This window comes from Tepidicella baoligensis (genome assembly GCF_013432195.1).
GTDB classification, from domain to species: Bacteria; Pseudomonadota; Gammaproteobacteria; order Burkholderiales; family Burkholderiaceae_C; genus Tepidicella; species Tepidicella baoligensis.
In genome coordinates this window covers 1-55,939 of sequence record NZ_JACCDB010000011.1, presented here as the reverse complement: position 1 = coordinate 55,939, position 55,939 = coordinate 1, and the positions used below count along the sequence as shown (strand labels likewise).

Genomic DNA, 55,939 nt, shown 5'->3' with positions numbered 1-55,939 from the left:
GCCATTTTGGGCACCAGGGACATGGTGGCGAAGTCCCGGTAGCCCAGCAACTCAGCCTCTTCCTGACGCAGGGCGAGAATTTCGCGGATGAGCGATGTGTTGTCGTATTTCACCGCTGCGCCCTCGGCTTGGTCGCTGGCACGGGTGGTGTAGGCCCGGTAGAGGCGCTCGCGCAACGCGCGGTTGTGACCGAACTGCATCACTGGCAGGTAGCAGGGCAATTTCAGTGTCAGCTTGTGACCAGTTTGCCCCTCGGCCTCGGCGGCCGCCCGGGTGGCGGCCAGCACATCGTCGGGAACACCATCGAGCTCTTCGGCGGTGGCGAAATAGGCGTAGGTGTCGGTGGCATCCAGCGTGTTTTCGCTGAATTTCTGGCTCAGTTCGGCCAGGCGCTCCTGGATGGCGGCAAAGCGTTCCTTGGCCGCGCCCTGTAGTTCGGCCCCGCCGAGCACGAAGCCGAGCAGGGCATTTTCCCGTGCCCGGGCCTGCTCGGGTGTCAGGCGTGTCGGGTCCATCGCCTTGTATTTGGCGTACAGCCGTTCATCGGCGCCCAGCCGCGTCCAGAATTCGGTGACCTGAGGCAGGGCCGCGTTGTAGGCGGCGCGCAGCTCCGGGGTATCGGCCACGGCGTTGAGGTGACTGACGGCACCCCAGGCTCGACTCAGACGTTCGGTGGCCACGTCGAGGACCGCGGCCATGCGCGGCCACTCGGCCGGGAAGTCCTCAGCCGTCACCGTTTCCAGGGCTTCGTTGGCAGTGGCCAGTAGGGCCTCGACCGCAGGAACCACGTGTTCGGGCCGGATGGCGTCGAAGCGCGGCAGGTCGGAGAAGTCGAGCAGGGGGTTGGTGGCCTGCAGGGCGGACGTTTCGGTGGCTGTAGTGGCGTTCATCTGGGGCACTTGGGGCTGGTGTGTTCGGTTTGCAAGGCTAGCGCGTGCAAAGCAACCCCGCGGCCGGCAGGGCCAGGCCACAGGGCCGCACAGGTCACTTCTGGGAGGTCTTCTTCACGCTTTTGGGCTTGGGTTTCTTGGCGCGCTTGATCAAGCCGCCAGGCGTCAGGCGTTCGTTGCCCAGCACGCGCACCATCTTCACCTCGGGGCGCTGGCCGCCCTTCTTGCTGTACTTCAGGATCTTGACATCGCGCGGGCCCGGCATGCGGTCTTCGTCAACGGCCTTTTCCTTCTCGGGAATGGGTCGCCAGAGCACCAACAGCTTGCCGATGTGCTGGATGGGTGCGGCGCCGAGTTCGTCGGCGAGCGTTTGGAGGTAGCTCTCGCGCTCGGTGCGGTCGTCGGAGAAGACGCGCACCTTGATCAGACCGTGGGCCTTTAGAGCGGCGTCCACTTCTTTCTTGACGGCGGGGGTCAGGCCGTCACCGCCGATGAGGACGACAGGGTCGAGATGATGAGCATCCGCACGGTGGACCTTGCGCTGGGCGGGGGTGAGTTCGATTTGAGCCATCTGCCGATTATCCGGCATACCCCTGTTGAAAGGGGCTGCGCTACATTGCCAGCATGGATGCCCCTGTTCCTCGCCATGTGCTGCCCGTGCTGGTATTCGCCCAGTTCGCCGGCACATCCCTGTGGTTTGCCGTCAGCGCCGTGATGCCCGACCTGCAACGCGAACTGGGCTGGCTTATAGTCGGAGCCGCATGAAGGTCAAAACACAGAGCAAGAAGGTCAACAAGGCCTGGCTGAACCAGCACGTCAACGATCCGTGGGTCAAACTGGCCCAGAAGGAAGGTTATCGCGCGCGTGCGGCCTACAAGCTCAAGGAGATCGATGAGACCTTCCACTTGATCCGTCCCGGTCAGTGTGTGGTGGATCTGGGTTGTGCCCCCGGCGCGTGGAGCCAGTACCTGCGCCGCCGACTTTCGCCCGAGGGCGCGGCTGCCGGCGCGCTCAACGGGGCCATCGTGGGGCTGGATGTGTTGCCCATGGAGCCGATCGAAGGGGTGCATTTCATTCAAGGCGATTTCCGCGAAGCATCGGTGCTGGCGCAACTGGAGGCCGCCCTGCGCCGCCCCGACGGCAGCTCTCGGCCGGTCGATGTGGTGGTGTCGGACATGGCGCCCAATTTGTCGGGTGTCGAGTCGGTGGACGCGGCCCGGGTCGAACACCTGGTCGAGCTCGCGGTGGACTTTGCCCGGCAGCATCTGAAAAAGGACGGCGCTCTGGTGGTCAAACTCTTTCATGGCAGCGGCTACGATGGTCTGGTCCGGCTGTTCCGAGCAACCTTCCGGTTGGTCAAACCCCTGAAGCCCAAAGCGTCGCGCGACAAATCGTCGGAAACCTTTTTGGTGGGAATCGGTCTGAAGTAGCGCCCCAATCGGTTTTTTCTATCCATGTCATGCATATGGATGAGTTGCCCGAACGGGTATGGTGTCTTGAAGGACCTAAAATGGGTGCCATGTCAAGGTCAGTGATTACGAGCAGGAGCCTTTCTTGAACAACCAGTGGTTTTCCAAAGTTGCGGTGTGGATGGTGATCGCCATGGTGCTGTTCACCGTCTTCAAGCAATTCGACGGGCGCACCACGGCCGGCGCCGGCTACATACCCTATTCCGAGTTTCTCAATGAGGTCAAGGCCCAGCGCATCAAGAGTGCCACCATCCAGGAAGGCTCCAGCGGCACCGAGATCATTGCCATCACGACCGACGACCGGCGCGTGCGCACCAACGCCACCTATCTGGATCGCGGTCTCATTGGCGACCTGATCGCCAATGACGTGAAATTCGATGTCCGCCCCCGCGAGGAAGGGTCGTTGCTGATGACCTTGCTGGTGAGCTGGGGGCCGATGTTGCTGCTGATCGGGGTGTGGATCTACTTCATGCGCCAGATGCAGGGCGGCGGCAAGGGCGGTGCTTTCAGCTTCGGCAAGAGCAAGGCCCGCATGCTGGATGAAAACGCGAACACCGTGACCTTTGCCGACGTGGCCGGCTGCGACGAGGCCAAGGAAGAAGTCAAGGAGGTCGTGGACTTCCTGAAGGATCCCGCCAAGTTCCAGAAGCTGGGGGGGCGTATTCCGCGTGGTCTGCTGCTGGTCGGTCCTCCCGGCACCGGTAAAACACTGCTGGCCAAGTCCATCGCGGGCGAGGCCAAGGTCCCGTTTTTCAGCATCTCGGGCTCGGACTTCGTCGAAATGTTCGTCGGCGTGGGTGCGGCGCGCGTGCGCGACATGTTCGAACAAGCCAAGAAGAATGCGCCCTGCATCATCTTCATCGACGAGATCGACGCCGTCGGCCGCCAGCGTGGCGCAGGCCTGGGCGGTGGCAACGACGAGCGTGAGCAGACACTCAACCAGATGCTGGTCGAGATGGACGGTTTCGAGACCAATCTCGGCGTCATCGTGATCGCGGCCACCAACCGGCCCGACATCCTGGACGCTGCGCTGCTGCGCCCGGGCCGCTTCGACCGCCAGGTCTATGTGACGCTGCCCGACATCCGCGGACGCGAGCAGATCCTGAAGGTGCACATGCGCAAGATACCGATCGGCCCCGACGTCAGCCCGGAGATCATCGCCCGTGGCACCCCCGGCATGAGCGGTGCGGACCTGGCCAACCTGTGCAACGAGGCCGCCCTGATGGCTGCGCGCCGCAACGCCCGCGTGGTGGAGATGCAGGACTTCGAGAAGGCCAAGGACAAGATCCTGATGGGCCCCGAGCGCAAGTCCATGGTCATGCCCGAGGAGGAACGCCGCAACACCGCGTACCACGAGGCGGGCCACGCGCTCATCGGCAAACTGCTGCCCAAGTGCGACCCGGTGCACAAGGTCACCATCATTCCGCGCGGCCGCGCGCTGGGCGTGACCATGAGCCTGCCCGAAAAGGACCGCTACAGCTACGACAAAGAGTACATGCTCAACCAGATCAGCATGCTGTTCGGCGGCCGCATCGCGGAGGAGGTGTTCATGAATCAGATGACCACAGGCGCCAGCAACGACTTCGAGCGGGCCACGCAGATCGCCCGCGACATGGTGATGCGTTACGGCATGTCGGAGCGGCTGGGGCCCATGGTCTACGCCGAGAACGAGGGGGAGGTCTTCCTCGGCCGCTCGATCACCAAGACCACGCACATGAGCGAGGAGACCATGCGGCAGGTCGATGCCGAGGTGCGGCGCATCATCGACGAACAGTACGCGCTGGCGCGCCGCCTGATCGAGGAAAACGCCGACAAGATGCACGCCATGGCCAAGGCCCTGCTGGAGTGGGAAACCATCGACAGCGAGCAGATCGACGACATCATGGCCGGCCGGCCGCCGCGTCCGCCAAAAGATTACACGCCGCGCAACCCCAGTGCCGGAGGGGGCGACAGTGGCGGAGCTCCTGAGGTGAAGTCCGATCCTGCTCCCACGGCCGCCTGATCGGTCGTGGTGAGGCATCCTGGGGCCTGACGGGCCCCTTTTTCATGTGACACGCGCCATGCAGACCCGTTGGCAGACCACCCGTTTTTCCATCGACCTCAGCGCCCCGGTGTTGATGGGCATCCTCAACGTCACGCCCGATTCGTTTTCGGATGGAGGGCGCTTCCTGGCACCTGCCGATGCGTTGAAACAGGCCGAGCAACTGGTCCGAGATGGAGCCGGCATCCTCGATGTCGGGGCCGAGTCCACCCGGCCAGGGGCTCCTCCGTTGCCGTTGCAGGATGAATTGGAGCGGCTGGTGCCGGTGCTGCGCGAGCTGGTGAAGTGGCAGGTGCCGGTGTCGGTGGATACCTACAAGCCCGAAGTGATGCAGGCGTGTCTGGATCTGGGTGTGGACATCATCAACGATGTCTGGGCTCTGAGACGCGAAGGTGTGCAGGGCCTCACAGGTGAAGCCGTGGTGGCGCAACATGGCCGCTGTGGCGTGTGTTTGATGCATATGCACCTGGAGCCGCAGACCATGCAGATCGCGCCGATGGAGGGTGATGCGGTGCCTGCGGTGACGGCGTTTCTGGCCGAGCGCGCAGGGCGACTGCGGGCACTGGGGGTGGATCCCTCGCGCTTGGTGCTGGACTACGGAATCGGTTTCGGTAAGACGGTTGCGCAGAACTTCGCGTTGCTCGCTCGGCAGCGGGACATCCTGGCGCTGGGCTATCCCTTGCTGGTTGGGTGGTCGCGCAAGTCGTCGCTCGGTCAGGTCACGGGACGCACATCGGCACCAGACCGGGTGCTGGCCAGCGTCACGGCTGCGGTGTTGGCGGCGGAGCGAGGGGCCCGCGTGCTGCGTGTGCACGATGTGGCAGCGACCGCTGAAGCCTTGAAGGTGTGGCAGGCCATGACCGAGCAGGAGGGATAATCCTGCCCTGCATTGCAACCACCCATCGTATTCATGAAGCGACAGTATTTCGGCACCGACGGCATCAGGGGAACCGTCGGGCAAGCTCCTATCACACCCGATTTCGTCCTGCGCCTGGCACATGCGGTCGGGCGTGTGCTCAAACAATCCGAACCCCATCCGGTGGTGCTGATTGGCAAAGACACCCGGATTTCGGGCTATATGCTGGAGTCGGCGCTGGAGTCCGGGTTCAACTCGGCGGGTGTGGACGTGGTGCTGCTCGGGCCCGTGCCCACGCCAGCGGTGGCCTACCTCACGCGGGCCCAGCGCGCTTCGCTGGGCGTGGTCATCTCTGCCAGCCACAACCCCTTTCCCGACAACGGCATCAAATTCTTCAACGCCCAAGGCGCCAAGCTGCCCGACGAATGGGAGCTGGCGGTCGAAGCGGCCTTGGCCGAGCCTCCCCTATGGGCGGATTCCGCGCACTTGGGCAAGACGCGCCGCCTCGACGACGCCGCCGGCCGCTACATCGAGTTCTGCAAGAGCACGTTTGGCAGCGATCTGTCCCTGCGAGGACAGAGGATCGTCGTCGATGCGGCCCATGGCGCGGCCTATCACATCGCGCCCAAGGTATTCCATGAGCTGGGCGCCGAGGTCATCGAGATTGGCTGCCAACCTGACGGCTTCAACATCAATCAAAACGTCGGCGCGACCCACCCCGAGGCCTTGATCGCGGCTGTTCTGGCTCATGGTGCAGACGTGGGCATTGCGCTGGACGGGGATGCCGATCGGCTGCAAATGGTGGATGCCACGGGCCGTCTGTTCAATGGCGACGAGCTGCTTTACCTGCTCGCCGATGACCGCCTGGGCCGCGATGAGGTGGTGCCTGGTGTCGTCGGCACGCTCATGACCAACATGGCGGTGGAGCTCGCCCTGCAGGCCAAAGGGGTGAAATTCGTCCGGGCCAAGGTGGGCGATCGCTATGTGCTGGAGGCGCTGCACCAGCATCGCTGGCAGCTGGGCGGCGAAGGCTCGGGGCATCTGCTCATACTCGATCGTCAGACCACGGGGGATGCCATCGTGTCGGCTCTGCAGGTGTTGCAGGCCTGCGCTCGCAGTGGGCAGACCATGTCCGAATTGCTGCGTGGGGTGGAGCTTTACCCGCAGGTGCTCATCAATGTGCGTTTGCGGCCTGGTCAGGCCTGGCAAGACAACGCCGCTTTGCACAGCCTGATCCGGGAGGCCGAATCCGACCTGGGCCAGACGGGTAGGGTGCTCATCCGTGCCAGTGGCACCGAGCCGCTGCTTCGTGTCATGGTCGAAGCTCGCGATGCGGACCTTGCTCACCGATGGGCCGAGCGTCTGGCCGAGGCAGCCGCGGCATGAGCACTTTGTGCATCGTCGAGGCGGATTATCACGATCCGCGACACGCCCGTGCCATCGTGGATGTGCTCGATGCCTACGCCCGCGATCCGGCCGGTGGCGGTGAGGGGTTGAGTGCGTCCGTCAAGCAGCGTCTGGTGGGCGAGCTGGCGCGCCGCCCACAGGCATTCAGCGTGCTGGCCTTCGATGGCGATGAGCCGGTGGGGCTGGTCAATGCCATCGAAGGGTTTTCTACCTTCAAATGCCGTCCACTGGTCAACGTCCACGACGTGGCGGTGCTGCCCAGCCATCGAGGCCAACGCATTGCCGAGCGCATGCTGGAGGTGGTCGAGACGCTGGCCCGGGCGCGGGGAGCCTGCAAGCTCACCCTCGAGGTTCTCGAGGGTAACCTCCCAGCGGTGCGGCTGTACCAGCGCATCGGCTTCGAGGGCTACCAGCTCGATCCCGCCATGGGGTATGCCCGCTTCATGCAAAAGTGGCTTTGAGACCATACCAGACCACCACCACTTGGCGCCACGTTCATCTTGGCGTAACCTACGCTGGCCATGCAGCCATCTTTTGTGAATGAGGTGCCTTCGCCGTCACGGCGCTTTCTATTGAAGTTTGCTCTCGGGCTGCCTGTGACGGCGCTGTGGGTAGGCCCGGTTGGCGCTCAGCCTGCGTCGGCGGCGGCCGAAGAAGCCAAGGCGCCGCCACTGCCTGCCCTGGGCTCGGTGCTGCGCGTCCCCCCGGTGACGCTGCTGGACGGGCAGTCCTTCGACGCTTCGAGCCGGGGGCGGCCGCTGCTCATCTATTGGTGGGCCAGTATCTGCCCGTTTTGTGCCCTGCAGAGCCCGAGCATGGAGGCATTTTGGCGCCGGCATCGAGACCGCATCGATTTTCTGGGTCTCTCCATCGACCGGAATGCCGACTTGGCCAGTCAGTACATGCGCAGCCGGGGATACACCTTTCCGTCGGCCTGGACCAGCCCGCAATGGCGGCAACATTTTCCGAAACCTCGGGGGCTGCCCATCACCCTGCTGTTGGACGCAGCAGGCCGTGTGCTCGCAGCCGAAAGTGGGCAGATGTTTCCTGAAGACATCGAGGCCTTGGCCGATCTCATTGCCTGAATCAGGCCCCGATGTGACCAGATTTTCATCAAGATGACATATTCAGACTTTCGGGTTGTTCAATAATCGGGGGATACCGAACCGCACAAAAACGATCCGAATGAGCGCCCACCCCCCCATCAAAAGCGGATTTCTCGACCGGGACCAGAGCATTCTCGCTTTCAACGAGCGCGTGCTGGACTGGGCTCGAAGGCCAGACGTCCCCTTGCTGGAGCGCTTGCGTTATTTGGCCATCGTATCGTCGAACCTGGACGAATTCTTCGAGGTTCGCTTCGCCCCCCACTTGGCTGCCTTCCAGACCAACGAGCAGCGTGGCGCAGTCAATGCCCAGACCTTCCGCGAGGTGGCTTCCAAAGTCCACGACCTGGTGGCACAGCAGTACGCCATCTACAACGACGAGCTCTTGCCCGCGCTGCAAAAGCGCGGCATCCAGGTTGTGGCCCACTCCGAACGCAACGCCGCGCAGCGCCGCTGGGTGAAGGAGTATTTCACCCAAGAGGTGCAGCCATTGCTGCTGCCGATCGGGCTGGACCCGTCGCATCCTTTCCCCCAGGTCGCCAACAAATCGCTCAATTTCATCGTGAGGCTTGCCGGGCGGGACGCCTTTGGCCGGGAAAACGAGGTGGCCATCGTCAAGGTGCCCCGCGCCTTGCCGCGTTATGCCCGCATACCCGGGCAGCGCCATTCCAAGACGATGTATTTCGCTTCGATTTCCAGCATCATCCGTTCGCATCTGAATGACCTGTTTCCTGGCCGTACCGTCACCGAGTTCTCGCAGTTCCGGGTGACTCGGCATTCCGATCTGGCGCTGGACGAGGAGGAGGTGAAAAACCTGCGCACCGCCATGCGGCTGGGCTTGCAACAGCGCCACTACGGCCAAGCCTTGCGCCTGGAAGTGTCGGCCGGCTGCTCGGACTTCCTCTCCGACTTCCTGCTGCAACAGTTCAATCTCCCGCCCGAAACGCTGTTCCGTGTGCCTGGCCCGGTCAATCTGGTGCGCCTGAACCAGCTCATCGACCGGATCGAAGCCCCTGCGCTGCGTTTCCAACCCTACCAACCGGGGTGGCCGGTCCAGCTCACGCCGGGGCAGTCGTTCTTCGAGCGGCTGAAAAAAGGCGACGTGCTGATCCACCAGCCCTACGAAAGCTTTGACGCCGTGCTCGCGTTTCTTCGCGAAGCCGTGGAGGACCCGGACGTTCTGGCCATCAAGCAGACCATCTACCGTACCGGCTCCAAGGGCGAGATGGTCGAACTGCTGCGTGAAGCGGTGCGGCGAGGCAAGGAGGTCACCGCAGTGGTGGAGCTCAAGGCACGTTTCGATGAGGAGGCCAACATCAACCAGGCGGAGCGGCTGGAGTCGGTGGGGGCGCAAGTGGTGTATGGCATCGTGGGGCTCAAGACCCATGCCAAGATGTTGCTGGTGACCCGCCGAGAAGAGGGCCGCATCGTGCGTTACGCCCACGTCTCGACCGGCAACTACAACCCTGGCACGGCGCGGCTTTACACCGATGTCAGCTACCTCACCGCCGACGAAGCGCTGACCAGCGATCTGGAACAGGTGTTTCTCCATCTGGCCAGCCAGAACCGGCTGCCCAAGCTGAACAAGGTTCTGGTCGCACCATTTCACTTGCACAAAGGCCTGCTCGAGCGCATCGATGCCACGGTGGCGGCGGCCAAGGCTGGGGAGGAGGCACGCATCATCCTCAAAATGAACGCGCTCACGGATGAACCCCTGGCTCGCGCTCTGGCGAATGCTTCCCAGCAGGGGGTTCAGGTGGATGCGATCGTGCGCGGCGCCTGTATTCTGCCGGCCGGGGTGCCCGGCTTTACCGAACGGGTGCACATCCGCTCCATCATTGGCAGGTTTTTGGAGCATTCCCGGGTGTTCTATTTCCGCATGGGCAGCCAGGAGGAGCTCTGGTTGTCCAGCGCTGACTGGATGAACCGCAACATGTTGCGCCGCATCGAGCTGGCCTGGCCCGTGACCGACGCGGCGCTGCGGCACCGCTTGATGGACGAATGCATACACCAGTACCTGCAGGATGCACGGGATGCCTGGCTGCTGCAGCCTGATGGCGCTTACGTCAAGGCCGCCGCCCAAAGTGGCAGAGGGCGCAACGCTTTGCATTCGGCACAGGCGGCCCTGATGGGGCGGCATGGGAGTAAAGGGTGATGATGGATCTGATCTTGTGGCGGCACGCTGAGGCCGAAGACTTGGAGGAAACCGACGAAGGCGGTGGAGCGGGGGCAGACCTGTCACGCCGCCTCACGGCCAAAGGCGAGCGACAGGCCAGCCGCATGGCCGCTTGGCTCGACCGGCAGTTGCCCGAGGGGGTGCGCGTTTATTCCAGCCCTGCCGTGCGGGCCGAGCAAACGGTGATCGCCTTGGGGCGCAAATACAAAGCCCGCGAAGAGCTGCGCCCCGACGCGGGGGTGGACGAACTGCTCGAGTTGGTCCAATGGCCTCATGGCAAGCAGCCGGTGCTCGTCGTCGGGCACCAGCCCACCCTGGGCCGGACCGTCGCGCGGTTGTTGGGGTTCAGTGAACCGGAATGCTCGATCCGCAAAGGCGCGGTGTGGTGGCTGCGTCAGCGCGAGCGCAACGGCCAGATGCAGACGGTCATTCTCACCGTCCAGACGCCCGAACTGCTTTAGCGCAGGTCCAGCACCAGCCGCCACTCGGTCTTCTGCCAAGCCAAGGCTTCTTCTTCCAGCAACCACGCCGACTGGGGAAACCGTTTCGCCCAGCCTGGCACGGCCGTCAGTTTGAATTGGCGTGGCTTGTATTGGAAGCGCAGCGCGGCAATGTCCGGGTCTTTGCGGGCATGGCAGAGCACGACGGCCAGACGCAGGCTGATGAGCTGTTTGACAAACAGCTCATCCGACAGATTGCCCTCCAGTTTTCTCAGCTTGCCACGCTGGCCCAGCACCAATTGACTCATCCGATGCAGCTCGGGCAAGGAAAAACCCGGCGCATCCACATGGTCCAAAATGTAGGCGCCATGACGGTGGGCGTTGGCATGCGAGATGTGGGTTCCGATTTCATGCAGGCGTGCGGCCCAGTCCAATTTCTGCGAATACCGACCATTGAGCGGATCCGCATTCGCAATTTGAGCGAACAATTGCGTGGCCACGGCCGATACCCGTGCCCCCTGGGCCTTGTCGGTGGTGAAACGCTCGGCCAGCCAGCGCACGGTGCGTTCCCGCACGTCGGTCTGGTCGTTGTCCCGGTCAATCAGGTCGTACAGCGCTCCTTGGCGCAAAGCCCCCAGCGCGCGATGAATGGACTCCATCTCAAAGAGTTCGAAGAGCGCGTGCAGCACGCTCACCCCCCCGGCGAGCACGGGACGGCGGTCGTCTTTGAGGCCCTCCAGCCGGAGGTCTTCTGTATTGCCAGCGCGCAACATCCGCTCGGTCATCCAATCCAGACCGGGTTTGGTGATCATGCCTGCGGGGAAACCGTGGATGCCCAGGATCTCCGCCACCGCTCCCATGGTGCCCGATGAGCCGTATGCCACATGCCACTCGCTGGGGGGAAAAGTCTCCAAGGCTTCGTCGAGCACCGCCTTGGCCGCGATGACGGCGGTTTTGAGCATGGCAGGGGTGAACTGTCCGCGCGGGAAATAACGGGTTGACCAGGCGACGCTGCCCAGTCGGTACGACTCCATGCGCATGGGTGTGTAGCCTTGGCCAAGTATCACCTCGGTGGACCGCCCGCCGATGTCGATCACCAACCGGCGTTCGTCAGACTGCGGCAAGAGGTGTGAAACACCCTGATAGATCAATCGCGCTTCCTCGTGGCCAGAGATCACATCGATTGAAAACCCCAGTATCTGTTGCGCCTTGCGCAAAAAGTCGTCTCGGTTGCGGGCTTCGCGCAGCGTTTGGGTGGCCACGGCGCGCACCTGGTTCTTCTTGAAGCCTTGCAGGCGCTCCGCGAAGCGGGCCAGGCATTCCCAGCCTCGCTCCATGGCAACGAGGCTGAGGTTTTTGTTTTCATCGAGCCCGCTGCCCTGGCGGATGACCTCCTTGAGGTACTCCACCCGTTCGATGTGGCCCGAGTCGTAGCGTCCGATTTCAAGGCGAAAGCTGTTGGACCCGAGGTCCACTGCTGCCAGCAAGGTTCCGTTTTGCATGCCGCTCCATCACTTGAAGGGCGCTCAGCATACCACCGAAGCGGGGCCATTCAGGGGTATTCAAGCGGTGGAAATCGAGTGTCGGGCGCCTTTTCAATGAATTGTCACAGAAGTGTCACAGAAGCCTCCTACAGTCGCCGATGTCCCTTCCAACCTTCCTTCAAGAGGAATTCGATGAAACGCACCTTTTTGAAAACCATTGCCGCTGCAGCGTTGTCCGTGGCCACCATCGGCTTCAGCCATGTCGCCATGGCCGCCGACATCACCGGTGCTGGCGCTACATTCCCGTTCCCGATCTATGCCAAGTGGGCCGAAGCCTACAAGGCACAGACGGGCGTCGGTCTGAACTACCAGTCCATCGGCTCCTCTGGCGGCATCCGTCAGATTCGCGCCAAAACCGTGGCTTTCGGTGCGACCGACGCCCCTTTGTCCGGTGAAGAGCTGGAGCGCGATGGCATGGTGCAGTTTCCGGCGATCATCGGTGGCACCGTACCGGTCTTCAACTTGCAGGGTTTTGCCCAGGGTGAAGTCCGCATCACCGGCCCCGTGCTGGCCGAGATGTTCATGGGCAAGATCACCAACTGGAACGACCCCAAAATCGCCGCGCTGAACCCGGGCAAGACCTTCCCGAACCAGGCGATTACCGTGGTACACCGTGCCGACGGCTCCGGAACCACCTTCAACTGGACGGATTACCTCTCTGCGGTCAGCAAGGAGTGGGCTGACACCGTGGGCAAGGGTGCCTCCGTGAAGTGGCCTGCCCCGTCCTCGATCGGCGGCCGTGGTAACGAAGGCGTGGCCGCCAACGTGCAGCGCACCCGCGGCGCCATCGGCTACGTGGAATACGCCTACGCCAAGAAGAACAACATCCCCTACATGGCTGTGCAGAACGCGGCAGGCAATTTCGTGCGCCCTGACGAAACCACTTTCGCCGCTGCCGCCGCCGGCGTGGACTGGTTCAGCGTGCCGGGCATGGGTGTGTCCATGGTCAACCCCCAGGGCGCCAACTCCTGGCCCATCAGCACCGCCTCGTTCATCCTGATGTACAAGGAGCCCGCCAACGTGGCCGAGAGCAACGAGGTGTTGAAGTTCTTCGACTGGGCATTCAAGAATGGCCAGAAGATGGCCCTCGAACTGGACTATGTGCCCCTGCCCGACAGTCTGACCAACGACATCCGTACCAAGGTGTGGTCTCAGATCAAACGCTGATCGTTCACTGAACGCTTGTATCCTCACCCGTCGGTCCTGCTTAGCGGCCGACGGGTGTTGACATGAAAAGGCATCCCAAATGGCGACAGGCGATCTCCCCATGTCCACCAAGGCATCCATGAGCAACGAAGACATGTCACACGAGACGGGTTCTGCCCGCATGGTGGCCATAGCCAGGCGCCAGCAGGTGCAGGACTTCTTCTTTCACCGTGTCACCCAACTGTTTTCCCTGATGGTGCTGGTTGCTCTGGTCGGCATCATCGTGTCCTTGTTCATGAATGCCTGGCCAGCATTCAAGGCGTTCGGCGTGCAATTCCTCTGGACCGTCCAGTGGGACGTGGTGAACGAGGAATTCGGGGCCGCCATGGCCATCGTGGGCACGCTGCTGACGGCCGGCATCGCCATGGTGATCGCGGTGCCGCTGGCCTTTGGTATTGCCCTGTTTCTCACCGAAACTTGCCCGGTGTGGCTGCGGCGCCCGCTGGGAACGGCGGTGGAGTTGCTGGCGGCTGTGCCATCCATCATCTACGGCATGTTCGGTCTGTTCGTGTTCGCGCCGCTGTTTGCTGACTATTTCCAGGTGCCCCTGCAACAGGTGCTGGGCGGCATGCCGATCATCGGCTCGCTTTTCGGCGGTGTGACCAACGGGCTGGGCATTCTCGCCGCCGGCATGATCCTGGCCTTCATGGTGCTGCCTTTCGTGGCGGCGGTGATGCGCGACGTCTTCGAGATCGTCCCCCCCATCCTGCGCGAGTCGGCCTACGGTCTGGGCTGTACCACCTGGGAGGTGGTGCGCAAGGTGGTGCTGCCGTACACCCAGAAGGGCGTGATTGGTGGCGTGATGCTCGGTCTTGGCCGCGCGCTGGGCGAAACCATGGCTGTGACCTTTGTGATCGGCAACGCCAATCGCATGCCCACCTCGCTGTTCTCGCCAGGCACCTCCATCGCTTCCGTGTTGGCCAACGAATTCGGCGAAGCGTTCGATATGCACATGCACACGCTGTTTGCCTTGGGTTTCCTGCTCTTTGGGATCACCTTCGTCGTGCTCGCTCTTGCCAAGATTTTGGTCAACCGTGCTGAAAAGGCCAAAGGGGTCTGAGATGGAATTCAATCAATCGCTCTACAACCGTCGGCGGCGCAGCAACGCCATTGGCCTGTTTCTGTCGATGACGGCCATGGCACTGGGCTTGACCGTGCTGCTGTGGATCCTCTACGTGCTGTTCTACAACGGCTTTGCGGCCATCGACTGGGCCATGTTCACGCAGGACACGCCCGCTCCGGGTACCGAAGGAGGCGGCCTGCGCAATGCGATCGTGGGCAGCGCGTTGCTGGTGGGGCTGTCGGTGCTGGTGTCCACGCCGATCGGCATCCTGGCCGGGGTGTACCTGGCCGAGTATGGCGACACCAGCAAGACGGCCGAAATCACCCGTTTCGTGACCGACATCATGCTGTCGGCTCCATCGATCGTGCTGGGCCTGTTCGTGTATGCCATCGCGGTCGCGACGGTAGGCAATTTTTCGGGTTACGCCGGCAGTCTGGCCTTGTCATTGATTGCCGTTCCGGTGGTGGTGCGCACCACCGAGAACATGCTGCGCCTGGTGCCGGGCAGCCTGCGCGAGGCGGCTTTCGCCCTTGGTGCCCCGCGCTGGAAGGTGGCCACCATGGTCACCTTGCGGGCCGCCAAGGCCGGCGTGATCACCGGTGTGCTGCTGGCCATCGCCCGCATCAGCGGCGAGACCGCGCCGCTGCTCTTCACCGCGCTCAACAACCAGTTCTTCACCACCGACATGAGCGGTCCCATGGCCAACCTGCCGGTCTGGATCTACCAGATGGCCATGAGTCCGTTCGACAACTGGAACCGTCTGGCCTGGGGCGGCGCCTTGATCATCACCATGACCGTGCTGGTCCTCAACATCATCGCCCGCGTGCTGTTCCGTGAAAAAGTCAGCGCCTGACCCAAGCTCACACAGGAAATCATCATGACTGAAACGGGTATCGCTCAAAAAAACGCCATCGAGGTGCGCAACCTCAACTTCTTCTACGGCAAGTTCCAGGGCCTCAAGGATGTGAACCTCGACATCGTCGAGCGCAAGGTCACGGCGTTCATTGGCCCTTCGGGCTGCGGCAAGTCCACGCTGCTGCGCACGCTCAACCGCATGTACAGCCTCTACCCGGGGCAGCGCGCCGAAGGGCAGATCAATTTCTACGGCCAGAACATCCTCGACGACAAGCAGGATGTGAACCTGCTGCGTGCCCGCATCGGCATGGTGTTTCAGAAACCCACGCCGTTTCCCATGACGATCTACGACAACATCGCCTTCGGGGTGAAGCTGTACGAGAATCTGAGTCGCTCCGAGATGGACGACCGTGTGGAATGGGCCCTGACCAAGGCCGCGCTGTGGAACGAGGTCAAGGACAAGCTCAACCAGAACGGCCTGAGCCTGTCGGGTGGTCAGCAACAGCGTCTGTGCATCGCGCGCAGCGTGGCGGTGAAGCCTTCGGTGTTGCTGCTGGATGAACCGACGTCTGCACTGGATCCGATTTCCACGGGTAAAGTGGAGGAGCTGGTGCACGAGCTCAAGCAGGACTACACCATCGCGATCGTCACGCACAACATGCAGCAGGCCGCCCGCTGCAGCGACTACACCGCCTACATGTACCTGGGAGAGCTCGTGGAATACGGTGCCACCGAGCAGATTTTCTTCAAGCCCAAGCGCACCGAGACCGAAGACTACATCACAGGAAGGTTTGGTTGACCATGGCCGACAAGCACCTCTCCAGCCAGTTCGACGCCGAACTGAGCAACATTTCCACCCGTGTGCTCGAAATGGGCGGCATCGTCGAATCCCAATTGCGCCAGTGCATCTACGCGCTGCATCACTTGAGCGTCGAAACGGCCGACCAGGTGCTGGAGCTCGAACATCGTGTCAACCGCCTCGAAGTCCAGATCGACCACGACATCACCTCCACCATGAGCCGGCGCCAACCAACGGCGCGCGACCTGCGGCTGCTGGTGGGCGTCTCAAGGGTGATCGTGAACCTGGAGCGCGCAGGGGACGAAGCATCCCGCATCGCCCGCATGCTCAAGTCGTTCATCGAAGCGGGGGCCCCTCGCTCGCTGCCGGTGGTCGATCTCGAGACCTCGGCCAAGCACGCCACCGACCAAATGCACCAAACCCTCGATGCGTTTGCCCGGCTCGATGTGCAGGCCGCGCTGGCCATCATCAATGAAGACGACCGCATCGACGCCGAATATGAAGGCTACTTCCGCCAGCTCATCACCTACATGATGGAGGACCCGCGCACGATCAGCAGCAGCCTCAACCTGCTGTTCCTGGCCAAGGCCATTGAGCGGGTGGGCGATCACGCCAAGAACATCGCGGAAGCCACCATCTACGTGGTCAAAGGCGCCGATGTGCGCCACACCACACCCGAACAGCGGGAGTCAGCGATCCAATGAGAAAGCTGCCCCGTGTACTGGTGGTCGAGGACGAGCCGGCCATCGCCGAACTCATCGCGGTCAACCTGCGCCACAACGGCTTCGCTCCCACCGTCGTGTTCGACGGTGAGGCCGCTCAGCGCGAGGTGGACTCGGTGCTGCCCGATGTCGTCCTGCTCGACTGGATGCTGCCCGGCGAAAGCGGCGTGGCCCTGGCCAAACGCTGGCGCCAGCAAGAGCGCATGAAAACGGTTCCCTTGATCATGCTGACAGCCCGCACCGAGGAGAGCGACAAAGTGCAGGGCCTGGATGCCGGCGCCGATGACTATGTGACCAAGCCGTTTTCGACCCAGGAACTGCTCGCGCGTATCCGTGCCGTGTTGCGCCGCCGAGCGCCCGAGGTCGTCAACGACGCCGTGCAGCTTGGTGAGTTGTCGCTGGACGCAGCGACCTATCGGGTCACGCTCAGTGGCCAAGAGCTCAAGGTCGGGCCCACCGAGTTCAAGCTGTTGCACTACCTCATGAAACACCCGGAGCGGGTGCATACCCGGGGCTCTCTGCTGGATCGGATCTGGGGAGATCACGTCTTCATCGAAGAGCGCACGGTGGACGTGCATGTCAAGCGTCTGCGGGAATCGCTGGGGGCCGCAAGCGCTATGATTGAAACCGTGCGAGGTGCGGGCTACCGCATCACCGCTCAACCCCAAGCCATCAAAGCCAAAAACGATCCTACCCCAGCATGATTCGCCGGCCCCTGGAACTGCTCGCGCTCACATTGGCGGGGGGCTTGAGCGGGGTGTGGCTGGCCGAAGGCAAGTGGGCCCCGGTGCTGGGCAGCTTGGTTGGAGCGACGATCTGGATCACGCTGGACAATGTGCGCGCGGCCCGGGTCCTTGCCTGGTTGCGCCACGGCCATGCGGTGCGCCCGCCGCAAACCTCGGCCGTCTGGGCCGAGGTGGTGGAACGGGCTCGCAAGGGATTCAAGGCCCTCAATCGCAAGGCACGCAAGAGCGAGGCCCGCTTGCAAGAGTTTCTGGCCGCCATCCAGGCGTCACCAAACGGGGTGTTGCTGCTTGACCGCAACGCCTCGATCGAATGGTGCAACTTCACGGCGGCGCAGCATCTGGGCTTTGATTCCAAGCGTGATGTGCACCAGCAGATTCGCAACCTCGTACGCGACCCGGTTTTCATCGAATACCTGAATCACGGGGACTATGCGCAACCGATCGAAATCGACGGTCGCGACGCCACGCCCGGACACCCGCAGCGCATCTCCATCCATATCCACGTCTATGGCAAGGGCCGCCGCCTCATGCTCACGCGCGACGTCACGGCCTTGGAGCAAGCCGAAGCCATGCGCCGGGATTTCGTGGCCAATGTCTCACACGAAATCCGCACGCCGCTGACGGTGGTCTCCGGATTCATCGAAACTTTACTGAACCTCGACCTCTCCCCCGAGGAGCAGCGGCAATACTTGCAGCTCATGGACGCGCAGGCTCAGCGTATGCAAGGTTTGGTGAGTGATTTGTTGATGCTGTCCCGGCTGGAAGGCAGCCCTGCCCCCGGGGGGACGGAGTGGGTCGGTTCGCAAGCCTTGCTGGAACAGGTGACGGGGGAGGCGCGTGCGCTATCCGACGTGATCAGTGGCGGCACTCATCGAATCGTCATCGAGCCATGCGAGCCGTTCGATATTGCGGGTGCGCGCTCCGAGCTGGCCAGTGCCATGTCCAATCTGCTCAACAACGCGGTGCGTCACACACCCGCTGGCAGTGAGGTGCGCGCTGGCTGGCGCCTCACGGCAGAGGGTGGGGCTGAATTTTTCGTGCAGGACAACGGCCCCGGCATCGCCCCTGAACACCTGCCGCGCCTGACTGAGCGTTTCTATCGGGTGGACAGAAGCCGTTCGCGGGAGACGGGTGGCACCGGGTTGGGTCTGGCCATCGTCAAGCACGTCGCTCAGCGCCACGGAGGCCACATGCAGGTTGACAGCACCCTCGGCCAGGGCTCGACCTTCACCATCACCTTGCCACCCAGCCGGGTGCTGGTGGCCTGAATCGCGGGGGTGAAAAGACCCGTCTCAAGGCGAAGCGCGCTCGAACATCATCCAGGTATCCCGGTTGTCCCGCAGACGGGGAATCTTCGTGATGAGCCGCCACTCGTCCATGGCCACGGCACCTTGCAGGTGCACGTAGTCGGCGGTATCCACCACCAACCGCGAGCAGGCGTCAGCCAGCGCAGACGGCGCACGAACCACGCGCAGGCCACCGTGGTATTGCAGACCGGCGATTTGTGCATGACTCAGCCCGAAGGTGGCTACGCAGTCCCCTGGGGGAACGGCGGCTGCCACCCGTTCCGACATGAAACGCTGCCCCATGCCGTGGTTGAGCAGGGGCAGCCACAGCGTCATCAGCAAGACCCAGCACAAGGTACTGCCTGTGGCCGATAGCACGAGGCTTTTCCAGATCGCCGGCCGGTGCCGACCCGCCCGCCAAGCCATCACCCCCAGCCATGCCAGTGTCACTGCCAGCGCCGGTACGAAGCCCGCGAGCATGAAGCTGGGCTCGAAGTTCGGCGCCAGCCTGGCCACGTTGGCGGCCGGCTTCGCTGGAGTGCCGGTCATCATCGCGATCCAGATGGTCCAAATGATGATGGCCCCGCCCGTGAAAAACAGCAGGGCAAACCAATCGATGAGCGCGGTGACGCTGCGCCGCAGCGTTGGCAAGGCAAAAGCGGCCAACGCTGCCAGAGCGGGCAGAGCCAGCAGCAGTGTGCGATCGCTTCCCCGGTCCCTCAGCGTGCTCAACAATACGACCAGCACCCACAGAAACGGGAGTAGCCAGTGGGGGCTGGACCAATGGCGCCGCCACGCCCATAGGGCCCATAGTGCCAGCAAGCCTATTGGCCAGGTGAACCAGACCAGCAGGCGACCAAGGCTACGCCAAGCGTCGTAACGCTCCCAATAGGCCCAAGGGAAATCGTGCCACCAGCCACCCGGCCAAGACCATCCATACACCGCCGCTGCAGCCACCATGGCGCCTGCGGCGCTGGGCAAGAGTACGGCGGAGGGAAAATCAAAAGAGCCACGACCCAATCTGGACTGGAGCACAGCAACCACCGCCGGCAACAAACCGAGCAGCATGGCAAGCCCTGGAGCGCCGCTGAGGGCAAGCCCTCCCGACGACAGCCAGGACAGCGCCACCGTTTTCCAGGGATGCCGTGCGTGTGTGCTGAAGCATCGTGCGGCCGCATGAAGCCCGACCGCCACACAAGCGAGCCGGGCAGGATCGACACTCGTTTCGTGGGCGAGCATGGCCAGTCCCAGGCTGGCGATGAGGGCTAGCCAAGCCGCATCGGCCATGGCCCGGGCGTAATCGATCGGGTGGGCTTCTCCGCCGAAGGCGAAACTCACGGGCTGCGCGCTGTGTCCGCGGGCCAAGTGAAAAACCGCATACCAGGTGCTGGCGAGGGTGACGCCCAGCAACAGGGCAAACGGCACCTTGGCGGCCAGGCCGGCCGGCAGGAAGGGCAGGGCTCGAATGGCCCAAGCACCGAGCCAATAAGGGAGCCAGCCGGCTCTGGCGGGTGTCTCACCCAGCAGCGTGGGTGTCAGCCATTCCCGAATCGGTGACTGGGAGAGTTCGAGCATCACACCGAAAGCGGCGAGATCCTCATTGCGCCAGGGGTCCCGTCCAAGAAAGCCGGGGACGACATAAAAGAGACCCAACAGCACCAGCACCCACCGGGGTAGACGGCGGGCGGCCACTTGAGTGACGATGGCTGGTGTGGGACGGATCACGAGAAAACTATAGCCTCTGCCACGGCGTCCCAACAAAAAAGCAGCCTGGGGCTGCTTGTTTGTTGGAGAATCGGGCGGATTTATTTCGCGGCACGGGCAAAGCGGTTGCGGAACTTCTCCACACGGCCACCCATGTTGTCCACACTCTTCTGTGTGCCGGTGTAGAAAGGATGGGATTCGCTGGAGGTGTCGAGCTTGAACAGCGGCAGTTCACGGCCGTCGTCCAGCTTGATGGTTTCCTTGGTGTTGACGCAGGAGCGGGTCACGAACTGGAAGCCGTTGGACAGGTCCACGAAACACACTTCGCGGTAGTTGGGGTGAATGCCTTCTTTCATCGCTGTTTCCTCTGGTGGGCGGCAGCCGCAGCCAGCCCATCTGGCGCACTTTCCGCAAAGCCTCGTATTGTAGCAGTTCCGGCTCGTGGATATCAACCACCACGACGCATGAGATCGAAGAATTCGTGGTTGTTCTTGGTTTGGCGCATGCTCTTGAGCACCATTTCCATGGATTCGATTTCATCCATGTTGTACATGAACTGGCGCAGGATGCGGGTTTTTTGCAGGATTTCGGGTTGCAGCAGCAATTCTTCGCGCCGGGTGCCGGAGCGGTTGAGCTGGATGGGGGGAAAGACGCGCTTTTCATAGAGGCGGCGGTCGAGGTGGATCTCGCAGTTGCCGGTGCCCTTGAATTCCTCGAAGATGACCTCGTCCATGCGGCTGCCCGTGTCCACCAGCGCGGTGGCGATGATGGTCAGCGAGCCGCCTTCTTCCACATTGCGTGCGGCGCCGAAAAAACGCTTGGGACGCTGCAGCGCATTGGCGTCCACGCCACCCGTCAGCACTTTGCCCGATGAGGGCAGCACGTTGTTGTAGGCGCGAGCCAGTCGGGTGATGGAGTCGAGCAGAATGACGACATCCTTTTTGAGCTCGACGAGGCGCTTGGCCCGCTCGATCACCATCTCGGCCACATGCACATGACGGGCCGCGGGCTCGTCGAAGGTGGATGCGATCACGTCGCCTTTGACGGTGCGTTGCATCTCGGTCACTTCCTCGGGGCGCTCGTCCACCAGCAGCACCATCAGCGTGACCTCGGGGTAGTTGGCGGTGATGGCATGGGCGATGGACTGCATCATCACCGTCTTGCCGCTCTTGGGCGGGGCAACGATCAGGGCGCGCTGGCCTTTGCCGATGGGCGCGATGATGTCGATCACACGGCCGGTGATGTTTTCCTCGCCTTTGAAGCCATCGCGTTCGAGACGCATCTGCTCCTTGGGGAACAGTGGCGTGAGGTTCTCGAACATGATTTTGTGCTTGTTCTGCTCAGGAGGCAGGCCGTTGATTTTGTCGAGCTTGTTCAGGGCAAAGTAACGCTCGCCGTCCTTGGGGGTGCGGACCTCGCCCTCGATCATGTCGCCCGTGTGCAAGTTGAAGCGACGGATCTGGCTGGGCGAAATGTAAATATCGTCGGTGGACGCGGTGAAGCTCGTGTCCATGTTGCGCAGGAAACCAAAGCCATCGGGCAGGACTTCCAGGATGCCATCGGCAAACACCTGCTCGCCGGCTTTCGCACGCTTCTTGATGATGGCAAACATCAGCTCCTGCTTGCGCATGCGGCCGGTGTTTTCGATTTCGAGGGCTTCGGCCTGCTTGAGCACTTCGGAGACGTGCAGAGCCTTGAGTTCGTTCAGGTGCATGGAATCACTCCTGCAAGGAGTTGGTGCGAAAGGAGGGGGAGTGGGCCGCTCGCGGTGGTGCGCGGCAGCAGACATCGAGCGGTCGTTGCGCTCGTTGAAGGAATTATGACAGGAAAATGCCCACGCCCGGGCATGATGCCCGGGCCGTGCAGGGCTCAGACGAGTTGCTGATCGATGAAAGCGGTCAACTGAGCCTTGCTCAGGGCCCCCACCTTGGTGGCGGCCAGCTGGCCATTTTTGAACAGCATCAGCGTGGGGATGCCGCGGATGCCATACTGAGCCGGTATGTTGCGGTTTTCGTCCACGTTCATCTTGGCGACTTGCAATTTGCCCTTGTAGGTGCTGGCCACCTCGTCCAGAATGGGGGCGATCATACGGCAGGGGCCGCACCACTCGGCCCAGAAATCGACCAAGACCGGCGCGCTGGATTTCACCACGTCTGCTTCGAAGGTTGCGTCGGTCACGTGCTTGATCAGTTCATTGGCCATGAGAGTGTGCGCCTCTGTTCGTCTTTGACATTCAGGAAAGGAGGTGACGAGCCTTGACCCCGGCACTGGCTACACAGTTAGGGCTGCTTGGTTCCCCACCTGACCCGGTTGGCCGCTTCACCATGCGGGAAGGCCCGTCAGGAAGGATTGTATGCGACAGATAGAATGCCTGCATGTCCTACGTCGTCCTGGCTCGCAAGTACCGCCCGCGGAATTTTGCCGAAATGGTGGGGCAGGAGCATGTGGTGCAGGCGCTCACGAACGCCCTGACCACGCAGCGCCTGCACCATGCCTATCTGTTCACCGGCACCCGGGGGGTGGGCAAGACCACGGTGTCCCGCATCCTGGCCAAGTCGCTCAACTGCACCGGTCCGGACGGCCAGGGCGGCATCACGGCCGCCCCGTGCGGGGTGTGCGACGCCTGCCGCGACATCGACTCGGGCCGCTTCGTGGACTACACGGAGCTGGATGCCGCCTCCAACCGTGGGGTGGATGAGGTGCAGACATTGTTGGAGCAGGCCGTCTATAAACCAGTGCAGGGGCGCTTCAAGGTCTTCATGATCGACGAAGTGCACATGCTGACGAACACCGCCTTCAACGCCATGCTCAAGACGCTGGAGGAGCCGCCTGCATACCTCAAGTTTGTGCTGGCCACCACCGACCCCCAAAAGGTGCCGGTGACGGTGCTCAGCCGTTGCCTGCAATTCAACCTGCGTCCTATGCCGCCTGAGACGGTGCGGGAGCACTTGGCTCAGGTGCTCCGATCGGAGCAGGTGACCTACGAAGACGGGGCGCTGCGCCTGCTCTCACGGGCCGCGCGCGGGTCGATGCGTGATGCGCTGAGCCTGACCGATCAGGCGATTGCCTTTGGCGGAGGGGAGTTGCGCGAACCCGTGGTCCGGCAGATGCTCGGCGCGGTGGACCGTGAACATGTGCGCCGGCTGATCGCGGCGCTGGCCGATGGCGACGGGGCGCAGGTGGTGGCAACGGTGGAGGAATTGCGCGTCCAGGGTCACAGCGCGGCTTCCACGCTGGAGGAGCTCACGGGCATGCTCCAGCGCATGGCCGTGCTGCAGGTCGTCCCAGACCAGGTGCACTGCACCGACCCGGACGATGCCGAGTGTGCCCAGCTGGCGCAGCGCCTTCCCGCCGATCTGACCCAGCTGCTCTACAGCCTATGTTTGCAGGGGCGCGTGGAACTGGGGTTGGCGCCCGACGAATACGCAGCGCTCACCATGGTGCTGTTGCGTTTGCTGGCATTTCAGCCGGAGTGGACGGAAAAAAAAAGTCTGAAACGCTCCTCGGCTGAGGCGGTTCGTCCGTCCGCTGTGCATACCGAACCGCCACCCGCCGTGACGCCGCCGAGCGTTGCTCCGCCACCCACGACGCCGCTGCCCGCACACGAACCTGTGTCATCCCCTGAGTCGGGCGACCTTTCGGACTTTTGGCATCGTGTGGTCTCGACGCTCATGGAGCGCGAGGCGGTCACCGCTCTGACGCGCGAGCTGGCCTTGCAATCCCAACTGGTTCAACGCACGGACGATTGCTGGACCCTGCGGATCGGCAATCCGGCCTTGGCTCAGGCCGGTTCGCGCGAGCGGCTGCAGGCAGCCCTGTCTGCACACGGTTGGCCGGTTCGCATCGAAGTGGAAAGCGGCCCCGTGCAAGACACGCCCGCGCGCCGCCATGCTGCTGCGGCCGAGGCGCGTTTGCGCGCGGCCGAGGAAAGCTTGCGGGCCGATCCTTTCGTTCAATCGATGATGCGCGATTTTGGCGGCAAAATCGTGCCCGGTAGCATCCAGGCGCTCTGAGCGCCGTAACCCCGTACACAAGGATACCCATGTTCAACAAAGGACAACTGGCCGGCCTCATGAAACAGGCCCAGGCCATGCAAGAGAACCTCAAGAAAGCCCAGGAAGAGCTGGGAACCATCGAAGTGACCGGCGAGTCCGGTGCCGGGCTGGTCAAGGTGGTCATGACATGCAAGCACGACGTCAAGCGCGTGACCATCGACCCCAGCCTGCTGGCCGAGGACAAAGACATGCTGGAAGATCTGGTAGCGGCCGCCTTCAACGCGGCCGTGCGCAAGGCCGAGGAAACCACCCAGGAAAAGATGGGCAAGATCACCGCCGGCATGCCGGGCCTGCCCGGCGGCATGAAGCTTCCCTTCTGAGTCGGCCATGGCCCGGGCGCTGGACCAACTCATCGCCGCGCTCCAGCGCCTGCCCGGTGTCGGTGTGAAATCGGCATCCCGGATGGCCTACCATCTGCTGCAACACGATCCCCAAGGGGCTGAACAGCTGGCTCAAGCGTTGTTGCGGGCCACCGCCGAAGTCCGCCACTGCCGGCTGTGTCACACCTTCACCGAGGACGACATCTGCGACACCTGCGCCGATCCGGGACGCGACAGCGGGTTGCTCTGCGTCGTCGAGACGCCCGCCGACCAAGCCGCCCTGGAACGCACGGGCATTTACCGGGGCCGATATTTCGTGCTCATGGGCAAGCTCAGCCCTCTCGGGGGCGTCGGGCCGCACGACATCGGCCTGGAAAAACTGATTCGCCGACTCACGGATGGTGTTGCGGCAGAGCCGGTGCGCGAAGTCGTGCTCGCGACCAGCTTCACCGCCGAAGGCGAGGCCACCGCCCACGTGATCGGGCAACTGGTCCGCTCCCAGGGCATCAAAGTGACCCGCTTGGCTCGGGGCGTACCCGTTGGCAGCGAACTGGAGTATGTGGATCTGGGCACCATCGCCCACGCCTACGCCGATCGGCGCTGAGCCGGCAGCTAGGGGTTCACCCCATTCTCGTTAACCCGCTCGGGATCAGCCCGGGTGGCGCGATGGTCCGGGTGTGACTATGCTTGGGCCAGAAGGCTGGGGGGCTGCCTGGCGTGCAGGAGGGGTATTGCGGTGCGACTGTCGCGACGTGTCTGGTTGTTGGGGGCGGCATCCCTGACGCTGCCCCCATTGCTGGCATCGAGGGCCCAACCGGCTGCGGTGGATATCCTGGTTCAAGGTATCGACCGCATCCAGTCGCTGCCCCTGGTGCTGGCGCAGCGGCTGGGATTTTTCCAGTCCGAAGGGTTGAATGTCAGTCTGTCTGCGGTTCCTGCCGATACCCGCACCTTGGAGGCAGTCGGCCGCCTGAGCACCAGCGTGTTCGCGGGCAGCTTCGAGCGCACGCTTTATCTCAACGCCACCGGCCGCCCGCACCGGGCATTCGTCCTTCTTTCCCGCTCACCGCAAAAGGTGCTCGGCATCTCGGCGCTACACATGCCGGCCGGGCAGGAGGTGTCGGATCTGGTCGGTGCACAGATCGGCATCCCGGCATTGGGCTCGGCTTCCGAGCGGGTGGCTCAATGGGTGCTGATGCGTGCCGGGCTCAAGGTTTCGGATGTGCAGTTCGTCGAACTGCCCAACCCAGTGCAGGCGATGGCCGCCCTCAATTCGGGCACCGTCGATGCGTTGTGCTACGGCGATCCGGCCATCACCCGGCTCGAAATGGCCGGTGTGCTGCGTGTGTTGACCGATACCCGTACCCTGCGGGATACCGAAAAGGTATTCGGTGGCCCGGTTGCCTGTGCCTGTTTGAGCGCCTCCACGGCGTTCATCGATGCCCAGCCCCAGGTGGTGCAGGGGCTGACGAGCGCAATCGTTCGCAGTCTGGTCTGGCTGCGAACGGCGGGAGCGTCAGACCTGATGCGGCATGTGCCCGAGCCATTCATGCACGGTGACCGCTCGCTGTTTCTGGGGATGTTTCATCGGTCACGCGAATCTTTGGCCGTCGATGGACTCATGCCCGATGGCGCGGCACTGAATCTGATGCGAGCGCTGGAGCGGCTGCGCCTGCCGGTCGAATGGCAGAGCGTGCAGCCCCACGCCACCTACACGAACCGATTCGCCCAGCGAGCGCGCCAGCAGTGGCGAGCATGATCCGAGGGACTGCCTTCGCATAAGATCGGCGCATGTGCCCGACGCCCTCTGACGACCCGCTGTACCAGCGGCTGCAAGCCCTGCATGCGCTGCTGCACCATCACGCCCATCTGTATTACGTGCTCGACAGCCCGGAAGTGCCAGATGCCCAGTACGACGCCTGGTTCGAGGAGTTGAAAGCCATCGAGGCCGAGCATCCGCAATGGCGCACGCCAGACTCCCCCACCCAGCGCGTGGGGGGCCGGGTCCTGGACGGTTTCGATACCGTTCGCCACCGGGTGCCGATGTTGAGCATCCGCACAGAAACCGATACCGAGGCCAGTGGTGCCCTGGCGTTTGATGCCCGTATCCGCAAGGAACTCGAACTCGGGGACGATGCCCCGCCTGTGGAGTACGTGGCCGAGCCGAAGTTCGATGGTTTGGCCGTGAGCCTGCGTTACGAGGCGGGGGTGCTGGTCCAGGCCGCGACGCGCGGCGATGGCGAGGTCGGGGAAGACGTGACGCAGAACGTGCGCACCATCGGCCAAATCCCGCTGCGGCTCGACAGCCGCCAACGGCCCGTGCCGCCCGTGCTGGAGGTGCGTGGCGAGGTGTACATGCGACGCGACGATTTCGAGGCTCTCAACGCGCGCCAACGCCAGCGCATCGCCAATGGTGCCAAGGGGGAGAAAACGTTTGTCAACCCCCGCAACGCGGCCGCCGGTGCCATTCGCCAACTGGACCCCCAGATCGCCGCATCGCGGCCGCTCAGCTTCTTTGCCTACGGCTGGGGGGAGATGACTGCGCCGGAGCAGGGAGGCCCGGCATTCGCCACCCATTTCGAGGGCCTGATGGCCCTGCGCGATTGGGGATTCCCGGTGTCGGATCTGGTGCAGCGTTGTACCGGTGCCGAAGCCCTGGTGGCCTACCATCGGCGCATCGGTGCGCTGCGTGATCAGCTGCCCTTTGACATCGACGGCGTGGTCTATAAGGTCAACCGGCTGGATTGGCAGAAGCGGCTGGGCTTCGTCACCCGCGAACCGCGTTGGGCCATCGCTCACAAGTATCCGGCTCAGGAGCAGATGACCACGGTGCTCGACATCGAGGTGCAGGTAGGGCGTACCGGTAAGCTCACGCCCGTGGCCAAACTCGCTCCGGTATTCGTGGGTGGGGTCACGGTCACGAACGCCACGTTGCACAACGAAGACGAAGTCCTGCGCAAGGACGTCCGCATCGGCGACACGGTGATCGTGCGCCGTGCCGGCGACGTCATCCCCGAGGTCGTTTCGGTGGTCTTGCCGGGCGTGGCGCCTGAGCAAGGAGCCGGCACGCCCACCGGCCCGGCCGGGGTAGCCGGTCCGGTTCGCGGTCCGGTATTTCGCATGCCGACCCATTGTCCCGTGTGTGGCAGTGACGTGGTGCGCGAACCGGGCGAGGCCGATCACCGCTGTACCGGCGGTTTGTACTGCCCGGCCCAGCGCAAGCAGGCCATCCTCCATTACGCGCAGCGGCGTGCCATGGACATCGAGGGCCTGGGCGAAAAGCTCGTGGATCAGTTGGTGGATGCCCAGATCGTCCGCGGCATCCCCGATCTGTACCGGTTGAGCTTGACTACGCTGGCGAATCTGGACCGGATGGCCGAAAAATCCGCCAGCAATCTGTTGGCGGCACTGGAAAAATCGAAGCGCACCACCTTGGCCCGTTTCCTCTATGCGTTGGGGATTCGCCATGTGGGCGAGGCCACCGCCAAGGATCTGGCTCGTCACTTCGGCAGCCTGGATCGCATCATGGATGCCAGCGTGGACGAACTGCTCCAGGTGCGTGACGTCGGTCCCGTGGTGGCCCAGAGCATACACACTTTCTTCGCCCAGCCGCACAACCGCGAAACCGTGGAGGAGCTGCGTGCCTGCGGTGTCCATTGGGACGACGAAGCAGGCTCTGCTGCCGTGCCTCAGACCCTGCTGGGCAAAACCTTTGTGCTCACCGGCACCCTGCCCACACTGTCGCGTGATCAGGCCAAGGCGTTGATCGAGTCGGCGGGGGGTAAGGTCAGCGGATCGGTGAGCAAAAAGACGGATTTCGTCGTGGCCGGTGTGGAAGCAGGCAGCAAACTCGACAAGGCCCGGGCCCTGGGCGTAGCCGTGATCGACGAGGCCCGTTTGTTGGCCCTGGCCAGCGGCTCCGTTGAGCCTTGATCAATCGTTGAAATGGTAGTGGTCGCGGTTCAGCACGGCGGCCACTGCGGTGACTTCTTCCGGAAACATCTGGAAATTGAGCGTCGAATTGCATTGCTCGACCATGCCGCGCAGCAGCCCGGCGTTGGAGATCACGCCCAAGGGGCGGTAGATGGCACTGCCATCACCGCCGACTTTTTCCGCATGGCACTGGGCGCAGCGGTGCTGCTTGATGAGTTCTTCACCGAGTTGGAGATCGGCCCCTTGAAAAATGGCCGGGCCTTGAGCCTGTGCAGGACGCTGCATGAGCGCTGCGGCCACAAGCATGACCGCCGACAAGACAAAAAGCAACAGCCGCGAGCGCGATACCGATCGGTATGCTGAAGTGGCATGAGGGGTTGGGGTATGTTGGGACATTGCAAACCTCCTTTGCCGTGATGGCGATTGGCCATACACCTTAACACCCCATGCCCAGGCGACATACCGGGCATTCCCTAAATCCCTCAGGGGCCTTCGAGCACGGCGAGCAGATCGGTGGTCATCTGGGCCTGGTGCTTGTAGTCGTGCAGACCGGGACCGCTGATGAGGAAGGTGTCCTCCACCCGTTCGCCCAGGGTAGTGATCTTGGCCAGTTGCAGGTTGACGTGATGCTGGGCCAGTACCCGGGCAATGCTGTAGAGCAGGCCGTTGCGGTCACTGGCCGATACACTGAGCAGCCAGTGCTGGCCTTTGTCGTCGGGTTGCAGCTCCACGCGCGGGGTGACCGGAAAACTGCGCACCCGGCGCGACAGGCGGGCGCGGCTCGGCGCAGGCAGCGGCCCTGAGGTGGTGATGGCGGCCGGCAGTTCGTTTTCCACCAGGGCTATCAGCTCCCGGTGGTGTTCCGCCAGGCTGGTCGTGATGACCTGAAAGGTGTCGAGGGCGTAGCCGTCGCGGGTGGTATGCACTTTGGCGTCTTGAATGCTGAAGCCGGCGGCATCGAAGTAGCCGCAAATGCGGGCAAACAGGTCGGCTTCGTCGCGAGCATAGACGAGTACCTGCAAGCCCTCGCCCACGAGCGAGCGGCGTGCCCGCACGACGGCCGAGACCCCCTCAGCCATATCCGCCTGCGACAGTGCCCGCGTCACATGCCGCGTGTGCCAGGCGATCTCGTCGGCAGAGTGGCGCATGAAATAGCTCACGTCGAGCTGATCCCACAGACGCTTGTGGGCCTGGTGAGGCAAGGCATGCAGGGCCAAGGTGGCCAGTGCTTCGCGCTTGCGTGACTCGATCTCGGCGCCGGGGTCGGCGGCTGCGCCTCCCAGCACCCGCACGGTGGCGCGGTAGAGATCTTCGAGCAGCTTGCCTTTCCAGGCATTCCACACTTTGGGACTGGTGCCGCGGATGTCGGCCACGGTCAGCAGGTACAAGCCCGTCAGGCGGCGTTCAGAGCCCACCCGGCTGGCAAAGGCCGCGATGACGTCCGGGTCGCTGAGGTCTTCTTTTTGTGCGATCCGGCTCATCGTGAGGTGTTCGGCGACGAGGAACTGGATCAGTTCGGCATCGGCGCGAGCTATGCCGTGTTGTCTGGCAAAGGTGGCCACATCGGCCGCACCCAGCGTCGAATGGTCCCCGCCCCGGCCCTTGGCAATGTCATGGAACAGCGCGGCCACATAGAGCAGCCACGGCTTGTCCCAGCCAGCGGCCAGCTGTGCGCAGAACGGGTATTCATGGGCGTGCTCGGGGATGAAGAAGCGCCGCACATTGCGCAGCACCATCAGGATGTGTTGGTCCACGGTATAGACGTGGAACAGGTCGTGCTGCATTTGTCCCACGGTGTTGCGGAACACCCAGAGGTAGCGCCCGAGCACGGAGGTTTCGTTCATGAGCCGCAAGGCATGGGTGATGCCCTCGGGCTGCTGCAGGATGGCCATGAACGTCTGGCGGTTGACCGGGTCGCGCCGGAAAGCGGCGTTCATGATCGGGCGGGCGTTGTAGAGCGCGCGCAGCGTGCGGGCCGACAAACCCTTGATCCCCAGCGTACGTTGGTAGATCAGAAACGTTTCCAGGATGGCCTGTGGTTCGCGCAGGTACAAGTCGTCACTGACCACTTCCAGCATGCCGGCTTTTTCCACGAAGCGCTCGTTGATGGGCTGTAGGGGCACGGGGTCGCCGCGCTCGTCGCTGGCCATGCGCTCCTGGATGTTGAGCAGCAGGATCCGGTTGAGCTGGGTGACGGCCTTGGCGGCCCAGTAGTAGCGGCGCATCAGCGCCTCGCTGGCTCGACGGGCCTTCTTCGCACTGACGATCCGGGCATTGGTGTCGGGGGCCACGATGGCCTTGTAGCCGAAGGATTCGGCCAGCGCCGTCTGCACGTCGAACACCAGACGATCTTCTCGCCGCCCGGTGAGGGCATGCAAGCGGGCACGCACCAGGCTGAGAAAGGCTTCATTGGCCTTGAGTTGGCGGACCTCGAGCCGCGTGGCCAGCCCGCGCTGGGCCAGTTCGTCCCAGGAGCCCCCCAGCCCGGCAGCCTTGGCAATCCACAAAACGATCTGCAGGTCGCGCAATCCCCCAGGCGACTCCTTGCAGTTTGGCTCCAGGGCGTAGGGGGTGTTCTCATATTTCTGGTGCCGCTGGCGCATTTCCAGCTTTTTGGCTTGCCAGAACGCCTTGGGGTCGATCGATTCACCCACGCGCCGGGCCAGCTGCTCGAACAGGGCGCGGTGGCCAGCGATCCAACGGCATTCGAGGAGCGCCGTCTGGACCGTGACGTCGGCACCGGCTTCGGCCAGGCACTCATCGACTGTGCGCACGCTGGAGCCGATTTCGAGCCCTGCATCCCAGCACCGGCTGATGAAACACTCCAGCGCCGCCCGAATATCTGCCGATGCTTCCAGCCTGACGTTTTCGGGGAGCAGCACCAGCACATCCACGTCGGAATAGGGGAACAGTTCTCCACGACCGTAGCCTCCGACCGCCACCAAGGCAAACCCCGACGGCAGACCGGCTTGCCGCCACAGCGCCTTGAGTGTCTGATCGGTCAGCCGGCTCAGGCGCCTCAGCAGCGCATGAATGGCTCGGGCGCCGCCATGGAGTTGGGCGAGTCGCTCCAGGATGGCCGCCTTGCCTTCGCGGTACTGAAGCCGCAAGGCGTTCGTCGCGGAAGGCGTGACGACGTCCATATGCTGACGTCTCAGGCGGATGTGGCCGGCGTGTGCACGAAAGCGGGGGGAGGGGGGGTACCCGCCGACCAGGTCAAGATTTCGTAGCCAGTGGGCGTGCACAGCACCGTGTGTTCCCATTGGGCAGAGAGGGAGCGGTCCTTGGTGACGATGGTCCAGCCATCGCCCATTTCGCGAATCTCGCGCCGGCCCTGGTTGATCATCGGCTCGATGGTGAAGGTCATGCCGGCCTCGATCGTCATGCCTGTGCCGGGTTTGCCGTAGTGGAGGATTTGCGGGTCCTCATGGAACTTCTGGCCGATGCCGTGGCCACAGAATTCACGCACCACCGAATACCCTGCCGCCTCGGCATGCTGCTGGATGGCGTAACCGATGTCGCCCAGGCGCACGCCCGGGCGTACCTTCTCGATGCCTTTCCACATCGCCTCATAGGTGACGGTGCAGAGCCGACGTACAGGAGGCGGGGCATCGCCCACGATGAACATGCGGCTCGTGTCGCCATGCCAGCCGTTCTTGATCACGGTGATGTCGATGTTGACGATGTCACCCTTCTTCAGGGGTTTGTCGTTCGGAATGCCGTGGCAGATGACGTGGTTGACCGACGTGCAGATGCTCTTGGGATACGGGGTGTAGCCGTTGGGAGCATAGTTGAGCGGCGCGGGCGTGGCCTGCTGGACGTTGACGATGTAGTCATGGGCCAGACGGTCGAGCTCGTTGGTCGTGACGCCTGGGCGCACGAAAGGGGTGAGATAGTCCAGCACTTCGCTGGCGAGTCGGCCGGCGAGTCGCATGCCTTCGATGCCGGCTGCGTCCTTGATCGTGACGGTCATGGCGGTACAGGTGAACCCAAGTGGCCTGCCCGGAGGGGTTCGAACCCCCGACCCACGGCTTAGAAGGCCGTTGCTCTATCCAACTGAGCTACGGGCAGTCGCTGCAAGAAACAAAAGGCCCAATGGATGGGCCTTGATTGTGCGCTTGATGGAAAAAACTTGGTCGGAGCGGCGGGATTCGAACTCGCGACCCTCTGCTCCCAAAGCAGATGCGCTACCAGGCTGCGCTACGCTCCGACACAGGGCGCATTGTAGCCGCACAATCCCGGCTGCCCGACCCCGTTGTCATCTTTTCTTGCCATACTGCTGCTGACCGAACAACGCCTCCCGGGCCTTGTCGTCGGTCAGGGGCTTGCGCGCGTCGGCCAAGACGGCCACGCCACGCTGGACGGCTGGGCGCGCGGCGATCCGATCAAACCAGGCCTTGAGCTCTGGGTAATCGGCCCAGTCGATGCCCTGGTTCTGCCAGCTGCGCAACCAAGGAAAAACGGCGATGTCGGCGATGCTGTAGCTGCGCCCTCCCAAATAAGGACTCGTCTTGAGGCGCTCGTTCATCACACCATACAGCCGCTTGGCTTCGTTGGTGTAGCGGTTGATGGCGTATTCGATCTTTTCCGGGGCGTAAACGCGGAAATGGTGAGCCTGCCCGAGCATGGGGCCAACGCCTCCGACCTGGAACATCAGCCACTGGAGGACCTCGAACTTTTGCCGATCGGTTTTGGGCAGCAGCTTGCCAAACTTGGCCGCGAGGTAGATGAGGATGGCGCCCGATTCGAACAGGGCAATCGGTCGGCCATCCGGTCCCTGGCTGTCCACAAGCGCGGGAATTTTGTTGTTCGGGCTGATGCGCAGAAACTCGGGGCTGAACTGCTCGCCAGCACCGATGTCGATCGGGTGTACCTGCCAGTCGCGGCCCAGCTTCTGGCCGCATTCCTCCAGCATGATGTGCACTTTGTGGCCGTTGGGCGTGGGCCAGGAATAGACGTTGATCATGTGAATCTACCGGGTTGATGGGCTGGCCAGCATGCTAACGCAAACTTTTCAAAAGCCTTGGGCACGGAAAATGCTGCAACACACGCGCAAAGATGCTACAATGCGTGCTTCACGACCAAATGGGCGGGTTTTCACCGGCCCATTTTTTTTGGTCGATCTGTTTTTTGCTCTGTGAAGGCGGCATTCGCAGAGCTTGATGGGTGGACATGTCCTGGCAGCAAACTCTTGAGCAGACGGTGACCGGCCTTGGTTACGACCTGGTGGATCTGGAACGGTCCGCCGGCGGGTTGCTGCGCGTCACCATCGACTTTCCATGGAACCCGGCCGTGCCTGAGCAGCGTTTCGTCACGGTCGAAGATTGCGAGCGCGTGACCCGGCAGCTTCAGTTCCTGCTGGAAGTCGAAAATGTCGATTACAAGCGGCTGGAGGTGGGGTCGCCCGGTATCGATCGGCCTTTGCGCCACGAAGCAGACTTCGAGCGTTTCGTCGGCGAGGTGGTGGATATCACCCTGAAGCTGCCGATCGGTGAAGCCGCTGCTGCCGGCATGGCTGCGAATCGCAAGAAATTTCGTGGTGTGCTGGAGCGTGCGCCCGACGGCGGCTGGCAGTTGGTCTGGAGCGATGCGCCAGAACCCAAGCCGGGGCAACGTGTGAGCAAGAAAGCGAAGCCGGTACCCATGAATGTGCTGGGTTTTCACCTCGACGAAATCCGGGAGGCCAGGCTGGCCCCCATCGTGAACTTCAAAGGCCGCAGCGCCGCCGATGGGCTGCGGCCGCCCAACATGAACCCCATAACAGCGCAGCAGACTGGAAAGGCAGGCGAGTGAAATGAACCGCGAAATGTTGATGTTGATCGATGCGATCTCCCGCGAGAAGAACGTGGAACGTGACGTCGTTCTCGCAGCGGTGGAATCTGCACTGGCTTCCGCCACGAAGAAGCTGCACAAGGGCGAGGTGGACATTCGTGTCTCCATCGACCCGGACACCGGCGCCTACGAAACCTTCCGGCGTTGGCTGGTGGTGCCCGACGAGGCGGGTCTGCAAAATCCCGATGCCGAGGAGATGTACTCCGATGCCGTCGAGGACCACCCCGGTATTCAGGTGGGGCAGTACATCGAAAAGCGCATCGAATCCGTGCCGATTGGCCGTATCGGTGCCATGGCCGCCAAGCAGGTGATCCTGCAGCGCATCCGCGATGCGGAGCGCGAAATGCTGCTCAATGACTTCATGAGCCGTGGCGACAAAATCTTCGTCGGCACCGTCAAGCGCCTGGACAAGGGTGACGTGATCGTCGAGAGCGGCCGCGTCGAGGGGCGGCTCAAGCGCAGCGAGATGATCCCGAAGGAGAACTTCCGCCCCGGTGATCGCGTCCGCGCCATGATCATGACCGTCGATCTGAGCCTGCGCGGTGCGCCGATTTTGTTGTCGCGCTCCGCGCCGGAGTTCATGATCGAACTCTTCCGCCAGGAAGTGCCCGAAATCGAGCAGGGTTTGCTCGAAATCAAGTCCTGCGCCCGCGACCCCGGCTCCCGCGCCAAGATCGCCGTGTTGAGCCACGACAAGCGCATAGACCCCATCGGCACCTGCGTGGGTGTGCGTGGCTCGCGTGTCAACGCCGTCACCAATGAACTCGCCGGCGAGCGGGTGGACATCGTGTTGTGGAGTGACGATCCGGCGCAGTTCGTGATCGGTGCGTTGGCGCCGGCCAATGTGCAATCCATCGTCGTGGACGAAGAGCGCCATGCCATGGACGTGGTGGTGGACGAGGAAAACCTGGCCATCGCGATCGGCCGAGGCGGCCAGAACGTGCGCCTGGCTTCGGACCTCACCGGCTGGAAGATCAATATCATGACCGCCGACGAATCCGCCCAGAAGCAGGCGGAGGAGGCGAATGCGATCCGCAACCTGTTCATGGCCAAGCTGGATGTGGACGAAGAGATCGCCAACATCCTGATCGAGGAGGGCTTCACCAGCCTTGAAGAAGTGGCCTACGTGCCACTGCAGGAAATGCTGGACATCGAATCGTTCGATGAGGATACCGTCAACGAATTGCGCGCCCGCGCCAAGGATGCGCTGCTGACGATGGAAATCGCGAAGGAAGAGAGCGTGGAGGAGGTGTCGCAGGATCTGCGCAACCTAGAAGGCCTCAACGTGGATCTGATCGCCAAGCTGGCCGATGCCGGCGTCCACACCCTAGACGATCTGGCCGACCTGGCCACCGACGAACTCACCGAAATCACCGGGCAGACGACCGAAGAAGCGACGGCCCTGATCATGAAAGCGCGCGAGCACTGGTTTACCGGTGACGATGTGAAAGCGCAATCGTGATCTCGGAGGCCATACGGAGTCATTCATCTATGTCAAGCAATACCGTCGCAGAATTCGCCGCTGAACTGAATAAACCCACCTCCTTGTTGCTGGAACAACTGGCCAGTGCGGGTGTGCACAAGCATGCTGGTTCGGACCCGATTTCGGAGTCCGACAAGCAGCGGTTGCTCAACTACCTGAAGGCCAGCCATGGAACCGCCAGCGGCGAGCGCAAGAAGATCACCCTGACCAAAAAGTCCACCACCGAGATCAAACAGGCGGATGCGTCGGGGCGTGCCCGCACGATTCAGGTGGAAGTGCGCAAGAAGCGCACCTTCATCAAGCGTGACGACGAGCCCGTGATCACCCCCGAAACGCCTGCTTCGGCGGCTGTGATCGACGACGACGAGCTGGCTCGCCGCGAAGAGGAAGCCCGTCGCCAAGCCGAACTCCTGCGTCGCCAGGAGGAAGAGCTGGCACAGCGCCGCAAAGAGCGCGAAGAGCGCGAAGAGGCCGAAGCCCGTGCCGCGGCGCAAGCGCAACGTGAGCGCGAAGAGGCCGAAGCCCGTGCCGCGGCGCAAGCGTAACGTGAGCGCGAAGAGGCCGACGCCCGTGCCGCGGCGCAAGCGTAACGTGAGCGCGAAGAGGCCGACGCCCGTGCCGCGGCGCAAGCGTAACGTGAGCGCGAAGAGGCCGACGCCCGTGCCGCGGCGCAAGCGTAACGTGAGCGCGAAGAGGCCGACGCCCGTGCCGCGGCGCAAGCGCAACGTGCGCGCGAAGAGGCCGAAGCCCGCGCTGCCGCCGAGCGTCTGGCTCGTGAACAGAGGGCTGCCGCCAAGGCCGTGGATGCTGCCGCTCCTGCCCCCGAGCCTGCACCAACGGTCAATGCGGTCGAGCAGCAAGTCCAGGCTGAAGCCCAGGCCCGCGCACGGGAAGAAGCCCAGCAGCGGCTGGCTGCCGAAAAGGCAGAGGAGGAGCAGCGCGCTCGTGATCTGGACGAGCGGCGTCGCAAAGCACTGGCCGAGGCTGAAGCCATCCGGGCCATGATGGCGGCCCCGAAAAAAGTGCTGGTGGCCAAAAAACCGGAGGAACCCAAGTCCGCCGAGGCCAAGCCCGGGATCAAGGGCACGCTGCACAAACCGGCGAACACCCCGGCCAAAGCCACTGCTGGCGCGGCGGGTGGCGGCAAGAAAGAAGTCAAGTCTGAAGCCCTGTCTTCCACCTGGAAGGATGAAGCCGGCAAGAAAAAGGAGCTCAAAACCCGTGGCGATACCGGCTCGGCAGGCCGTGGCGCAAGCAACTGGCGTGCCGGCCCCAAGGGGAGCAAGCGCGGCGGTCGCGACGACCGGGAAACGGCTTTTGCCGCACCGCCCGAGGCCAAAGTCATCGAAGTCCATGTGCCGGAAACCATCACCGTGGCTGAACTGGCACACAAGATGGCGGTCAAGTCGTCTGAAGTCATCAAGCAGCTCATGAAGTTGGGCCAGATGGTCACCATCAACCAGTCGCTGGACCAGGACACCGCCATGATCGTGGTGGAGGAGCTCGGACACAAGGCCGTGGCCGCCGCACTGGACGATCCGGAGGCCTTCACCGAAGAGGAGGTGTCTTCGGCCAACGCCGAACTCAAGCCGCGTGCCCCGGTGGTGACCGTGATGGGCCACGTGGACCATGGCAAGACTTCGCTGCTGGACTACATCCGCCGCTCCAAGGTGGCGGCAGGCGAGGCCGGCGGCATCACCCAGCACATCGGGGCTTACCATGTCCATACCCCACGCGGCATGATCACGTTCCTGGATACCCCTGGCCACGAGGCCTTCACCGCGATGCGTGCCCGTGGCGCCCAGGCCACCGACATCGTCATCCTCGTTTGCGCGGCCGATGACGGCGTGATGCCCCAGACCAAAGAGGCCATCAAGCATGCCAAGGCTGCGGGGGTGCCGATCGTGGTGGCCATGACCAAGGCCGACAAACCCGAAGCGAATATCGAAAAGGTCAAGGCCGAGTTGGTGGCCGAGGAAGTGGTGCCCGAGGAGTTTGGTGGTGATTCACCCTTCATCGCCGTGTCGTCCAAGACCGGCATGGGTATCGATGAGCTGCTGGAAAACGTGCTGCTGCAAGCCGAAATTCTGGAGCTCAAGGCACCGGTCGATGCGAATGCCAAGGGCTTGGTGATCGAAGCCCGCCTCGACAAGGGGCGTGGTGCCGTGGCCACCGTGTTGGTGCAGTCCGGCACACTCAAGGTGGGCGACGTGGTGCTGGCCGGTCAGACGTCTGGCCGCGTGCGCGCCATGCTCGACGAGAACGGCAAGCCGATCAAGGAAGCCGGCCCGTCCATCCCGGTGGAAATCCAGGGCTTGGCCGAGGTGCCACAGGCCGGTGACGACTTCATGGTGCTGACCGACGAGCGCCGCGCCCGGGAAATCGCGACCTACCGCGCAGGCAAATTCCGCTCCACCAAGCTGGCCAAGCAACAAGCCGCCAAGCTGGAAAACATGTTTGCCGACATGCAGGCCGGCGAAGTCAAGACCTTGCCCATCATCATCAAGGCCGACGTGCAGGGCTCGCAGGAAGCGCTGGCGTCTTCGCTGCTCAAGCTCTCGACCGATGAGGTTCGGGTCCAGCTGGTTTATGCCGGGGTGGGTGGCATCAGCGAGTCCGACATCAACCTGGCGATCGCCTCCAAGGCCATCGTCATCGGTTTCAACGTGCGCGCGGATGCCGGCGCCCGCAAGCTGGCCGAAGCCAACGACGTGGACCTGCATTACTACAACATCATCTACGACGCGGTGGACGAGCTCAAGGCTGCCATGTCGGGGATGCTGGCGCCAGAGAAACGCGAAGAAGACATCGGCACTGCCGAGATCCGGACCGTGTTCGTGGCCTCCAAGATCGGTACCGTGGCGGGATGCATGGTCACCTCGGGGTATGTCACACGCTCGGCGCATTTCCGGCTGCTGCGCGACAACGTGGTGATCTATACCGGCGAGATCGAATCGCTCAAGCGCATGAAGGACGACGTCAAGGAAGTGCGCGAAGGCTTCGAGTGTGGTATCAAGCTCAAAAATTACAACGATATCAAGGAAGGCGATATCCTCGAGCTGTTCGAGGTCAAAGAAATCGCCCGCACGCTGTAAGCCATGCCTGCCCGCAAGTCGTCTTCCAACCGCAGCTTCAAGGTCGCCGATCAGATCCAGCGCGACCTCACCGAGCTCATCGCGCGGGAATTGAAAGACCCGCGCGTGGGCATGATCACGCTACAGGGCGTCGAGGTCACGCCCGACTATGCCCATGCGAAGGTGTATTTCAGTGTGCTGGTCGGTGACCCGCAGGAAACCGAAACGGCCCTGAACCAGGCGGCCGGTTTCCTGCGCAACGGTCTGTTCAAGCGTTTGCGTATCCACACCGTGCCGACCCTGCATTTTCATTTCGACCGCACCACCGAGCGGGCGGCCGACATGAATGCCCTCATCGCCAAGGCCGTGGCCTCACGCTCAAAAGAAGAGAGCTGAGCATGATGGCTGCCCCTCGCGCGCGGGTGCAGCGTCGCCCCGTGCATGGGGTGCTGCTGCTTGACAAACCCATCGGCTTGTCCAGCCATCAGGCCTTGCAAAAGGTCAAATGGCTGTTGCGTGCCGACAAGGCTGGCCACACCGGAACGCTGGATCCGCTGGCCACGGGGGTGTTGCCTCTGTGTTTCGGTGCCGCCACCAAGTTCAGTCAGCTGCATCTGGATGCGGACAAAACCTATGAGACCACGCTGCGCCTGGGGGTGAAGACAAGCACGGGCGATGCAGAGGGAGCGGTGCTAGAAACCCGGCCGGTGACCTGTACGCCGGGCGCGGTGGTGGAGGTTCTCGACCGCTTCACGGGCCCCATCCAGCAATTGCCGCCCATGCACAGCGCCCTCAAGAAAGACGGCAAGGCCCTGTACGAATACGCCCGCGCCGGCATCGAGGTGTCGCGGGAGTCACGCGCGGTCACCATCCACGCTCTCGAACTGCTCGACCTTCGCCTGCAAGGAGATGCCCCCGCCCTGCGCCTGCGGGTGCGCTGTAGCAAGGGCACCTATATTCGAACACTGGGCGAAGACATAGGGGAGGCGCTCGGCTGCGGCGCCCATCTGAGCGCATTGCGGCGCGTGGCCACCGGCTGCTTCGACCTGGACGGCTGCCTGACCCTGGAGCAGATCGAAGCCCTGCCAGAAGACCGCCGCCTTGCGCTGCTGCTGCCGGTGGATGCGCTGCTGGCCGGACATGACCGCGTCACGCTGGACGGCGACCATGCGGCGCGCTTCCTCAGCGGCATGCGACGTCGCGGGCCATGGGCCGATACCGAGCGCGTCGCCGTCTATGGCAAGCGGCCCGCCACGCTGCTGGGCACCGCCCGCGTCAAAGCCGGTGAACTCATACCGGGGCGGCTGCTGAGCCCCATTGAAATTCAACAAATCCTGGAAAACCCAACATGAGCACTCCCATTCGCAACATCGCCATCATCGCCCATGTGGACCACGGCAAGACCACCATGGTGGACCAATTGCTGCGGCAAAGCGGCACCTTCGCCGAGCACGAGAAAGTCGTGGACACGGTGATGGACAACAACGCCATCGAACGGGAACGGGGCATCACCATCCTGGCCAAAAACTGTGCCGTGAGCTGGCAAGGCACCCACATCAACATCGTGGACACCCCGGGCCACGCCGACTTTGGCGGCGAGGTGGAACGCGCCCTGTCCATGGTGGATGGCGTGGTGCTGTTGATCGATGCCCAGGAAGGCCCGATGCCGCAAACCCGCTTCGTGACCAAGAAGGCCCTGGCCCTGGGTCTGAAGCCCATCGTGGTCGTCAACAAGGTGGACAAGCCCGGCGCCAACTGCGACAAGGTGATCAATGCCGCCTTCGACTTGTTCGACAAGCTGGGCGCCACCGACGAGCAGCTGGACTTCCCAGTGGTGTACGCCTCGGGCATCAACGGCTGGTCCAGCCTGGAAGAGGGGGCCCCGGGCGAGCAGTGGGGCCCTGACATGTCGGCCCTGTTCGACACCATCCTCAAGCATGTGCCGGCACATACCGGCGACCCGCAGGCGCCGTTGCAGTTGCAGATTTCTGCGCTGGACTATTCCAGTTTCGTGGGCCGCATCGGCGTGGGCCGGGTGAACTCCGGCACCATCAAGCCCGGCATGGACGTGCTGGTGTGCGAAGGCCCGGACGGCAAGCGCGTCAAAGGCCGGATCAACCAGGTGCTGACCTTCCAGGGACTGGACCGCATGCAGACCAGCGCGGCGGGGCCGGGCAATATCGTGCTGATCAATGGCATCGAGGACATCGGTATCGGCGTGACCGTGACCAGTGTGGAAGACCCCCGGCCTCTGCCCATGCTGAAAGTGGATGAGCCGACCCTGATCATGAACTTCTGCGTCAACACCAGTCCGCTGGCCGGTCGGGAAGGCAAGTTCGTGACCAGTCGCCAGATCTGGGACCGCCTGCAGAAGGAGTTGCAGCACAACGTGGCCTTGCGCGTGAAGGAAACCGACGAGGATGGCGTTTTCGAGGTGGCCGGCCGGGGTGAATTGCACCTGACCATCCTGCTGGAGAACATGCGCCGCGAAGGCTACGAACTGGCCGTCTCCAAGCCGCGCGTGGTGTTCAAAGAAATCGATGGTGTGAAGTGCGAACCCATGGAGTTGGTGACCGCCGATGTGGAGGAAGAACACCAGGGTGGCGTGATGCAGGCGCTGGGTTTGCGCAAGGGGGAGATGGTGAACATGGAGCCGGACGGCAAAGGCCGCGTGCGGCTGGAGTACCGCATTCCCGCCCGTGGCCTGATCGGCTTCAGCAACGAGTTCCTCAACCTCACCCGAGGTTCGGGCCTGATCGCGTCCATCTTCGATGGTTATGAACCCTACAAGGGCGATATCGGCGGGCGCAAGAACGGGGTGCTGATCTCCATGGACGATGGCGAAATCTTCACCTATGCCTTGGGCAAGCTGGACGACCGTGGGCGCATGTTCGTCAAAGCGGGGGACCCCGTGTACGAAGGCATGATCGTGGGTATTCACAACCGCGAGAACGACCTGGTGGTGAACGCCACGCGCACCAAGCAGTTGACCAACTTCCGCGTCAGCGGCAAGGAAGACGCGATCAAGATCACGCCCCCGATCGAGCTGACGCTCGAATACGCCGTGGACTTCATCGACGACGACGAGCTGGTCGAAATCACGCCCAAGAGCATCCGTCTGCGCAAGCGTTTCCTGAAAGAGCACGAGCGCAAACGCGCCCAGCGCGAGGCCGCATGAAGCTGCGCCACGGCCAGGCCGTGGCGCTGATGGTGCTGGTGACATTCCTGTGGGGTACCGCAGGAGTCGTGACTCGGCACCTGGAGCAGGCCCAGGCCTTTGAAATCACGTTCTGGCGCAGCTTTTTTACGCTGCTGTCGCTGATGGTCATCCTGCCTTTGTGGCAAGGCTGGGGCGTCTGGCAGCGCATGCGGCAAGAAGGCTGGGTGCTGTGGGCCTCCGGCGCCTGCTGGGCGGTCATGTTCACCGGCTTCATGGTGGCGCTGGCCAGCGCGGGAATCGCCTGGATGTTTGTGCGCCAGCTCGACGGCACGGCCTGGATGGGTATGCTGGTGGCCCTTCTGGAAGTGCTGTTTGGCATCGCGCTGGTCTGGTGGCTGGTCAGCGAAGTGCCCAGCGCCGCCGTGCTGCAAGGCGGTGTGCTGGTGCTGGGCGCCTTGGTGATCAACGAGTGGCTGGGCTGGCGCGAGCGCGAAGGCCACTACCGCATTCAGCAACTGGCTGGAGAACAGGAGACCCTGAAATGAACGATGCTATGGACTACTTGAACATTCCCGAGGTGGTGGTCGAAGCCAGCCCCAACGGAGTGGGGCTGATCACGCTCAACCGGCCCGGCGCGCTGAATGCACTCAGCCTGCCGATGATCCGCGCCCTGATGGCGGCCCTGCAGGACTGGAGGGACGATGAGCGGATCCATGCCGTGGCCATTCGTGGCAAGAGCCGGCACGGTGATTTCGGCGCCTTCTGTGCCGGCGGCGACATCCGCTTCTTCCATCAGGCGGCCACCACAGGCAATCCGGAACTGGAGGACTTCTTCACCGAGGAATACGCCCTCAACCACCTGATCTACACCTATCCCAAACCCTACATCGCCTTCATGGATGGGGTGGCCATGGGTGGCGGCATGGGGATCAGCCAGGGCGGCCAATGCCGCATCGTGACCGAGCGCTCCAAGGTGGCGATGCCTGAGACCAACATCGGTCTGTTCCCGGATGTGGGCGGCGGCTACTTTCTGGGGCGCTGCCCGGGACGGGTGGGCGAATACCTGGGCCTGACAGGACAGGTGATCACGGGCGCACAGGCCTTGCTGTGGGGCCTGGCCGATGTATGGGCCCCTTCGGATACGCTGTCCAAAGCATGGGAGGCGTTGCAACACGTGCAGGCAGCCCATGCCGCGGATTTCATGGCCGCCTGGCAGGCCCAGACTCGGGCCTTGGGCTGGCACAGTGGCGAACAAGCCGCTCTCGCCCTGGGTGCGCAGCCGCTCGCCCCCGAGTTGGAACAGGCCTTCGCGGCCGACTCGGTGGTGGGGGTGGTGCAGGCCCTGGAAGCAGCCGGTACCGAGGTTGCCCGCCAGACCGTGGAGACACTGCGCTTGCGCAGCCCCCTGATGCTGCATGTGGTGCTGGAGCAGATCCGCCGTGCCCGGTCCATGGACTTGGCCGATGAGCTGCGCATGGAACGCGACCTGGTGCGCCACTGCTTCCACCCCGTGCACCTGGGTTTGACGCCGGCGGCTTCGGAAACGGTGGAGGGCATTCGCGCACTGGCCGTGGACAAGGACCACACCCCGCGCTGGAAACCCAACCGCATCGAGGCCGTGACCCCCGACATGGTGGAGCCGTTTTTCCTCAGCCCCTGGCCGGCAGCCATGCATCCGCTGCGCGATCTGACCTGAAGGGGCCGTGACGGGCAGGGCCGGATTCAGAGCCGGCGCTGCTTCATCGCCCGCTCGACCTCGCGCTTGCCCTCACGCTCCTTGATGGTGTCGCGCTTGTCGTGCTCGGCCTTGCCACGCGCCAGCGCGATCTCGCACTTGACCCGACCGTTCTTCCAGTGCAGGTTCAGCGGCACCAGGGTGTAGCCCTTTTGCTCCACCTTGCCGATGAGCCGCTGGATCTCCTGCTTGTGCATGAGCAGCTTGCGGGTGCGGGCGCTATCGGCCGACACATGGGTCGAAGTGCTGCGCAAGGGGTGGATCAGACAACCGATAAGGTAGAGCTCCCCGTCGCGAACCACCACGTAGCCCTCGGTGATCTGCACTTTGCCGGCACGCACCGCCTTCACTTCCCAGCCTTGCAGCACCAGGCCGCACTCGTACCGTTCCTCGATGTGGTAGTTGAACGCGGCTTTCTTGTTGTCGGCGATGCGGCTGTCGCGCAGAGGGGGTTTTTTCGGGGCAGTCATGTCGGGCATATGGGGGATGACGGGACCTCTACAATCCCCACACCAGCCAGGATTGTATGTAAGCCCGAGGGCTTCGATGAAAAGCATTCACAAGACCGTCCTCATCTGGCACAGCCCGCACGAGATGTTCGAGCTGGTGACCGATGTGGCCCGCTACCCCGAATTTCTGCCATGGTGCAGCCATGGCGAGGTGCTGGAACGCACGCCAGATGGTATGGTGGCGTCGATCGGCATGTCGATCGGGGGTGTCCGCAAAACCTTCACCACGCGCAACACCCATGTGGATGACCGACGCATCCATCTGGAGCTGGTGGACGGGCCGTTTTCTCACATGGACGGTACCTGGGAATTCAAGCCCGTGGGCGATGGCCAGCAGCGGGCCTGCCGGATCGATTTCACTCTCAACTACGGCTTCGCCAGCGCCACGCTCGCCGCGCTCGTGGGGCCGGTGTTCGACAAGATCGCGGGCAGTCTGGTCGATGCTTTCGTCAAACGCGCAGATCAGGTGTACGGCGAATGAGTGTGCATGTGACCGTCGTGGCGTCGCCTGGTCCCCGGCAGGTCCGGGAGGCGGTACTGGAGCTGCCCGACGGTGCCACCGTGGCTGACGCTCTGGCCGCGACTGGTTGGCCAGCCGACGAATGGGCGAACCGGGAGGTTGGGGTGTGGGGGCTCAAGGCAACGCCTTCGACCCCGCTGCGGGAGCAAGACCGTGTGGAGATCTACCGCCCCCTGCGGGTGGATCCGAAAGTGGCTCGCAAGGAGCGGTTTGGTCGGCAAGGCGCCCGGACGGCCGGGTTGTTTGCCCGGCGCAGACCCGGCAGCAAGCCGGGCTATTGACGACAGTTGTCCCGGATGATCTGACGCAAGCGGGCCCGTTCGGCCCTGACCATGGCAGCGTCCATCGGTATCGGCTGCCCGTGTTCGTCGCGCATGAGCAGCCGTGCGCCAGACTGGAGCTGCGCCAGCGATGCCTGGGCCCGATCACAATTGTCGGCCCGCACGTCCAAGGCAACGGCGGGGGGTGTTTGCCCAGGGGGGTCTGCGAGCGCATCGGCAGGTGCTGTCCGAGAAGAGGGCGAACGCACGATGCGTTGCGGCGGTACCGTGGCGGGCGGCGGCCGGTCGCTGAGAACGCGACGGTTGTGTTCGTCCAGCCAGATCCACATTTCGGTGGCCTGGGCCAGGGCAGTCACGCCCCACACCAAGGCCAGTCCACAGATTCGCCACCGAAAGCGGCCCACGGCGCAGCCCGTCTGCATGGTTTCCTCCCTTTGGTGCATCAAACGTTGTATCGATGTCTGCCTCGATACTGTAAATGGGAAAAGCCCGTCCAGCCCGCCTTTACAATGGCGCTTTTGGAGCCTTACTCATGCGCCTACTCGGAAAAGCGCTCACCTTCGACGACGTGTTGCTGGTGCCGGCGTACTCCCAGGTCCTGCCCAAGGACACCTCTCTCGCCACCCAACTCACCCGCGACATCCGGCTGAATCTGCCCCTTGTCTCGGCTGCCATGGACACGGTGACCGAAGCCCGGCTCGCGATCGCCATCGCCCAGGAGGGTGGCATTGGCATCGTGCACAAAAACCTGACGGCGCAGGAACAGGCTGCGCAGGTCGCCAAGGTCAAGCGCTACGAATCGGGCGTGTTGCGCGATCCCGTGGTCATCACCCCTGACACCACGGTGTATCAGGTGATGCAATTGTCCGAAGAGCTTGGTGTGTCGGGTTTCCCCGTGGTGGACGGCGGCAAGGTGGTGGGCATCGTGACCGGACGCGACTTGCGTTTCGAAACCCGTACCGAACTGCCGGTGCGCGAGATCATGACGCCACAGCAACGGCTGATCACCGTGCCCGAAGGCACCACGCCCGAGGAAGCCAAAGCGCTTTTGAACAAACACAAGCTGGAGCGCTTGCTGGTGGTCAACGAGTCGTTCGAGCTCAAGGGGTTGATCACCGTCAAGGACATCACCAAACAGCTCAATTTCCCCAACGCCGCACGTGACGCCGCCGGGCGCCTGCGTGTCGGCGCCGCCGTGGGCGTGGGTGCCGGCACCGAAGAGCGTGTGGAGGCCCTGGTCAAAGCCGGCGTGGACGCCATCGTGGTGGACACGGCGCACGGGCACAGCAAAGGCGTGATCGACCGCGTGCGCTGGGTCAAGCAGAACTACCCACAAGTGCAGGTCATCGGCGGCAACATCGCCACCGGCGCGGCGGCCTTGGCGCTGGTGGAAGCGGGCGCCGACGGCGTGAAGGTTGGTATCGGCCCCGGCTCCATCTGCACCACCCGCATCGTGGCAGGCGTCGGGGTGCCGCAGATCACCGCGATCGACAACGTGGCCACCGCCTTGCAAGGCACCGGGGTGCCGTTGATCGCCGACGGCGGCATCCGCTACAGCGGTGACATTGCCAAGGCCATCGCCGCCGGTGCCAGCAGCGTGATGATGGGCGGCATGTTCGCCGGTACCGAGGAGGCGCCCGGCGAAGTCATCCTCTACCAGGGCCGCAGCTACAAGAGCTACCGCGGTATGGGCTCCATCGGCGCCATGCAACAGGGCAGCGCCGACCGGTATTTTCAGGAATCCAGCACCGGCAACCCCAACGCCGACAAGCTGGTTCCCGAAGGCATCGAGGGTCGCGTTCCCTACAAAGGCTCGGTCGTCGCCATCATCTTCCAGATGGCCGGCGGTCTGCGGGCAGCCATGGGTTATTGCGGCTGCTCCACGATCGACGAGATGCGCGAGCGCGCCGAGTTCGTTCAGATCACGGCTGCCGGCATTCGAGAAAGCCATGTGCACGACGTGCAGATCACCAAGGAAGCGCCCAACTATCGCGCCGACTGACGCCGCGCCGACCGATGCAACACCACAAAATCCTTATTCTCGATTTTGGCTCCCAGGTCACGCAGCTCATCGCGCGGCGTGTGCGTGAAGCGCATGTGTACTGCGAAGTCCACCCCTGCGACGTGTCCAGCGACTGGGTGCGTGACTACGCCGCCGACGGCTTGCTGAAGGGCATCATCCTCTCGGGCAGCCACGCCAGCGTGTATGAAGTGGACGATCGCGCGCCCGATGCCGTGTTCGAACTGGGCGTGCCGGTGCTGGGCATCTGCTACGGCATGCAGACCATGGCCACCCAGCTGGGCGGCAAGGTGGAGGGGTCTCACACCCGCGAATTCGGCTATGCCGAAGTGCGCGCCCGTGGCCATACGGCGCTGCTGAAAGACATCGTGGACTTCACCACCCCTGAAGGCCACGGCATGCTCAAGGTGTGGATGAGCCACGGCGACAAGGTGACCGAACTGCCGCCGGGCTTCAAGCTCATGGCCAGCACCGAGAGTTGCCCCATCGCTGGCATGGCCGACGAGGCGCGCCGCTTCTATGCCGTGCAGTTCCACCCTGAAGTCACGCACACGGTGCAGGGTCGGGCCATATTGGAGCGGTTCGTGCTGGAGATCTGCGCCGCCCGGCCCGACTGGATCATGCGTGACCACATCGACGAGGCGGTGCAGAAAATCCGGGAGCAGGTGGGTGATGAGGAGGTCATCCTCGGCCTCTCAGGCGGGGTGGACTCCTCGGTGGCTGCGGCCCTGATCCACCGCGCGATCGGCGACCAGTTGACTTGCGTGTTCGTGGATCACGGTCTGCTGCGTCTGCATGAAGGCGACATGGTCATGGACATGTTTGCCGGCAAATTGCACGCCAAGGTCATTCGGGTCGATGCCAGCGACCTGTTCCTGGAGCGGCTGGCTGGCGTGTCCGACCCGGAGCAAAAGCGCAAGATCATCGGTGGCCTGTTCGTGGACGTGTTCAAGGCAGAAGCGGAGAAGCTCAAGGCCCAACGCCCTGGCTCCAAGGGGGCGCAATGGCTGGCGCAGGGAACCATCTACCCGGACGTGATCGAGTCCGGCGGCGCCAAGAGCAAGAAAGCCGTCACCATCAAGAGCCACCACAACGTCGGTGGTCTGCCCGAGCAACTGGGCCTGAAGCTGCTGGAGCCGTTGCGCGACCTGTTCAAGGACGAGGTGCGCGAGTTGGGCGTGGCGCTGGGCCTGCCGCACGACATGGTCTATCGCCACCCGTTCCCCGGGCCTGGCCTGGGTGTGCGCATTTTGGGTGAGGTGAAGAAGGCATATGCCGATCTGCTGCGGCGCGCCGACGCCATCTTCATCGAAGAACTGCGCTCCACCATCGAGCCGCATTCGGGCAAGAGCTGGTACGACCTGACCAGTCAAGCGTTTGCCGTTTTCCTGCCCGTCAAAAGCGTGGGCGTGATGGGCGATGGCCGGACCTACGACTATGTGGTGGCGCTGCGTGCCGTGCAGACCAGCGACTTCATGACCGCCGACTGGGCCGAGCTGCCCTACAGCCTGCTCAAGAGGGTCAGCAGTCGCATCATCAATGAGGTGCGTGGTATCAACCGCGTGACCTACGACGTGAGTTCGAAGCCGCCAGCCACCATCGAATGGGAATAAAACCGCCAGCCCCTTGGCCTGCACGGTGAACAAGCACCGAGACGCCCACTACATGGGCCTCGCCCTCGCCGAGGCTCAACGCGCAGCGCGGGAGGGCGAAGTGCCGGTGGGCGCGGTTGTGGTGAGTCCCGGCCGAGCAGGCGAACCCGACCGGATCCTGGCCCGCGCACACAACCGCCCGATCGGCCTCCGTGATCCGACGGCACACGCCGAGATGCTGGCGCTACGCGCCGCGGCCGCAGCAACCGGCAACTACCGCCTGGATGGCTGCGAACTTTTCGTGACACTGGAGCCTTGCGCCATGTGCGCGCAGGCCATGTTGCATGCCCGCCTTGCCCGGGTGGTGTACGGCGCTCGCGAGCCCAAAACCGGCGCTGCGGGGTCCGTCATCGACGTGCTTGGAAACCCCGTCTTGAATCACCACACCGCGGTGAGCGGGGGCGTTGAATCCGAAGCTTGTGGCGCGCTGATGCAGGCATTCTTTGCTGCGCAAAGGCGCAAAGCCCGAGAAGCCGCCATTCCCTTGCGCGAGGATGCATTGCGCACGCCCGATGCCCTGTTCGAACCTCTATGGCAGGCCTGGCCTGACTGGCTGGTTTACAACCGCTGGATGCGGGAGGGCGCGGCTTTACAAGGGCTGCGCCTGCATTGGATGGAGCTGTCGCCGACACCGGCATCTGCCCTGCCATCTGGGGTCGTTTTCCTGCACGGGCTCCATGGCTGGTGGCCCGAATGGGCGCAGGATGCCAGAAAGGCCCAGGCAGAGGGCAAACGAGCCTTTTTGCCAGACTTGATCGGTTTTGGCATGAGTGACAAACCGAAAAAACCCCGCTGGCACACCTTGGAACGGCATCTGCAGGTGCTGCAGGAATGGATGGTCGCCTTGGAGCTGCCGAACTGGCTGGTGGTGGCGGCCCCCGAGCAGAGCCGCCTGGCCCATGCCCTGTGCGCTCGCCTTGGCGATGCCCGCGCACATCTGGAAATCCGCACACCGACCCCCATGCCTGGTTTGCCTGAAGGCTGGCCAGACTGGCCATACCCGGACGCCGGCCACCGTGCTGCCCAGAAAGCATGGCCCTGGCCAGACGCATGAGGCATGAGGACATAATCCGGCACATGGCCCATATTTACCTGTATTCCCCGAGCAGCGCGGTGCGCGACAAAACCGGTTTTCGCAGGGCGCTCAAGCGCCTGCAGGCCATGGGCCACGAGGTGGAGGTGGACCCGGATGCACTGAGCAGCCACCAGCGCTTCGCGGGCGACGACGACACCCGCCTGGCCGCCATCGCCCGCGCCGCCGCCAGCGGGGCGCAGATCGTGCTCACCACCCGTGGCGGCTACGGCCTGACCCGCCTGCTGCCCCGACTGCCTTACGACGCCATTCAGCGTTCGGTGGAGCAGGGCAGCGCCTGGGTGGGCTTGAGCGACTTCACCGCCTTGCAGGCAGCGGTACAGGCCCTGCGCGGCACACCCACCTGGGCGGGCCCCGCCTTGCTCGAAGACTGGGCCTGCGAACAGGCGCCCGACGAAATCATGCAGGCATGCTTTGACGACCTGGTGACGGGTGTGGGCGAGGGCACCGGCTGGCGACTGCCGGCGGCCGACTTCCGCGCCCATCCTGAACTGGCTTCAGAGGCAGGCTGGGCGGCCGAAGGGGCGATGCTGTGGGGCGGCAACCTGACGGTGTTGTGCAGCCTCGTGGGCTCCCCGTTCTTCCCGGTCGTGGCAGGTGGCATCCTGTTCCTCGAAGACGTGGGCGAACACCCTTACCGCATCGAGCGTATGCTGACCCAACTGCTGCATGCAGGCGTTTTGGAAGCGCAGCGCGCCCTGGTGCTGGGCAGCTTCACACGCTATCAGCTCACGCCGCACGACAAGGGCTTCAACCTCCGCCGCATGGTGGAGTGGTTGCGCACCCAGGTAAAGGTGCCGGTGCTGACCGGCTTGCCCTTTGGGCACGTGCCCACCAAGGTGCTGCTGCCGGTGGGCCGCCCCGTGGACCTGTACGTGCAGGGCCGTGAAGCCTTGATGTTCTGGGAGTGAGCGCCCTCACTTGAGGCTGCCCGCCAGGAACTGCGCCAGGCGTTCGCTTTTCGGGTGGGCCAGCACCTCGCGCGGGTGGCCTTCTTCCTCGATGCGCCCCTGGTGCAAAAAGATCAGGTGGTTGGACACTTCGCGGGCAAAACCCATTTCGTGCGTCACCACCACCATGGTACGGTGCTCCTCGGCGAGCTTTTGCATCACACGCAGTACCTCGGTCACCAGCTCCGGATCCAGCGCGCTGGTGGGTTCATCGAACAGCATCACTTCGGGCTCCACCGCCAGCGCACGCGCAATGGCCACGCGCTGCTGCTGCCCACCGCTCATGTGGGCGGGGTAGCGGTCCTCCACACCCTTGAGGCCCACCCGATCCAGGTATTTGCGCGCCGTCTCCACGGCCTGTTCCTTGGGAACCTTGAGCAGGTGCACCGGGGCTTCGATGATGTTTTGCAGCACCGTCATGTGGGCCCAGAGGTTGAAGTTCTGGAACACCATGGCCAGCTTGGTGCGCAGGCGCTGCAACTGCTTCGGTTGGGCGGCTTCCAGCTCACCGGTACGGCCTGGTTTGAGCTGCATTTCTTCGCCGGCCACCACGATGCGGCCCTGATGCGGCTTTTCCAACAGGTTGATGCAGCGCAGGAAAGTGCTCTTACCCGAACCGGAACTGCCGATGATGCTGATCACGTCGCCCGCCCGTGCCGACAGGGAAACGCCCTTGAGCACCTCATGGTCACCGTAGCGTTTGTGGAGGTCGTGCACCTCCAGTTTCATGGGAGCAGTGGACATGGGCAGGTCAGTGGGTACGGGGCCTCAGGTAGGCCAGGAAGCGTTTTTCCAGCCATTTGAAGCCGCCAACCAGAGCAAAAGTGATGCACAGGTAGATGGCAGCGGCAAACAGATAGGCTTCAAACGGCAGGTAGAAATCGGAATAGATGCGGCTGGCCGCTGCCGTGAGGTCCAGCATGGCGGGGACGGTGCTGGCCAGACTGGTGCTGTGCAACATCATCACCACCTCGTTGCTGTAGGCGGGCAGGGTGCGGCGCAGGGCGCTGGGCAGCACGACGCGGCGCAGGATCTGCCAGCGCGACATGCCCATGGCCTGGGCGGCCTCGATTTCCCCGGGGTTGGTCTCGCGGATGGCGCCAGCCAGCATTTCCGCCGTGTAGCCCGCGTTGTTCATGGCGAAGGCCAGCAGAGCGCAGAAAAAGGCGTCCTTGAAGTAGGTCCACGGCCACACCGTGTCCCAGCGCGCCTGTATCCAGTCGAGCTGCGCCAGGCCGTAATAGATCAGGTACACCTGTATCAGCAGCGGCGTGCCGCGGATGCAATAGGTGTAAGCGCCGGCCAACCAGCGCAGCAGCGTGATGCGACCGGTAAGTGCGAGGGCCAGCAACAGGGCCATGACGCCCCCCATGGCCAGCGAGCCGAGCAGCAACCACATCGTGGTGATGAGACCCTCGGCATAGAGAGCGAGGGTTTCGGGTCGGGCCAGGATGGACCAGTTCACAGGCTCACCTTCTTGTTGCCCAGGCTGTACCGGTTGTTCAGCCAACGCAGCATCCACAGGGAAAGCGAGGTGTAGATCAGGAACAGCGCCGCTGCAAACAAGAAGAACACGAATGGCTCCCGGGTGGCAGCGCTCGCCTGCTTGGCGCGGTAGGTCATCTCGTGCAGGCCAATGAGGCTCACCAGAGCCGTGGACTTGATGAGCACGAGCCAGTTGTTGGTGAAGCCGGGCAGGGCGTAACGCACCATCTGGGGCAGGGTGATGCGGAAAAACGTGCGCACCGGACTCATGCCGAACGCCCAGGCAGCCTCCATCTGCCCCTTGGGAATGGCCAGGATGGCGCCCCGGAACGTCTCGGTCATGTAGGCACCGTAAATGAAGCCAATGGTCAGTACGCCGGCGGTGAACGGGTCAATCCGGATGCGGCTGGCAAACCCGAGGGCCTCGGTGAGGTGGTTCAACCCGATGGCGCCCCCGTAGAACACCAACAGCATCAGCACCAGTTCGGGTACGCCCCGAATGAGGGTGGTGTAGATCGTTGCCACCCAGACGATCGGCTGTCGCCCGGAAAGCTTGGCGGCCGAACCCAGCAGGCCCAGCACCACGGCGACCACCAGCGCAGAAAGCGAGACGCCCACCGTCAGGAGGGCGCCTTCGAGGATACGCAGGTAGTAGCCGGACAAACCGGAATCCCAGGTCAGTCGCCGTAGACGTCGAAGTCAAAGTACTTCGCGCTGATGGTCTGGTACGTGCCGTTGGCGCGGATGGTCTGGATGGCCTGGTTGATCTGCTGCTTGAGCTCGTCCTGACCTTTGCGCATGGCCACGCCCATGCCGGTGCCGAAATACTTTTCATCGTTGAGCAGCGGGCCGACGAAGGTGTAGCCCTGACCTTCGGGCTTGCTCAGGAAGCCGCCGGTGACTTCAACCGCATCGGCCACGGTGCCGTCCAGCCGGCCGGAGCGGATGTCGAGGTAAACCTGGTCCTGAGCTTCATAGGGGATCACGTTCACGCCTACGGGCCGCAACTCACCCATGGCGTAGCGTTCCTGGGTGCTGCCCTTGAGCACGCCCAGACGCAGACCCTTGAGAGATTCCAGGGATTCGAATGGCGTGCCTTCCTTGACCACGATTCGGCTGGGGGTGCTGTAGTACTTGTCGGAGAAGTCGATGACCTGCTGGCGCTCTTCCGTAATGGACATGGAGCTGATGATCACATCGTACTGCTGGGCTTGAAGGCCAGGAATCATGCTGTCCCAGACCTGTTCCACAAAGACGCAGCGGCGCTGGATCTCGGCGCAGATGGCCTCGGCGATGTCCACATCGAAACCGGCGGGTTTTCCATCGGCGGTCTTGAAAGTGAAAGGCTCGTAGGTGGGGTCGATCGCAACGCGCAGGACCGGGGTGCCGCTGGCGGCTGTCGCGGGAGCTTCTTCCTTCTTGCCACACCCCACCAATGCGACGGTGGCGGCCAGACCCAGGGCCAGGAGAAAGTTCTTCATGAAAAGTCCTTGAACGATGGATAGGGGTCAGCCGCGGATGCAGTCATGCCGTGGCCGTATGTCCGGATTTTAGCGGGTCGGGCATTCCATGCAATGTCGTTGTCATAATTCTACAATGTGTATTATGTTAAATCATAGAGATGCTGAAAGCAATGAGTTGCCCACGATAGCCAAGCATGCGTCGCAAACACCTAGCCGCCGTGGGAAAACAGATTCTTCAAGTTGAAACCAAGATGTCATCCAGCGCCTTGCCGGCGGCCAAGTAATCTTCAACCCACTTGGGTTTTTTGCCTCTGCCAGTCCAGGTGTTGTTGCCAAGCCTGTATTTGACTGCAACGACTTTCTTCTTTTTTTCAACCATTGCGTTCGGCTTGGCTTCCACTTGAAAACCCAGCTCTTCAGGCGTGAAGCCATAAAGCTTGATTTTGTTTTTCACATCTTCCAGCACTGGAATTCTGTTGGCTTGTGCAATTTCCTGTGCTTTTTTCTGCAACTCGGCAATCTGCAGCTGGATTTTCTCAAGCTCATCCATTTGGAACTCCTTTCAAATTTGAACCATGGTGGAAAATTGAGGTTCACGATTATAACTGCCTCAAGGATTGAAAACCTGTGGTAACATGCGAAGTCATGAATTGACTCTCTAATGCGTTCGCAAACCATTGAATTTCAATGGTTTTTGGTTTTCCAAAAAAGTTCCTGCTTCTCCCCTTCTCCTCCCGCAAGACATCGGCATGAGCATGACCTCCCGCCCCTCCCTCACCCGCTATCTGGTCGAGCAGCAACGCGTCCATGGTCTCATCCCTCCCGAGCTTCGCCTGCTCATCGAAGTGGTGGCCCGGGCTTGTAAACGCATCTCCATCAGCGTGAACAAAGGCGCATTGGGCGAAGTCCTGGGCAGTGCAGGCAGTGAAAACGTACAGGGCGAGGTGCAGAAGAAACTCGACATCATCGCCAACGAGGTGCTCATCGATGCCAACGAATGGGGTGGTCACCTCGCCGCCATGGCCTCTGAAGAAATGGAAGGCATCTACGTGGTGCCCAATCGTTACCCAAAGGGCGAATACCTGTTGCTGTTCGATCCGCTGGACGGTTCCAGCAATATCGACGTGAACGTGAGCATCGGCACCATCTTTTCGGTGCTGCGCCGCCGCAACGAGGACCCGACCCGCGTGGACCCGGTCTGCGAGAGCGACTTTCTGCAGCCCGGCCGCCATCAGGTGGCTGCTGGCTACTGCATCTATGGCCCGCAGACGGTGTTGGTGCTGACGGTGGGTAACGGCGTCGCCATGTTCACACTCGACCGGGAGCAAGGTTCCTGGGTGTTGACGCAGGAAGACGTGCAGATCCCCGCCGATACCCGGGAATTCGCGATCAACATGAGCAACATGCGCCACTGGGATGCCCCGGTGCGCCGCTATGTGGAGGAATGCCTGGCCGGACAGGAAGGCCCGCGCGGCAAGGATTTCAACATGCGCTGGATCGCCTCCATGGTGGCCGACGTACACCGCATCCTCACGCGCGGCGGTATCTTCATGTACCCATGGGACAAGCGTGAACCCCACAAGCCCGGCAAGCTGCGCCTGATGTATGAAGCCAACCCGATGAGCTGGTTGGTGGAGCAAGCTGGGGGGGCCGCCACCAACGGTCGGCAACGTATTTTGGACCTGGAGCCCACTCAATTGCATGAGCGCGTCAGCGTCATCTTGGGGTCGAAAAACGAGGTGGACCGGGTCACCGCCTATCACTTGGAGGCCGACAAGGTTCGCGGGACGGCGATCCCCCAGAACGCGCTATAATTCTCGTTTCGCTGCACGACAGCGAGCACTACGCGAGTGCCGGAATAGCTCAGTCGGTAGAGCAGCTCATTCGTAATGAGAAGGTCGGGGGTTCGATTCCTCTTTCCGGCACCACAATAAAAAGCCCTTGGCTGTCATGGCCAGGTTTTTTTGCTTTTGTGTTGACACCATCAACCTTCCATACCGAGGGCGGCAGGCAGTTTGCGGAGCAAATCCACGTCGGTTCGGGCCCCCCGAGTTCGACACTTACCCC

Annotated in this window: 53 protein-coding genes, 3 tRNA genes, 1 other RNA gene and 1 pseudogene (1 of these 58 cut by a window edge); 37 read left to right on the top strand and 21 right to left on the bottom strand. The window is 63.0% G+C overall.

The annotated features are described in order from the left end of the window. Together HZS63_RS11320 and HZS63_RS11315 are read right to left on the bottom strand one after the other, a co-directional pair. Positions 1 to 890 carry the beginning of a M3 family metallopeptidase gene (locus HZS63_RS11320; protein WP_180684136.1) on the bottom strand. Its footprint begins 1,222 nt before the window's first position, so 890 of the gene's 2,112 nt are visible here — the first part of the coding sequence; it begins with the start codon at positions 888 to 890; its stop codon lies off the left edge, out of view. 94 nt (positions 891 to 984) lie between these two features. Beyond that, complete coding sequence (locus HZS63_RS11315; protein ID WP_180684135.1) at positions 985 to 1,461, bottom strand: YhbY family RNA-binding protein; 477 nt, start codon at positions 1,459 to 1,461, stop codon at positions 985 to 987. A 53-nt stretch (positions 1,462 to 1,514) separates the two neighbouring features. Between HZS63_RS11315 and HZS63_RS11310 the strand changes: the two genes are divergently transcribed. From HZS63_RS11310 to HZS63_RS11270, 9 genes are all read left to right on the top strand, one after another. Then, positions 1,515 to 1,655 carry a hypothetical protein gene (locus HZS63_RS11310; protein ID WP_425505955.1) on the top strand — a complete coding sequence of 47 codons (141 nt, stop codon included), beginning with the start codon at positions 1,515 to 1,517 and terminating at the stop codon, positions 1,653 to 1,655. Then, positions 1,652 to 2,320, top strand: a complete 669-nt coding sequence (locus HZS63_RS11305) for an RlmE family RNA methyltransferase (protein ID WP_180684134.1) — start codon at positions 1,652 to 1,654, stop codon at positions 2,318 to 2,320. The genes HZS63_RS11310 and HZS63_RS11305 overlap by 4 nt, the downstream gene beginning before the upstream one ends. 124 nt (positions 2,321 to 2,444) lie before the next feature. Beyond that, positions 2,445 to 4,361, top strand: a complete 1,917-nt coding sequence (gene ftsH / locus HZS63_RS11300) for an ATP-dependent zinc metalloprotease FtsH (RefSeq protein WP_180684133.1) — start codon at positions 2,445 to 2,447, stop codon at positions 4,359 to 4,361. Positions 4,362 to 4,419: 58 nt separating this feature from the next. Next, positions 4,420 to 5,277 carry a dihydropteroate synthase gene (gene folP / locus HZS63_RS11295; protein WP_180684132.1) on the top strand — a complete coding sequence of 286 codons (858 nt, stop codon included), beginning with the start codon at positions 4,420 to 4,422 and terminating at the stop codon, positions 5,275 to 5,277. 33 nt (positions 5,278 to 5,310) lie between these two features. After that, complete coding sequence (glmM, locus tag HZS63_RS11290; protein ID WP_180684131.1) at positions 5,311 to 6,642, top strand: phosphoglucosamine mutase; 1,332 nt, start codon at positions 5,311 to 5,313, stop codon at positions 6,640 to 6,642. Beyond that, positions 6,639 to 7,124, top strand: a complete 486-nt coding sequence (locus tag HZS63_RS11285; protein ID WP_180684130.1) for a GNAT family N-acetyltransferase — start codon at positions 6,639 to 6,641, stop codon at positions 7,122 to 7,124. Before glmM ends, HZS63_RS11285 begins: the two co-directional genes overlap by 4 nt. A 60-nt stretch (positions 7,125 to 7,184) precedes the next feature. Further along, positions 7,185 to 7,748 (top strand): TlpA family protein disulfide reductase, encoded by a 564-nt coding sequence (locus HZS63_RS11280; RefSeq protein ID WP_180684129.1) that lies wholly within the window; start codon positions 7,185 to 7,187, stop codon positions 7,746 to 7,748. A gap of 100 nt (positions 7,749 to 7,848) precedes the next feature. After that, on the top strand, positions 7,849 to 9,921 hold the full coding sequence (ppk1, locus tag HZS63_RS11275) for a polyphosphate kinase 1 (RefSeq protein ID WP_180684128.1): 2,073 nt from the start codon (positions 7,849 to 7,851) through the stop codon (positions 9,919 to 9,921). A 2-nt stretch (positions 9,922 to 9,923) separates the two neighbouring features. After that, on the top strand, positions 9,924 to 10,403 hold the full coding sequence (locus tag HZS63_RS11270) for a SixA phosphatase family protein (RefSeq protein ID WP_180684163.1): 480 nt from the start codon (positions 9,924 to 9,926) through the stop codon (positions 10,401 to 10,403). Here the strand turns inward: HZS63_RS11270 and HZS63_RS11265 are convergent. After that, positions 10,400 to 11,884, bottom strand: a complete 1,485-nt coding sequence (locus HZS63_RS11265; RefSeq protein WP_180684127.1) for a Ppx/GppA phosphatase family protein — start codon at positions 11,882 to 11,884, stop codon at positions 10,400 to 10,402. The two genes, HZS63_RS11270 and HZS63_RS11265, sit on opposite strands and share 4 nt — an antisense overlap. 174 nt (positions 11,885 to 12,058) lie before the next feature. Here HZS63_RS11265 and pstS point away from each other — a divergent pair, with 174 nt between their 5' ends. The 7 genes from pstS to phoR all read left to right on the top strand — a co-directional run bounded on the left by pstS (position 12,059) and on the right by phoR (position 18,585). Beyond that, on the top strand, positions 12,059 to 13,093 hold the full coding sequence (gene pstS / locus HZS63_RS11260; protein ID WP_180684126.1) for a phosphate ABC transporter substrate-binding protein PstS: 1,035 nt from the start codon (positions 12,059 to 12,061) through the stop codon (positions 13,091 to 13,093). 100 nt (positions 13,094 to 13,193) lie between these two features. Next, complete coding sequence (gene pstC / locus HZS63_RS11255) at positions 13,194 to 14,192, top strand: phosphate ABC transporter permease subunit PstC (RefSeq protein WP_246316317.1); 999 nt, start codon at positions 13,194 to 13,196, stop codon at positions 14,190 to 14,192. 1 nt (position 14,193) lies between these two features. Continuing rightward, a complete protein-coding gene (gene pstA, locus HZS63_RS11250) occupies positions 14,194 to 15,048 on the top strand; it encodes a phosphate ABC transporter permease PstA (protein ID WP_180684125.1) in 855 nt (284 codons plus the stop codon). A 24-nt stretch (positions 15,049 to 15,072) separates the two neighbouring features. Next, positions 15,073 to 15,849, top strand: coding sequence for a phosphate ABC transporter ATP-binding protein PstB (gene pstB / locus HZS63_RS11245; RefSeq protein ID WP_180684124.1), 777 nt, complete (start codon positions 15,073 to 15,075; stop codon positions 15,847 to 15,849). A 2-nt stretch (positions 15,850 to 15,851) separates the two neighbouring features. Continuing rightward, positions 15,852 to 16,553: a phosphate signaling complex protein PhoU gene (phoU, locus tag HZS63_RS11240; protein WP_180684123.1), complete on the top strand. Its 702-nt coding sequence runs from the start codon at positions 15,852 to 15,854 to the stop codon at positions 16,551 to 16,553. Continuing rightward, positions 16,550 to 17,275, top strand: coding sequence for a phosphate regulon transcriptional regulator PhoB (phoB, locus tag HZS63_RS11235; protein ID WP_180684122.1), 726 nt, complete (start codon positions 16,550 to 16,552; stop codon positions 17,273 to 17,275). Before phoU ends, phoB begins: the two co-directional genes overlap by 4 nt. Continuing rightward, positions 17,272 to 18,585 (top strand): phosphate regulon sensor histidine kinase PhoR, encoded by a 1,314-nt coding sequence (phoR, locus tag HZS63_RS11230; RefSeq protein WP_180684121.1) that lies wholly within the window; start codon positions 17,272 to 17,274, stop codon positions 18,583 to 18,585. The genes phoB and phoR overlap by 4 nt, the downstream gene beginning before the upstream one ends. Before the next feature lie 24 nt (positions 18,586 to 18,609). Here phoR and HZS63_RS11225 read toward each other — a convergent pair whose 3' ends face one another. From HZS63_RS11225 to ffs, 5 genes are all read right to left on the bottom strand, one after another. Further along, on the bottom strand, positions 18,610 to 20,328 hold the full coding sequence (locus HZS63_RS11225) for a hypothetical protein (RefSeq protein WP_180684120.1): 1,719 nt from the start codon (positions 20,326 to 20,328) through the stop codon (positions 18,610 to 18,612). Positions 20,329 to 20,408: 80 nt separating this feature from the next. Then, entirely contained in the window at positions 20,409 to 20,663 is a 255-nt protein-coding gene (locus tag HZS63_RS11220; RefSeq protein ID WP_180684119.1) for a type B 50S ribosomal protein L31, read from the bottom strand. 92 nt (positions 20,664 to 20,755) lie between these two features. Beyond that, complete coding sequence (rho, locus tag HZS63_RS11215) at positions 20,756 to 22,021, bottom strand: transcription termination factor Rho (protein ID WP_180684118.1); 1,266 nt, start codon at positions 22,019 to 22,021, stop codon at positions 20,756 to 20,758. A gap of 155 nt (positions 22,022 to 22,176) precedes the next feature. Next, the gene (trxA, locus tag HZS63_RS11210) at positions 22,177 to 22,509 is read right to left on the bottom strand and encodes a thioredoxin TrxA (RefSeq protein ID WP_180684117.1); all 333 of its coding nucleotides are present in this window, start codon (positions 22,507 to 22,509) and stop codon (positions 22,177 to 22,179) included. 42 nt (positions 22,510 to 22,551) lie between these two features. Beyond that, an RNA gene (gene ffs / locus HZS63_RS11205) (signal recognition particle sRNA small type) lies at positions 22,552 to 22,648 on the bottom strand. 34 nt (positions 22,649 to 22,682) lie between these two features. Here ffs and dnaX point away from each other — a divergent pair. The 5 genes from dnaX to ligA all read left to right on the top strand — a co-directional run bounded on the left by dnaX (position 22,683) and on the right by ligA (position 28,615). Beyond that, on the top strand, positions 22,683 to 24,320 hold the full coding sequence (gene dnaX, locus HZS63_RS11200) for a DNA polymerase III subunit gamma/tau (protein ID WP_180684116.1): 1,638 nt from the start codon (positions 22,683 to 22,685) through the stop codon (positions 24,318 to 24,320). A gap of 29 nt (positions 24,321 to 24,349) precedes the next feature. Next, a complete protein-coding gene (locus HZS63_RS11195) occupies positions 24,350 to 24,682 on the top strand; it encodes a YbaB/EbfC family nucleoid-associated protein (RefSeq protein ID WP_180684115.1) in 333 nt (110 codons plus the stop codon). Between the two features lie 7 nt (positions 24,683 to 24,689). Further along, positions 24,690 to 25,286: a recombination mediator RecR gene (recR, locus tag HZS63_RS11190; protein WP_180684114.1), complete on the top strand. Its 597-nt coding sequence runs from the start codon at positions 24,690 to 24,692 to the stop codon at positions 25,284 to 25,286. Positions 25,287 to 25,418: 132 nt separating this feature from the next. Beyond that, positions 25,419 to 26,441, top strand: a complete 1,023-nt coding sequence (locus HZS63_RS11185) for an ABC transporter substrate-binding protein (protein WP_180684113.1) — start codon at positions 25,419 to 25,421, stop codon at positions 26,439 to 26,441. Between the two features lie 32 nt (positions 26,442 to 26,473). After that, positions 26,474 to 28,615, top strand: coding sequence for an NAD-dependent DNA ligase LigA (gene ligA / locus HZS63_RS11180; protein WP_180684112.1), 2,142 nt, complete (start codon positions 26,474 to 26,476; stop codon positions 28,613 to 28,615). On the opposite strand, the gene HZS63_RS11175 is transcribed toward ligA, so the two are convergent. From HZS63_RS11175 to HZS63_RS11150, 6 genes are all read right to left on the bottom strand, one after another. Then, complete coding sequence (locus HZS63_RS11175) at positions 28,616 to 28,900, bottom strand: hypothetical protein (protein ID WP_246316315.1); 285 nt, start codon at positions 28,898 to 28,900, stop codon at positions 28,616 to 28,618. A gap of 197 nt (positions 28,901 to 29,097) precedes the next feature. Beyond that, entirely contained in the window at positions 29,098 to 31,758 is a 2,661-nt protein-coding gene (locus HZS63_RS11170) for a [protein-PII] uridylyltransferase (protein WP_180684110.1), read from the bottom strand. An 11-nt stretch (positions 31,759 to 31,769) separates the two neighbouring features. Continuing rightward, positions 31,770 to 32,588, bottom strand: a complete 819-nt coding sequence (map, locus tag HZS63_RS11165; RefSeq protein WP_180684109.1) for a type I methionyl aminopeptidase — start codon at positions 32,586 to 32,588, stop codon at positions 31,770 to 31,772. A gap of 21 nt (positions 32,589 to 32,609) precedes the next feature. Further along, positions 32,610 to 32,686: transfer RNA gene (locus tag HZS63_RS11160), tRNA-Arg, on the bottom strand. Between the two features lie 62 nt (positions 32,687 to 32,748). After that, positions 32,749 to 32,825, bottom strand: a tRNA-Pro gene (locus HZS63_RS11155). 48 nt (positions 32,826 to 32,873) lie between these two features. Next, positions 32,874 to 33,581, bottom strand: a complete 708-nt coding sequence (locus HZS63_RS11150; protein ID WP_180684108.1) for a glutathione binding-like protein — start codon at positions 33,579 to 33,581, stop codon at positions 32,874 to 32,876. A gap of 206 nt (positions 33,582 to 33,787) precedes the next feature. Here HZS63_RS11150 and rimP point away from each other — a divergent pair, with 206 nt between their 5' ends. The 8 genes and pseudogenes from rimP (at position 33,788) to HZS63_RS11110 (ending at position 43,860) form a co-directional block, all read left to right on the top strand. Continuing rightward, positions 33,788 to 34,408, top strand: a complete 621-nt coding sequence (gene rimP, locus HZS63_RS11145) for a ribosome maturation factor RimP (RefSeq protein WP_180684107.1) — start codon at positions 33,788 to 33,790, stop codon at positions 34,406 to 34,408. A 1-nt stretch (position 34,409) separates the two neighbouring features. Next, on the top strand, positions 34,410 to 35,909 hold the full coding sequence (nusA, locus tag HZS63_RS11140; RefSeq protein ID WP_180684106.1) for a transcription termination factor NusA: 1,500 nt from the start codon (positions 34,410 to 34,412) through the stop codon (positions 35,907 to 35,909). Positions 35,910 to 35,938: 29 nt separating this feature from the next. Beyond that, positions 35,939 to 39,025, top strand: a pseudogene (gene infB, locus HZS63_RS11135) (translation initiation factor IF-2). Positions 39,026 to 39,028: 3 nt separating this feature from the next. Continuing rightward, complete coding sequence (gene rbfA, locus HZS63_RS11130; RefSeq protein ID WP_180684105.1) at positions 39,029 to 39,400, top strand: 30S ribosome-binding factor RbfA; 372 nt, start codon at positions 39,029 to 39,031, stop codon at positions 39,398 to 39,400. 5 nt (positions 39,401 to 39,405) lie between these two features. Next, entirely contained in the window at positions 39,406 to 40,356 is a 951-nt protein-coding gene (truB, locus tag HZS63_RS11125) for a tRNA pseudouridine(55) synthase TruB (RefSeq protein ID WP_180684161.1), read from the top strand. Then, positions 40,353 to 42,182: a translational GTPase TypA gene (typA, locus tag HZS63_RS11120; protein ID WP_180684104.1), complete on the top strand. Its 1,830-nt coding sequence runs from the start codon at positions 40,353 to 40,355 to the stop codon at positions 42,180 to 42,182. Before truB ends, typA begins: the two co-directional genes overlap by 4 nt. After that, positions 42,179 to 42,709, top strand: coding sequence for an EamA family transporter (locus HZS63_RS11115; RefSeq protein ID WP_180684103.1), 531 nt, complete (start codon positions 42,179 to 42,181; stop codon positions 42,707 to 42,709). The genes typA and HZS63_RS11115 overlap by 4 nt, the downstream gene beginning before the upstream one ends. A gap of 8 nt (positions 42,710 to 42,717) precedes the next feature. Next, entirely contained in the window at positions 42,718 to 43,860 is a 1,143-nt protein-coding gene (locus HZS63_RS11110; RefSeq protein WP_180684160.1) for an enoyl-CoA hydratase/isomerase family protein, read from the top strand. A 26-nt stretch (positions 43,861 to 43,886) separates the two neighbouring features. Here the strand turns inward: HZS63_RS11110 and smpB are convergent, their stop codons facing one another. Then, positions 43,887 to 44,369 carry an SsrA-binding protein SmpB gene (gene smpB, locus HZS63_RS11105; RefSeq protein WP_180684102.1) on the bottom strand — a complete coding sequence of 161 codons (483 nt, stop codon included), beginning with the start codon at positions 44,367 to 44,369 and terminating at the stop codon, positions 43,887 to 43,889. Between the two features lie 76 nt (positions 44,370 to 44,445). Between smpB and HZS63_RS11100 the strand changes: the two genes are divergently transcribed. Beyond that, a complete protein-coding gene (locus tag HZS63_RS11100; protein ID WP_180684101.1) occupies positions 44,446 to 44,889 on the top strand; it encodes a type II toxin-antitoxin system RatA family toxin in 444 nt (147 codons plus the stop codon). Next, on the top strand, positions 44,886 to 45,209 hold the full coding sequence (locus HZS63_RS11095) for an RnfH family protein (RefSeq protein ID WP_180684100.1): 324 nt from the start codon (positions 44,886 to 44,888) through the stop codon (positions 45,207 to 45,209). The genes HZS63_RS11100 and HZS63_RS11095 overlap by 4 nt, the downstream gene beginning before the upstream one ends. Here the strand turns inward: HZS63_RS11095 and HZS63_RS11090 are convergent. After that, positions 45,203 to 45,631 (bottom strand): DUF4124 domain-containing protein, encoded by a 429-nt coding sequence (locus HZS63_RS11090; protein ID WP_180684099.1) that lies wholly within the window; start codon positions 45,629 to 45,631, stop codon positions 45,203 to 45,205. The genes HZS63_RS11095 and HZS63_RS11090 overlap by 7 nt on opposite strands. A gap of 110 nt (positions 45,632 to 45,741) precedes the next feature. Here HZS63_RS11090 and guaB point away from each other — a divergent pair, with 110 nt between their 5' ends. The 4 genes from guaB to HZS63_RS11070 are packed head-to-tail and all read left to right on the top strand — an operon-like array spanning position 45,742 to position 50,885. Further along, positions 45,742 to 47,211 carry an IMP dehydrogenase gene (gene guaB / locus HZS63_RS11085; RefSeq protein ID WP_180684098.1) on the top strand — a complete coding sequence of 490 codons (1,470 nt, stop codon included), beginning with the start codon at positions 45,742 to 45,744 and terminating at the stop codon, positions 47,209 to 47,211. A 14-nt stretch (positions 47,212 to 47,225) separates the two neighbouring features. Next, complete coding sequence (gene guaA, locus HZS63_RS11080; RefSeq protein ID WP_180684097.1) at positions 47,226 to 48,842, top strand: glutamine-hydrolyzing GMP synthase; 1,617 nt, start codon at positions 47,226 to 47,228, stop codon at positions 48,840 to 48,842. Between the two features lie 25 nt (positions 48,843 to 48,867). After that, positions 48,868 to 49,935: a tRNA adenosine(34) deaminase TadA gene (gene tadA / locus HZS63_RS11075; protein ID WP_343039986.1), complete on the top strand. Its 1,068-nt coding sequence runs from the start codon at positions 48,868 to 48,870 to the stop codon at positions 49,933 to 49,935. 23 nt (positions 49,936 to 49,958) lie between these two features. Next, a complete protein-coding gene (locus HZS63_RS11070) occupies positions 49,959 to 50,885 on the top strand; it encodes an LD-carboxypeptidase (RefSeq protein ID WP_180684096.1) in 927 nt (308 codons plus the stop codon). A gap of 6 nt (positions 50,886 to 50,891) precedes the next feature. On the opposite strand, the gene HZS63_RS11065 is transcribed toward HZS63_RS11070, so the two are convergent. The 5 genes from HZS63_RS11065 to HZS63_RS11045 form a co-directional block, all read right to left on the bottom strand. Continuing rightward, positions 50,892 to 51,668 (bottom strand): ABC transporter ATP-binding protein, encoded by a 777-nt coding sequence (locus HZS63_RS11065; protein ID WP_180684095.1) that lies wholly within the window; start codon positions 51,666 to 51,668, stop codon positions 50,892 to 50,894. A gap of 7 nt (positions 51,669 to 51,675) precedes the next feature. Then, positions 51,676 to 52,389, bottom strand: coding sequence for an ABC transporter permease subunit (locus HZS63_RS11060; protein WP_180684094.1), 714 nt, complete (start codon positions 52,387 to 52,389; stop codon positions 51,676 to 51,678). Then, complete coding sequence (locus tag HZS63_RS11055) at positions 52,386 to 53,072, bottom strand: ABC transporter permease (protein WP_180684093.1); 687 nt, start codon at positions 53,070 to 53,072, stop codon at positions 52,386 to 52,388. Before HZS63_RS11055 ends, HZS63_RS11060 begins: the two co-directional genes overlap by 4 nt. Before the next feature lie 14 nt (positions 53,073 to 53,086). Further along, a complete protein-coding gene (locus HZS63_RS11050) occupies positions 53,087 to 53,890 on the bottom strand; it encodes an ABC transporter substrate-binding protein (RefSeq protein WP_180684092.1) in 804 nt (267 codons plus the stop codon). A gap of 217 nt (positions 53,891 to 54,107) precedes the next feature. Further along, the gene (locus HZS63_RS11045) at positions 54,108 to 54,422 is read right to left on the bottom strand and encodes an H-NS histone family protein (RefSeq protein WP_180684091.1); all 315 of its coding nucleotides are present in this window, start codon (positions 54,420 to 54,422) and stop codon (positions 54,108 to 54,110) included. A gap of 205 nt (positions 54,423 to 54,627) precedes the next feature. Between HZS63_RS11045 and HZS63_RS11040 the strand changes: the two genes are divergently transcribed. Together HZS63_RS11040 and HZS63_RS11035 are read left to right on the top strand one after the other, a co-directional pair. After that, the gene (locus tag HZS63_RS11040) at positions 54,628 to 55,686 is read left to right on the top strand and encodes a class 1 fructose-bisphosphatase (RefSeq protein WP_180684158.1); all 1,059 of its coding nucleotides are present in this window, start codon (positions 54,628 to 54,630) and stop codon (positions 55,684 to 55,686) included. 38 nt (positions 55,687 to 55,724) lie between these two features. Next, a tRNA-Thr gene (locus HZS63_RS11035) sits at positions 55,725 to 55,800 on the top strand. Positions 55,801 to 55,939: the final 139 nt, after the last annotated feature.

What these genes read in the sequence shown, in the direction of transcription:
- truB (WP_180684161.1), top strand. Translation starts at nt 39,406, where the DNA reads ATGGCTGCCCCTCGCGCGCGGGTGCAGCGTCGCCCCGTGCATGGGGTG.
- typA (WP_180684104.1), top strand. Translation starts at nt 40,353, where the DNA reads ATGAGCACTCCCATTCGCAACATCGCCATCATCGCCCATGTGGACCAC.
- pstC (WP_246316317.1), top strand. Translation starts at nt 13,194, where the DNA reads ATGTCCACCAAGGCATCCATGAGCAACGAAGACATGTCACACGAGACG.
- HZS63_RS11170 (WP_180684110.1), bottom strand. Translation starts at nt 31,758, where the DNA reads ATGGACGTCGTCACGCCTTCCGCGACGAACGCCTTGCGGCTTCAGTAC.
- HZS63_RS11050 (WP_180684092.1), bottom strand. Translation starts at nt 53,890, where the DNA reads ATGAAGAACTTTCTCCTGGCCCTGGGTCTGGCCGCCACCGTCGCATTG.
- HZS63_RS11150 (WP_180684108.1), bottom strand. Translation starts at nt 33,581, where the DNA reads ATGATCAACGTCTATTCCTGGCCCACGCCCAACGGCCACAAAGTGCAC.
- map (WP_180684109.1), bottom strand. Translation starts at nt 32,588, where the DNA reads ATGACCGTCACGATCAAGGACGCAGCCGGCATCGAAGGCATGCGACTC.
- rbfA (WP_180684105.1), top strand. Translation starts at nt 39,029, where the DNA reads ATGCCTGCCCGCAAGTCGTCTTCCAACCGCAGCTTCAAGGTCGCCGAT.
- HZS63_RS11065 (WP_180684095.1), bottom strand. Translation starts at nt 51,668, where the DNA reads ATGTCCACTGCTCCCATGAAACTGGAGGTGCACGACCTCCACAAACGC.
- ligA (WP_180684112.1), top strand. Translation starts at nt 26,474, where the DNA reads ATGTGCCCGACGCCCTCTGACGACCCGCTGTACCAGCGGCTGCAAGCC.
- HZS63_RS11270 (WP_180684163.1), top strand. Translation starts at nt 9,924, where the DNA reads ATGGATCTGATCTTGTGGCGGCACGCTGAGGCCGAAGACTTGGAGGAA.
- guaB (WP_180684098.1), top strand. Translation starts at nt 45,742, where the DNA reads ATGCGCCTACTCGGAAAAGCGCTCACCTTCGACGACGTGTTGCTGGTG.
- HZS63_RS11090 (WP_180684099.1), bottom strand. Translation starts at nt 45,631, where the DNA reads ATGCAGACGGGCTGCGCCGTGGGCCGCTTTCGGTGGCGAATCTGTGGA.
- phoR (WP_180684121.1), top strand. Translation starts at nt 17,272, where the DNA reads ATGATTCGCCGGCCCCTGGAACTGCTCGCGCTCACATTGGCGGGGGGC.
- HZS63_RS11285 (WP_180684130.1), top strand. Translation starts at nt 6,639, where the DNA reads ATGAGCACTTTGTGCATCGTCGAGGCGGATTATCACGATCCGCGACAC.
- nusA (WP_180684106.1), top strand. Translation starts at nt 34,410, where the DNA reads ATGAACCGCGAAATGTTGATGTTGATCGATGCGATCTCCCGCGAGAAG.
- HZS63_RS11040 (WP_180684158.1), top strand. Translation starts at nt 54,628, where the DNA reads ATGACCTCCCGCCCCTCCCTCACCCGCTATCTGGTCGAGCAGCAACGC.
- pstA (WP_180684125.1), top strand. Translation starts at nt 14,194, where the DNA reads ATGGAATTCAATCAATCGCTCTACAACCGTCGGCGGCGCAGCAACGCC.
- ppk1 (WP_180684128.1), top strand. Translation starts at nt 7,849, where the DNA reads ATGAGCGCCCACCCCCCCATCAAAAGCGGATTTCTCGACCGGGACCAG.
- glmM (WP_180684131.1), top strand. Translation starts at nt 5,311, where the DNA reads ATGAAGCGACAGTATTTCGGCACCGACGGCATCAGGGGAACCGTCGGG.
- folP (WP_180684132.1), top strand. Translation starts at nt 4,420, where the DNA reads ATGCAGACCCGTTGGCAGACCACCCGTTTTTCCATCGACCTCAGCGCC.
- HZS63_RS11220 (WP_180684119.1), bottom strand. Translation starts at nt 20,663, where the DNA reads ATGAAAGAAGGCATTCACCCCAACTACCGCGAAGTGTGTTTCGTGGAC.
- pstB (WP_180684124.1), top strand. Translation starts at nt 15,073, where the DNA reads ATGACTGAAACGGGTATCGCTCAAAAAAACGCCATCGAGGTGCGCAAC.
- HZS63_RS11110 (WP_180684160.1), top strand. Translation starts at nt 42,718, where the DNA reads ATGGACTACTTGAACATTCCCGAGGTGGTGGTCGAAGCCAGCCCCAAC.
- rho (WP_180684118.1), bottom strand. Translation starts at nt 22,021, where the DNA reads ATGCACCTGAACGAACTCAAGGCTCTGCACGTCTCCGAAGTGCTCAAG.
- HZS63_RS11100 (WP_180684101.1), top strand. Translation starts at nt 44,446, where the DNA reads ATGAAAAGCATTCACAAGACCGTCCTCATCTGGCACAGCCCGCACGAG.
- rimP (WP_180684107.1), top strand. Translation starts at nt 33,788, where the DNA reads ATGTCCTGGCAGCAAACTCTTGAGCAGACGGTGACCGGCCTTGGTTAC.
- HZS63_RS11315 (WP_180684135.1), bottom strand. Translation starts at nt 1,461, where the DNA reads ATGGCTCAAATCGAACTCACCCCCGCCCAGCGCAAGGTCCACCGTGCG.
- HZS63_RS11280 (WP_180684129.1), top strand. Translation starts at nt 7,185, where the DNA reads ATGCAGCCATCTTTTGTGAATGAGGTGCCTTCGCCGTCACGGCGCTTT.
- HZS63_RS11070 (WP_180684096.1), top strand. Translation starts at nt 49,959, where the DNA reads ATGGCCCATATTTACCTGTATTCCCCGAGCAGCGCGGTGCGCGACAAA.
- trxA (WP_180684117.1), bottom strand. Translation starts at nt 22,509, where the DNA reads ATGGCCAATGAACTGATCAAGCACGTGACCGACGCAACCTTCGAAGCA.
- phoB (WP_180684122.1), top strand. Translation starts at nt 16,550, where the DNA reads ATGAGAAAGCTGCCCCGTGTACTGGTGGTCGAGGACGAGCCGGCCATC.
- guaA (WP_180684097.1), top strand. Translation starts at nt 47,226, where the DNA reads ATGCAACACCACAAAATCCTTATTCTCGATTTTGGCTCCCAGGTCACG.
- HZS63_RS11305 (WP_180684134.1), top strand. Translation starts at nt 1,652, where the DNA reads ATGAAGGTCAAAACACAGAGCAAGAAGGTCAACAAGGCCTGGCTGAAC.
- HZS63_RS11095 (WP_180684100.1), top strand. Translation starts at nt 44,886, where the DNA reads ATGAGTGTGCATGTGACCGTCGTGGCGTCGCCTGGTCCCCGGCAGGTC.
- recR (WP_180684114.1), top strand. Translation starts at nt 24,690, where the DNA reads ATGGCCCGGGCGCTGGACCAACTCATCGCCGCGCTCCAGCGCCTGCCC.
- pstS (WP_180684126.1), top strand. Translation starts at nt 12,059, where the DNA reads ATGAAACGCACCTTTTTGAAAACCATTGCCGCTGCAGCGTTGTCCGTG.
- HZS63_RS11045 (WP_180684091.1), bottom strand. Translation starts at nt 54,422, where the DNA reads ATGGATGAGCTTGAGAAAATCCAGCTGCAGATTGCCGAGTTGCAGAAA.
- HZS63_RS11310 (WP_425505955.1), top strand. Translation starts at nt 1,515, where the DNA reads ATGGATGCCCCTGTTCCTCGCCATGTGCTGCCCGTGCTGGTATTCGCC.
- HZS63_RS11195 (WP_180684115.1), top strand. Translation starts at nt 24,350, where the DNA reads ATGTTCAACAAAGGACAACTGGCCGGCCTCATGAAACAGGCCCAGGCC.
- phoU (WP_180684123.1), top strand. Translation starts at nt 15,852, where the DNA reads ATGGCCGACAAGCACCTCTCCAGCCAGTTCGACGCCGAACTGAGCAAC.
- dnaX (WP_180684116.1), top strand. Translation starts at nt 22,683, where the DNA reads ATGTCCTACGTCGTCCTGGCTCGCAAGTACCGCCCGCGGAATTTTGCC.
- smpB (WP_180684102.1), bottom strand. Translation starts at nt 44,369, where the DNA reads ATGACTGCCCCGAAAAAACCCCCTCTGCGCGACAGCCGCATCGCCGAC.
- HZS63_RS11175 (WP_246316315.1), bottom strand. Translation starts at nt 28,900, where the DNA reads ATGCAGCGTCCTGCACAGGCTCAAGGCCCGGCCATTTTTCAAGGGGCC.
- HZS63_RS11115 (WP_180684103.1), top strand. Translation starts at nt 42,179, where the DNA reads ATGAAGCTGCGCCACGGCCAGGCCGTGGCGCTGATGGTGCTGGTGACA.
- HZS63_RS11265 (WP_180684127.1), bottom strand. Translation starts at nt 11,884, where the DNA reads ATGCAAAACGGAACCTTGCTGGCAGCAGTGGACCTCGGGTCCAACAGC.